Source organism: Pseudoclavibacter sp. RFBJ3 (genome assembly GCF_002931375.1).
GTDB lineage: Bacteria > Actinomycetota > Actinomycetes > Actinomycetales > Microbacteriaceae > Pseudoclavibacter.
In genome coordinates this window covers 1-52,887 of sequence record NZ_PSXZ01000018.1, presented here as the reverse complement: position 1 = coordinate 52,887, position 52,887 = coordinate 1, and the positions used below count along the sequence as shown (strand labels likewise).

Below are 52,887 nucleotides of genomic sequence, written 5' to 3'. Positions count from 1 at the left end.
CCGCGCCCCGTCCCCGTCCCCGCCCAGGGCTGAGTTGTGGTCGTCAGGACCGCTTCTGAACGACCACAACTTAGCTCCGGGCGGCCGAGCGCGGCGACGACCACCGGGCGGTCCTGCGCGCGTTCATCGCCGCGGACTGATGCGGATCGCACGTATCCTGGAGCCGTGACCCCAGAGCTCGCGCGCGCCGAGTCGCTCATCGCGACCATCCCGGACTTCCCCGAAGCGGGCATCCAGTTCCGTGACATCACCCCGCTCTTCGCCGACGGCGCCGCCCTGCGCACCGCCGTCGACGCCGTGATCGAGCCCTTCGACGGCACCTTCGATGTCGTCGCGGGCGTCGAGGCGCGCGGGTTCCTGCTCGCCGGCGCCATCGCCAACGCCGCGGGCGTCGGCCTCATCCCCATCCGCAAGGCGGGGAAGCTGCCCCGACCCGCGGCGTCGATCACGTACGACCTCGAGTACGGGTCGGACAGCCTGGAGGCGGCGCAGGACCTGCCGGCCGGCACCCGCGTCCTGCTCGTCGACGACATCCTCGCAACGGGTGGCACCCTCCGTGCGGGCCAGGAGCTCCTCGAGCGGCTCGGCTACGCGCTGGCGGGCACGGCAGTCCTCATGGAGCTCGTCGACCTCGACGGGCAGCAGGTCGCCGGCCCCGTGCACAGCCTCTTCGAGGTCTGAGACGCAACTCGCCCCGCGGCGCCTCCGAGCCGTGACAGGCCCGAAACATGGGCTGGCTAGCGTTGCGAGCATGTCCCTTCTTGTCACCCACGCGCGCCTCATCACGATCCCAACGGGCTCCACGGATGCCGGTTACATCGAAGACGGATGGATGCTCGTCGAAGACGGCCGCATCGCCGCGATCGGAAGCGGGACGCCGTCCGTCACCGCAGACGAGACGATCGACGTGGCCGGCAGATTCGTCGCCCCCGGCTTCGTATCGAGCCACTCGCATCTCTTCACGAGCGGCCTCCGGGGCCTCGGCGTCGCCGACACCCTCTACGGCTGGTGCGACTCCATGCTCGGCACGACCGCCCACATGACGCCGGAGCAGCTCTACTGGTCGACCCTGCACGGCTCGCTCGACTTCCTCTCCAACGGCGTCACGACCGCCTACAACTTCACCGACCCGCTGCAGGCGTGGGAGTCGATGGTCGACGGGAAGCGAACGGGCACCGCGGGCATGCGCCCCCTCGAGTACCACTACCGCCAGGCGGACGGCACGCTCGATTCCGGCATCCGCTTCGTCGACGCCTCGGGGATGGATGCGACCGTCGGCAGCGACGACGAGATCTTCGACCGGCTCCAGGCGGAGGTCGCCCACACGAGGTCCATGGACCCGGCGTACGCCCTCGGCTCGTCCATCATGGGCCAGGTGCAGTGGTCGCCGCGAGCCGATGCCGCCGACCTCGAAGCCGAGGCCATGCGTCGCTTCGGCATCACGAACCAGGCGCACTTCCTCGAGTCGCCAGAGGCCGTCGAGCACCAGCAGTCGAAGTTCGCCCTGTACCGGGATGCTGGGGCCCTCGAGCTTGGCCTCATGTTCGGGCACTTCATCCAGACCACTCCGGAGATCATCGCCGAGGCCGCCGCTCGCGGGGCGAGCATGTCCTGGCAGCCGGCCTCGAACGGGCGACTCGCCTCCGGCGTCGCGCTCGTGCCGGAGATGCTCGAGCTCGGCATGAAGGTCGGCGTCGGCCTCGACGACCAGGCCTGCACCGACGTGAGCGACCCGTGGCAGAACATGCGCATGGGCATCGCCATGCAGCGCTCGCGCACGAAGGATCCCCTGTCGATGATGCCCGAGCTGATGCTGCGCCTCCACACGCTCGGCGGGGCCGAGATCATGGGGGTGGCCGACCGGGTGGGCTCGCTCGAGGTCGGCAAGTTCGCCGACTTCGTCATCGTCGACCCGCGCTCCCCCGACGTCGGCCCACTCTGGCACCCCGTGCGGTCGTACGTGCTCGCGATGAGCCCGCGGAACCTCAAGGCCGTCTACGTGGGCGGTCAGCTCGTGAACCGCGACGGGACATCCACGAACCCCCTCGCCGAGGAGGCGTCGGCGAGGCTCCACGAGCTGCCGGCGGCGATCATCCCGCTGCGCGGCCACCCGCACTGAACGACGTCGCGGCCGGGAGGATGCTCCCGGCCGCGAGGTTCGAGCGCAGACGGCTCAGCGCTGGGAGACGCCCATCCCCATGCGGTCGAGGACGATGTTCTCGACGATCTGCACGAGGTTGTACGACACCAGCGTGATGATGGTGATGAGCGCGATCGAGGTCCACAGCTCGGCGAACTGCGCCTGCGCGTTGAACTTCAGGATCGCCCCGCCGATGCCCGTCCCGGTCGAGAGCCATTCGGCGAGCAGCGCACCGGTCACGGCTCCCGGCACGGAGACCCGGGCGGCGGCGAAGATCGACGGGAGCGCCCCGGGCAGGTTGACCTTCGTGAGGCCGGCGAGCCGGCCGCCGCCGAAGACGTGCACGACGTCGAGGCTCTCCTGGCTGGCACGGCTGAGGCCGAACAGCACGCTGGCGAGCGCTGGGAAGAGCACGACGATCGTCCCGATCACAGCCACGGAGGCCGTGGTTCCTCGGCCGGTCATGAGGATGATGACGGGTGCGATGGAGACGAGCGGGATGGTGCGCAGCAGGAGCACGAGCGGCATGACGCCGGCCTCGATGGCTCTGGAGAGGCTGAAGGCGATCGCCAGGACGATGGCGACGGCCATGCCTGCGACGAAGCCGAGCGCCGAGTCCATGAGCGTCTGCCCGACGAGGGGGAACATCTGCGCGCGGTGCTCGGCGGCGTCCTCGCCCACGAACAGGAACTGCCACACGTCGAGCGGCCCCTTCGCTATGAACGAGGAGATGCCGGTCAGGCTCACCACCGCCTGCCAGAGCAGGAGGAGCACGAGCAGCGTGATGCCGGCGGAGCCCAGCGAGCGGAGCACCGTCTTCCGGAGCGCGCTGCGCCGCTCGCGCGCGATCCGCGTCTCGGCGGCGTGCTCGGCCGTCGTCGCTGTCTGCTTGTCCTGCACGATCACGGTCATCGCACTGCCTTCCCTGAGACCCACGGCGTGATGAAGCGGATGACCAGCCCGAAGAGCCCGTACGCGGCGAGCGCGAACACGGCGCACAGCAGGAACACCGACCAGACGCCGGCGGAGTCGAGCTGCCCCTGCAGGCGGATGAGGGTGGGCCCGACTCCCGCCGTGATGGAGCCGAGGTACTCGCCGAGCACGGCGCCGAGGAACGCCGAGGGGACGGCGATCTGGAGCGCGTTGAGGATGGCAGGCAGCGCGGCCACGAGACGGACCTTGCGCATCTGCATCCACGAGCCGCCGCCGAAGACGCGGACGACGTCGAGCGAGGCCTTGTCCGCGGACTTGAACCCGAGGATGGCGCCGACGACGGTCGTGAACACGCACACGAGAGCGGCGAGGAAGACTGCCGTCTCCGAGGGGTCGCCCGGGCTCTTCGCGCCGCCGAGCACCACGATGGAGATGCCGCCGACGGCGACGATCGGCAGGCAGTAGGTGACGACGGCGATCTGCGTGATCACGGTCTCCAGGCGGGGGAACACGAGCACGACGGTCGCCAGGAGCAGCGCGATGCCGTTGCCCCACACGTAGCCGATCGCCGCCGCGGTGACCGTCGGGGCGAAGACGCCCCAGGTGCCCGCGATGTTGCCCTGCACGAAGAGCCAGTCGATGACGGCGAGCGGTGAGGGCACCGGCGTGAAGCTCGTGCCCTCCTGCGGCCGGAACGCCGTCGCCGACGCCAGCCACCAGATCGCGACGAGGGCGGCCCCGCCGATGAGCGCGGCGAGCCAGCCTGGGATGCGCTCCCTCGCCACCGTCACGCCTCGGCTTCTGCGTGCCCGTGCACGCCGAACAGCAGCTCGGAGGCACGGTCGACCAGCGCGTGGAACTCGGGAGTGCGCATCATCTCCGGGGTGCGAGGCCGCGGCAGGTCGACCTCGATGATCTCCTGCACGCGACCGGGGCGGGCCGACATGACCGCGACCCGGTCGGCGAGGAAGATCGCCTCGCTGATGCCGTGCGTCACGAGCAGCGTCGTCGCGGGCTTCTCCGTCCAGATGCGCAGCAGCTCCAGGTTGAGGTTCTGCCGAGTCATGTCGTCGAGTGCCCCGAAGGGCTCGTCGAGCAGCAGCACCGACGGCTTGAGCACGAGGGCCCGCGCGATCGACGCCCGCTGCCGCATGCCGCCGGAGAGCTGCGCCGGCTTCGCGTTCGCGAAGTCGCTGAGCCCCACGAGGGCGATCAGCTCATCCACGTACGCCTTGTCGACCGGCCGCCCTGCGACCTCGAACGGCAGCTCGATGTTCTTGCGGATGCTCCGCCAGGGAAGCAGCGCGTGGTCCTGGAAGGCGATCCCGAGCTCGCTGTTCGCGCGCAGCTGGTCGGGCGTCTGCCCGTCGACGAGCGCGCTGCCGGTCGTCGGGTGGTCGAGCGCGGCGAGGATGCGGAGGATCGTGGACTTGCCGCATCCGGACGGGCCGAGCAGCGCCAGGAACGAGCCCTTGTCGGTGTGCAGGTCCGTGTCCTGCAGCGCCAGCAGCGACTTGCCGCCGCGCAGGTCGAAGGACTTGGACACTCCGGAGATCTGGATTCCGGTGCCGGTTGCGGCACCGGAATCCGTCGTTGTATCGGTGAGGGTCATGAGCTTAGGGCTGGTAGTTCTTCAGCTCGGGGTTCTCGGTGTAGATCTCGTCGAGAATCGTCGTGTCGAAGAGGTCGTCGACCTCGAGCTCCCACCCGGCGGCCGCGAGGGAGGAGATGGACTGGGCCTTGAGCTCGTCGGAGATCGTGAACAGGCCGTTCGCCTCCGTCTCCGGGGTCGAGATCAGCGCCGCCTGGGCTTCGAGGCCCGCCTTCACCTTGGCTGGGTCGAGCTCCCCGAAGGTGAGGTCGCCCGCTGCGGCCGAGGCGTTGTAGTGCTCGGTCACCTTCGTGACGGTGTCATCCGTCGGCTGCGTGAACGTGTCGGTCCAGCCCTTGATCTCGGCGATGAGGAACGCCTTCACGAGGTCGGGGTTCTCATCCAGATACTGCTGGGTCACCGTGATCGCCTCGGCGACGTACGGCAGGCCGTTGTCGGCGTAGGCGAGGTTCGTGACCTCGTAGCCCTCCATCGCGACCGTGATGGCCTCGTTCGTCAGGTAGGCCATGAAGCCGTCGACCTCCCCGTTCATGAGGGGCGTCGGGTCGAAGTCGACAGGGACGACGGTCACCTGGTCCTCGTCGATGTCGTTCGCGGCGAGGAGCGCCTTGAACACGGACGCGTTCGAGTCCTGCACGCCGATCTTCTTGCCGATCAGGTCCTGCGGCGTCGCGATGTTGCCCTTGTCCGTCAGCGAGAGCACCGTGAACGGGTTCTTCTGGAAGGTGGTCGCGACGATCTTCAGGGGCGCGTCCTGCTCGGCAACCGCGGCGCCGACGGAGGCGGCGTCGCTGAGGGCGAACTGCACCGACCCGGAGAGCAGCTTCGCCACACCCGTGTCGGGGCCGGCGATGCCCTGCACCGCGGAGAACCCAGCCTCGTCGTAGTAGCCGTTGTCGTAGGCGTAGTACTCGCCCGCGAACTCCTCGTTCTTGATCCACGAGTACTGCACGCTGATCTCACCGTGGTCGACGGATGCGCTCCCTGGGGACGTCTCGGATGCGGTGGGTGAGCACGCGGTGAGGGCAAGCGCGGCGGTGGCTGCGAGAGCGAGGGCCGCGGTGACGCGTCGGCGTGGTCTGGTGAGTGTGTGCATCGGATCTCCTTGACTGCAGTGGGCTGGGTCGTGTCTGCCGGTGTCTCGCCTGCTCAGCTCGTCCTGACACTCCCTAGCCGCGACACTAGGCAGTTCATATTTCGGGGACGGGGTCGTGGGTGTTACGGGCGTGATTCGCAATCCGCCAGACCCGGTCGCGGCTGAAGGGCTGCTCGAACGGGCGGCTGCCGATAGCGCGCGCGATGGCGTTCCCGATCGCGGGAGCGACGGGGTTGTACGGCGACTCGCTCATCGATTTCGCGCCGAACGGCCCGAGGTCGTCGCTCGTGTCGGCGAAGTACACCTCGGTGACGGGCACGTCGGCGAACTGCGGCACCCGGTAGAGGCGGAAGACGGGGTTGGCGACGCGCCCCTCGTCGTCGAGCGTCACCTCCTCGTACAGCGCGCTGCCGAGGCCCTGCGCGACGCCTCCCTCGATCTGCCCGCGGCACTGGGCTGGGTTCATGACGTAGCCGGCGTCGGCGGCGTGCACCGACTGCAGGATGCGCACCGTTCCCGTCTCCGGGTCGACGGCCAGCCTGACGGCGTGCACGTTGAAAGCGAGCGAGCGTCGCGCGCCGAGCTCGCTGCCGTCTGCCGTAATCTCCCCGCCGTTCTCCTCGGCTGCCAGCTGCGCGAAGGTGACGAGCCCGGTGGGCGTCAGCACCCCGTCCGCGGTGAGCTCGCCGCCGTCGGGGGCCGAACCGGTGAGCTCGGCGGCCCGCTCCCGCATCCGCATCGCCAAGGTCAGGCAGGCGGCGTGCAGCGCCTTGCCCGCGACCGTGATGCCCGCGGATGCGAAGGCGCCCGTGTCGTGCTCGACCGCATCCGTGTCCGAGTTCCACAGCTCCAGCCGCTCGAAGCTCGTGCTCAGGTCTGTCGCCGCGATCTGCTTGAGCACGGTCGTCGTGCCGTTGCCGAACTCGGCCGTCCCCGTGCGCAGCAGGTACGTGCCGTCGGCCCGGAGCGTGGCCGTCGTGTGCGCGATGTGCCCGAACGGCGCCATGGTGGCGATCATCGCCGCCGCGACCCCCTCGCCGACGAGCCAGCCGGGCGGAGCCGCCTGGCCGTTTCCTCGGCGGAGCGCGTCCTGCGCCAGGTCGAGGCACTGGTCGAAGCCGTAGCTTCCCCACACGAGGTCGTCGTGCCCCGGATCGTCGCCTTCCCTGATGGCGTTGCGTCGGCGCAGCTCGAACGGGTCGAGACCGAGCTTCTCGGCGAGCATGTCCATCGCCGATTCGACGCCGAGGATCACCTGGCCGAGGCCGTAGCCGCGGAACGCGCCGGACGGCACCGTGTTCGTGTACACGACCTCCGCATCCAGTCGCCGCAGCGGGACGCGGTAGATCGTCGTCGACTCGGCGAGGGAGTGGAAGAGGACGCCACGCGAGTGGTTGCCGTAGGCGCCGGTGTCGCTGAGCACGTCGAGCTGCATGGCCGTGAGCGCCCCGTCCGCGTCCGCGCCCAGCGTCACCGACACCCGCATCGGGTGCCGGACGGCGGCGCGCTGGAACTCATCGGTGCGCGAGAACTCGTACGCGACGGGTCGGCCGGTCCTGAGCACCGCGAGCGCGACGAGATCCTCCGTGAAGATCTCCTGCTTGCCGCCGAACCCGCCGCCGAGCCGTGCCGCGAGCACCCGCACGCGGTCACGGTCCAGGTCGAACAGGCGCGCGATCTCGTCGCGGGCGAGGAACGGCACCTGCGTGGAGGAGCGGATCACGAGGCGTCCCTCGTCGTCGAGCCAGCCGATCGAACCGTGGGTCTCGAGTTGCGCGTGCGTGACGCGGGCCGTCTGCCACGTGCCGGAGACGGTGGCGGCGCTCGAGGCAAGCGCTTCGGTGACATCCGGTCCGGCGTGGACGCTCGTGATGACGTTGCGGGCGGCCTCGTCGACCCGCTCCTGTGCGGTGCGGTCCGGGTGGAGGAGCGGCGCGCCTGGCCTGCGGGCCTCTTCCGGGTCGAAGACCGCCGGCAGCAGCTCGTACTCGACGCGGACGAGTCGGCGCGCGGCGTCGGCCGCATCACCGGTCTCCGCGACGACGGCCGCCACGCGCTGCCCGACGTGGCGCACCACGTGGTCGAGTAGGAGCGTGTCGTCCGGGTCGTCGGTACGGTGCTCGTGGCGGGCCGAGGAGTACCGGAGCTGCGGCACGTCCTCGTGCGTGAAGATCTGCACGACCCCGGGCACGGCGAGGGCCTCCGAGGTGTCGATGCTCAGGATGCGCGCGTGCGCGTGGGGGCTCGTCACGACCCGCAAGGTCAGGGCATCGAGCGCCGGATGCCCGGGCGGCAGGTCGAACGTGAACGGCTCGAGGCCCTGCACGATGCGGCGCGCGGCCTCCGGGACGACGGAGTTGCCGACGGTCTGCGCTGAGGCCCGCGCTTCCGGGTCGGCGGCCTTGGGCGTGACGCACGTCTGCGCGCAGGCGCCCGCTCGCACGGAACCGCAGATCGCCTCCCGGATGGGGCGGTAGCCCGTGCAACGGCACAGGTTTCCCCGCATCCGCTTGTCGAACTCGCCCAGGTCGGCTTCACCGAGGGTCGACGCGGTCACGCTCATCCCCGGCGTGCAGAAGCCGCACTGGAAGCCGAACCCCTCAGCGAGCGCCTCCTGCACGGGATGCAGCTGATCGCCGGGTGCGAGGCCGGCCGCCGTCGTGACGCTGCGCCCCTCCGCCCGTACGGCCGGCACGATGCAGGAGTGCACGGGAGCGCCGTCGAGCAGGACCGAGCAGGCTCCGCAGTCACCGGCGTCGCATCCCTTCTTCACCGTCGTGGAACCCGTCTCGCGCAACAGGGTCCGCAAGCATTGGCCCGCCCGCGGCTCGGCCGAGCGGTCTGTGCCGTCTACTTCGAACTTCACGCGAGTCCCTTCCGGATGCGCTCCGCCAGCACGATGCTCACGCCGCGGCGCCAATCTGCTGAGCCGAGCGGGTCGCTGTAGTAGCCGTCCGCGTCAGCGACGCGCGCGGCGAGGTCGCCTGCGGTCGGGAGGTGCGGGAACGCGAGCACGGTCGGGGTCTGCGTGGCTGCGGTGACCGTGAAGACGCTGCGCCCTGAAGGGTCGACGCGCCCCGTGACGACGGCGCCAGAGCGTCCATGCTCTGCGAGCGCGATCTTGAGGAGCAGCGCCCGCGAGCGCAGCGCGGCTGCGGGCAGGTGGATGCTGCGGAGCACGTCGCCCGGTTGGAGGATGGTCGTCCCGTCCCCGGTCACGAGGTCAGCGACCGGCAGGCGCACCGCCTCGGCTCCTCGCCAGATCTCCGCCTCCCCATCGAGCGCGACGCACAGCGAGACCATGCCGGCAGCTGCGAACGCCCGGCAGATGTTGCCGCCGACCGTCGCCGTGTTCCAGATCTTGAACGACGCGAGGAGAGCATCCGCCGCGGCCGGCACGAGCGAGAGCGCCGGCCAGTCCTGCTGCGACGGGAGCGTGCCAGCATCCCGTGCCTCCTTGGCCCACGCGACCAGCGTCGCGATGGTGCAGGTGGCCGAGATCCGGAGCCCACCGTCGTCGGCCTCGATATCGGGCCACCCCATGGCGGTCACGTCGACGAAGCCCGTCGTCGTCGGCTGCGGCTCGCTCATGAGCCAGGTGCCGCCCGCCAGGATGGCCTCCCCAGGGGCAAGGAGCAGCTCCTCGCGGGTTCGTGCGACGCGGTACGAGCGCACCGTCGTGATGTCCATGGCCCTCCCGGTCGTGACTCCGCGCCGTCGGTCGTCTGCCGGCACGAGTGGATTCTCGGGAGTGAACCAGAACGCCGTTTCGGCGGTGTTTCGATCGTGGGTCGAGGATCGTGACGACCTTCACGTGCCCGCAACAGCCACGCAATGGGCCCGGCTTAGCGTTTCGTCATGCGTGGAATCCTGCCGATGGGCGCCGAGTGGGCGCGCCGAGGTCGACCGTTCGCGATGGCGACGCTCGTCGCCGTCAGCGGCAGCGCGCCCCGAGAGGTGGGCGCGAGCATGATCGTGTCGGCCGACGGCGAGGTGTTCGGCAACGTGTCCGGCGGATGCGTGGAGGGGGCCGTCTTCGAGCAGTGCCTGCTCGCGATCCGGAGCGGCAGCGCGAGCGTCGAGACCTTCGGGTACAGCTCGGCGGCCGCGTTCTCGGTTGGGCTGAGCTGCGGCGGAGTCATCGAGGTGCTGGTCCGCCCAGTCCTGCCGGGCAGCGCGGCGGCCGCTGACGTGCTGCTGCTGGCGGAGCGTGAGGCGCGCGCGATGCCCGCGAGCTACACGCTGACGGTCGCCGGAGCCGACGTGGGCCGCGGCGTGATCGACCAGACATCGCCGCCCTCGTCGGGAGCCGTGACGATCGCCCTCGGCTCGCCGCCCCGGCTGATCATCGTGGGCGCGGTCGAGTTCGCCGTGGCGCTCTCCCGCATCGCGACCGCCGCGGGCATGCAGGTCACCGTCGTCGACCCGCGCGAGGTGTTCGCGACGACGGCCAGGTTCCCGGGCGCCGAGGTGGTTGTCGCCTGGCCGCACCGCTACCTGGAGACCGCGGAGGCGGACGCGCGCACCGCCGTGTGCGTCCTCACGCACGACCCGAAGTTCGACGTGCCCGCGCTGCGCGTCGCCCTGGCCTCTGCCGCCGGCTATGTCGGTGTCATGGGGAGCCGTCGGACCCATGAGGAGCGGCTCGAGCGGCTCACCGACGCATCGGCACCCGCCGCCGAAGCCGTGCCAGCCGAGCAGCTGGAGCGGCTGCGCTCGCCGATCGGGCTCGACCTGGGCGGGCGCTCCCCCGAGGAGACGGCCCTCTCGATCCTCGCCGAAATCGTCGCCGACCGGCACGGCGCATCCGGTCGCCGCCTGTCCGAGCTGTCGGGGCCGGTGCACCGACCGCTGGGAGCGCGCGTCGCCTCGTGAGCGGTGACGGGTGCGGGGTGCGGGGTGCGGAGCCACGGGCTTGGCGGGAGTTGTGCGCAGACCCGGGGTTTCTGCACCTGGGCTGGCGAATGCGGGTGGCGGAAGCACAGGTCTGCGGCGGGCCGCGGACGGCCAGGTCCGCGGCGGGACGCGGACGGCCAGGTCCGCGGCGGGACGCGGATGGACCCTGGGCTCAAGCCTGGGCTCGCAGCAGCGGGGGCCCGATCAGGCGCATCCACCCCAGCCGCGCGGAAGACGGTGCGCGAATGAACGTGTGCGGAGTTGTCCTTGCGGCGGACACCGGTCCGCGACGCAGCGGACGCGGCAACAGACCCGCGACCCAAACCCGCGGCGAGACCCACCCAAGCGCATCCACCCCAGCCGCGCGGAAGACGGTGCGCGAATGAACGTGTGCGGAGTCGTCCTCGCGGCCGGCGCCGGGTCGCGATTCGGCGGGCCGAAGGCCCTGGCATCCCTGCCCAACGGCACACCCTGGGTTGCGCGGGCCGTGGGGACCTTGCTCAAGGCCGGATGCTCTGATGTGCTGGTCGCCCTGGGCGCCGGTCGCTCGGAGGCGGCCGCGCTCGTACCGGCGAGCGCGACGGTTGTCCCCGTGCCGGAGTGGTCTGGAGGGCTCGCCGCCTCGGTCCGCGCCGCGCTGCACGCTGCCGCCATGACCGACGCGGACGCCGTCCTGCTTGTTCCCGTCGACACGCCCGACCTGTCAGTCGCGTCCTGCCGGAGGGTCCTCAGTGCGGGTGGGGTACTCGCCCGAGCGACCTACCGCGGCGAGCCCGGGCATCCGGTGCTCATCGGGCGCACGCACTGGGCCGCCCTCGCATCGACGCTCGACGGTGACCGAGGCGCGGGCCGGTACCTGGCCGAGCAGGGCGCTGTCGTGGTGGAGTGCGGCGACCTGTGGCACGGCCGCGACATCGACGAGCCGGTCGCCCCTCCCGTCGCGGCACGCTCTCCGCGCCACCCCCTCCGCTGATTAGGTCACTTTCACCCCGTGCCGAACGCCAAAACGGGGCGAAAATGACCCATCGGCGGTGGATGCGGGGGATGCGGCAGCGGAGTGGGACGAAAGTGACCCATTCACGGCGCAGAGCCCGGTCGACGAACCCTCCACACCACGACCTCCTCTGAATGGGTCACTTTCGCCCCGTACCGAGCGCCAGAACAGGGCGAAAGTGACCTATCCACGGGAGATGCGGCAGCGAAGCGGGGCGAGGGCACCCCATCCCGGCGGAGGCGACGGCGGAGCGGGATGCAAGCGCCCCATCGACGACGGAGGACCCGGTCGACGAACCCTCCACACCACGACCTCCTCTGAATGGGTCACTTTCACCCCGTACCGAGCGCCGAAACGGGGCGAAAGTGACCCATCCATGGGAGACGCGGCGGCGAAGCGGGACGAAAGTGACCCATCGACGGGAGATACGGCAGCAAAGCGGGGCAGGCGCAACCCATCCCGGCGGACGCGACGGCGAAGCGGGGTGCAAGCGCCCCATCGACGGCGGAGGACCCGGTCGGCGAACCCTCCACACCACGACCTCCTCCAACTAGGCCATTTTCACCCCGTATCGGGCGCCGAAACGGGGCGAAAGTGACCCATCCACACCGGATGCGGTGGATGCGGCAGCGAAGCGGGGTGCAAGCGCCCCATCGACGACGGAGGACCCGGTCGACGAACCCTCCACACCACGACCTCCTCCAACTAGGCCATTTTCACGCCGTATCGGGCGCCGAAACGGGGTGAAAGTGACCCATCCGCCGCAGAAAGGGCGGCGGAACGGGGCGAAAGTGACCCATCGGCCGCAAACAGCGCGGCGAATACGGCGGCGGAACGGGGCGAACGTGACCCATCGCGCGCAACGCGGACGCGACGGCGCCAGCGGCAGCGGCGCCGGCGGCAGCGGCGCCGGCGGCAGCGGCAGCGGCGCCGGCGGCAGCGCCGCGGGGACGGACCGCTACGCGCCGAGCTGGTCTTCGAGGTTGAAGACCTCGACGAGGGGCGACGCCGCCTGGTCGGCGCGACCCTCGAGGCCGTCGAAGAACTGCGACATGTCCGCTTCCCAGCGCGCCGCGACCGGCGAGGCCGCGAGGTAGGCGTTCGCCGCCGCCTCGTCGTCGACGTCGTAGCTGCCGAACAGGGTGCCGTCCGGGGCGAGGAACAAGGAGTAGTTGCGGCGGCCGGCCGCGGCGATCTCGGCGAGCATCTCCGGCCACACCTCGGCGTGACGGCGCACGTACTCGTCGATGTGCTGAGGTGCGACCTTCAGCTGGAATCCGATTCTTGGCATGTGGTTCTTCCTATCTGCGTTCGTGTTCCCGGAGTTCGTGACCCCGGACCATGCCGGTCAGGGCCGCGCGGACGTGGCCGCGGCCACGACGCGCGCCGGGACTTGGGCCGGGATGCGCGAACGCCGCGCCGGGAGATGGTCCCGGCGCGGCGTCCGCAGTTCAGCTCAGCGGGCCAACTGGCCCCCGCCTTCAGCTCCTAGAAGCTGAAGTCGCCGATGTTGGCCTTGTCGAAGACGAAGGGGTCGCCGAGGAGGACGACGCCGTCGGCGCCGACCGTGTACTCGCCGAGCTTGCCGGCTTCGAAGGTGTCACCCTCGGCGCCGGTGATGTCGCCGGCGATGAGCGCCTGGGCGGCGAACGCCGACAGGTAGCCGAGGTCTTCCGGGTTCCAGAGTGCGAACGAGGTGACGGTGCCGTCCTCGACGAACTCGCGCATCTGGTTCGGCGTGCCGAGACCGGTCACCGCGACCTTGCCCTTGAAGTCAGAGGTCTGGATGTAGCGTGCCGCAGCCGCGATGCCGACCGTCGTGGGCGAGACGATGCCCTTGAGGTTCGGGTGCGTCTGGAGGAGCGCGGCGGTCTTGTCGAACGAGGTCTGGTCGTCGTCGTCGCCGTAGACGGTCTCGACGATGGTGATGTCGGGGTACTCGGTGCCGACGTACGCTTCCATCTTCTCGATCCAGGCGTTCTGGTTCGTGGCGTTGGCCGCGGCGGAGAGGATGGCGATCTCGCCAGATCCGCCGATCTGCTCGGCGATGAGGTCAATCTGCGCCTTCGCGATGCCGTCAGCGTCTGCCTGGTTCACGAACAGGTCGCGGCACTCGGGGTTCGTGTCGGAGTCGAAGGTGACGACCTTCGTGCCGGCGTCGCGTGCCTCGTTGAGGGCGTCGCAGATCGCTTCGGGGTCGTTGGCGGAGATGACGATGCCGCCGACGGCCTGCTGCGTGAGCGTGTTGATGTAGCTGACCTGCGCGTCGGGGGTGGCCTCCGACGGGCCGACCTCGGCGAACGTTCCGCCGAACTCGGTGGCGGCTGCCTGGCCGCCGACGGAGGACGCCTCGAAGTACGGGTTTCCGAGGTTCTTCGGGAGGAAGGTGACGGTGAGGTTGCCGGTGTCTCCGCCGCCTGCGGCGGTGTCGTCGCCGCCGGTGGTGCATCCAGTGAGCACGAGTGCAGCGCTTACTGCGAGTGCGCCTGCTGCGCTCAGCCGCTTCGTTGCGAGCTTCATGGGGGTTCCCTTCGGGTACTGAGCCGCTCGGTGTTCCGGGCGACGGTTGGGGTGTTGCGTGTTCGGTTTGAGGTGGGGCTGCAGTTCTTGGGAGGCGATCAGCCCTTGGGAACTGTCCCGCTGGTCGTGCCGACCAGCGGTTTCTCTGCCTTGGGCCGCTTGCGGCGGATCCTGGGCAGGAGGCTTGCTCCGACGACGGAGGCCACGAGGAGCACTCCGGTGATGATGTTGATGACGTCGGAGGTGACGTTCGCGAGGCGCAGGGCGCTGGCGAGGACGCCGATGAGGAGGACTGCCGCGACGACTCCGTAGAGCTTGCCGCGTCCGCCGAAGACGGACACGCCACCGAGGACGACGGCTGCGATGACCTGCAGTTCGAGGCCGGTCGCGTTGTCGCCTCGCGCTGAGCCGTAGCGCAGCGTGAAGTAGATGCCGGCGAGGGCGGCGAGGCCGCCTGCGAGCACGAAGAGGACGAACTTCGTGCGGCCGACGGGCACTCCCGAGAAGTGGGCGGCTTCCTTCGAGAGGCCGATGGCGTAGACGCCGCGGCCGAAGGGCGTGTAGTGGAGCACGATGATGAAGATCGCGAGCAGGATGAGGAACGGGATCATGATGGCCGGGATGGGCGTGCCCACGATCTTGGCCTTCGCGATGTCCGTCCAGAACTCGGGGAACGAGGTGACCGCGGCGGTGCCGAGCACGCCGACCGCGATGCCGCGGAAGAGGGCGAGGGTACCGATCGTGACGGCGAGCGACGGCAGGCCGACCTTCGTGACGAGGAAGCCGTTGAAGGCTCCGCCGACGACGCCGACGATGAGGGCGGCGAGGGCGGCGATTTCGAACGGCACGCCAGCCTGGTAGAGGGCACCCGTGGTGACGCTCGAGAGGCCGACCATGGAGCCGACCGACAGGTCGATCTCGCCCGTGATCATGATGAGCGTCATCGGCAGGGCGATGATGAGCACCGCGGCGACGTCCATGAGCAGGTACGTGATGGTGATGGGCTGCGAGAAGCCCTTGACCGCGGACATCGAGACGACGCACACCACGACGAGGAGGGCGACGATCGCCATCTCGCGGGTGAACAGCATCCGACGCCAGGCTGGCTGCGAGTAGTTCTCGATGGTGCGCTGCGTTGCAGCGGACGACGTTGGGGTCGTGAGAGCGGTCATGATTCCTCCCTCGCTTCGACGAGCTTGCGGGATTGGCGGATGGCGAGGACGCGGTCGAGCACGATCGCGGCGAGGATGAGCACACCGACGACGGCGCGCTGCCAGAAGTCCGGGATGCCGACGAGCGGGAGCACTCGGTTGATGGTCATGAGGAGCATCGCGCCGATGGCGGCGCCCCACAGGGTTCCGACGCCGCCGGTGATGGCGACGCCTCCGATGACGGCAGCGCCCACTGCATCCAGTTCCCAACCGGCACCGGCCTGCGAGCTGACCGTGCCGTAGCGGGCGGCGTAGAAGACACCGGCGAGGCCGGCGAGTGCGCCCGAGAGCACGAACGCGGTGAGCACGCGGCGCACGTCGGGGAGGCCGTAGAGCTTCGCGGCGTCCGGGTCTGAGCCGATGGCGTAGAACTCGCGGCCCGCTCGCGTGTTCTTCATGACCCAGGCGGCGATGGCGAGCACGATGACGGCGATGATCGTGAGGATCGGGATGGTCAGGATCTGACCCGTGCCGAGTGCGAGGAAGTCGCGGGGCATGTCGCTCGCGTTGATGCGGCTCGAGCCGGCCCACATGACGTTGATGCCTCGGTACGCGTAGAGCGTGCCCAGCGTGATCACCATGGCCGGCACTCGCACGTAGGCGACGAGTGCGCCGTTGACGAAGCCGAGGATCGCGCCGAACAGCACTGCCGCGACGACGACGACGGGGATGGGGATGCCCGGGTAGTCGATGAACAGGCGGCCCGTGAGGAAGGCGGTGAGGCCGATCACGGAGCCGACCGACAGGTCGACGTTGCGGGTGATGAGCACGATCGCCTGGCCGACTGCGACGAGCAGCAGGATGGACGGTGTGAGGAACAGGTCTCGCCAGCCGTCAGGGCTGAAGAGGAAGTTCGGGTTGGCGATGGTCGCGACGATGAGGACGACCGCGAGGGCGAGGAGGATGCCGAGCTCGCGGGCCTTGCCGAAGTTGCCGAAGCGGATGGCCTTCTTGGGCGGCATGGGCGCGCCTGCGGTGGGGTGCGGCCCCTGGGTGGTGGTCGTGGTCATCAGAGCACCACCGTCACTGCGCCGGTCGCGGCGCGCATGACGCTTTCGCTGGTCGCCTGGCTTCGGTCGATTTCCTGGGCGATGCGGCCTTCGTGCATGACGAGCACGCGGTCTGCCATGCCGAGGACCTCTGGGAGCTCCGAGGAGATCATGAGGATTCCCATTCCGGTGCCCGCGAGCTCGGAGAGCAGGCGGTGCACTTCTGACTTGGTGCCGACGTCGATTCCTCGTGTCGGCTCATCGATGATGAGGAGCTTGGGGTTCGTCGCGAGCCACTTGGCGATGACGACCTTCTGCTGGTTGCCGCCGGAGAGGGTGCCGGCGATCGTGTCGAGCGCCTGCGCCTTCACTTCGAGCTTGGTCGCCCAGGTGCGGGCGTCGTCGTGCTGCTTGCGGCCGCTGATGACGCCGAGCTTCGTGAGCTGGTTCAGGATGACGCTCGTGATGTTCTCGCCGACTCCGGAGTCGACGACGAGGCCCTGCTTGCGGCGGTCTTCTGGAATGAGAGCGAGGCCGGCCTGCATGGCGGCGACGGGCGAGCCCGGCTTGACGACCTTGCCCTCGACGCTGACGCGACCCGACTTGTACTTGTCGACCCCGAACACGGCGCGGGCGACCTCGCTGCGGCCGGCGCCGACGAGGCCGGCGAGTCCGACGATCTCGCCGGAGCGGACGGTGAAGTTGATGTCGTGGAAGATGCCGGGGCTCTCGAGGTCCTCGACGACGAGCACTGGCTCGCCGATGACGGCTTCCTGCTTCGGGAACAGCTCGGTGACCTCGCGGCCGACCATCTGCTGCACGAGCGCATCCACGGTCGTCTCGCTGATGAGGTTCGTCGCGATGTAGCTGCCGTCGCGCATGACGGTGACCTTGTCGCAGAGGGCGAAGACCTCGTCGAAGCGGTGGGAGATGAACATGAGCCCTCGGCCCTCGTCGCGGAGGCTGCGGGCGATGGCGAAGAGCCGGTCGACCTCGACGCCCGAGAGGGCTGCGGTCGGCTCGTCCATGATGAGCACTCGCGCGTTGAGCGAGACGGCCTTGGCGATCTCGATGACCTGCTGGTCGGCGATGGAGAGGCCTTCGGCGGGGCGGTCGGGGTCGATGTTCACGCCGAGTCTGGCGAACAGCGCCTTCGCCTCGTCGCGCATCGCCGAGCGGTTGATGCGGCCGAAGCGGTTCGTGGGCTGGCGGCCCATGAAGATGTTCTCGGTGACCGAGAGGTCGGGGAAGAGCGTCGGCTCCTGGTAGATGACCGCGACGCCCGCGGCCTTCGACTGGGCCGTGGATGTGAAGTTGACGTCTTCGCCGCCGAGCTGGAAGGTGCCGGCGTCGCGCTGGTAGAGGCCAGCGACGATCTTGACGAGCGTGGACTTGCCGGCGCCGTTCTCACCCACGAGTGCGTGGATGGATCCGGACTCGACGGCGATCGTGCCGGATCGGAGTGCGACGACGGATCCGAATGACTTCTGCACATCGCGCAGCTCGAGTACGACTTGCGAACTCGTCACGGTGGCTCCGTTCTCTTCGTTGAGTATTGCGGGGGTGTTGAGGGGTGCTCGGTGGTGAGCGGCGTGAGCCTGCCTGCTGTTTCACGGACTTTGTGAATCGTTTCAAGCGACTGGATGCGACACTACGCGACGCTCGCAGAAAACGTCAAGCCAAGGATGCAGAGTTGTTACCGGAGGGTGTGCCGCGCTCCTCGGAAGCTGACCCCAACAGCCCCTCCAACCCCTGGAAAGCTCGCGCGACGGCAGTGTGGGCGGCCTCATCTGCGCCCGCCTCGGTCGCCCACCAGGAGAGCGCCTCGGCCATGGCAGCCTGCACGGCCGCACTCGCGGCACGCGCAACAAGGCCGTCCGGATGCAGTCCGCCCCTGCGCGCCAGGAACACGGCGACCTCTTGCCGCCAGCCGAGATAGGCATCCGGGCGCGAAGACTGCCCTGGAGGCATCGCGGCGATGGCGCGGAGCCGGAGGCGTGCGGTCGGCTCCTCCTCGACCTCGAGGTCGAAGACCCTGCCGACAGCGACGGCGAGCGCCTGGAGGGGCGCCAGCCCCTGGTCGACCGCGTCGAGCTCGCGCCTGAGCGCTTCGTGCCCACCCTCGGCACCCAACCAGACGATGTCGCCCTTGGCCGGAAAGTACCGATGCAGGGTGCGCAGGCTGATGCCCGCCTCGGCGGCGAGCTGCGCCATGGTGACGTGCTCATACCCCTCGCGGAGGATGATCTCCAGCATCTGCACGCGGAGCTGGCGCGGATCTGCAGACGCGGGTCGCCCGGGCCGACGTGTCTCACTCATGTCCACATTGTTGCTCCTTGCCGGGTCCGGAGTATTGACATACTCTGCCAATACTCGCCTGAACTCAACGTGGAGGTCTCATGCCGCATCCGCTCCCCGACGTCTCGAACACCCCGATCTCGGACCTCGTCTCGCTCAGAGGACGGCGCGCCGTCGTGACCGGAGGCGCCCAGGGCCTGGGGCGGGCCATCTGCGAACGACTCGCCGAAGCCGGTGCAGATCTGCTCATCGTCGACCTCGACGCGACTCGCGCGACAGCCGCAGCTGACGAGATCGCCGCCAAGCACGGCAACCGCGCCATAGGCGCCGCCGCAGACGTGAGCGTCGCCGACTCCGTCTCCGCCGCAGCCGCCCGCGCCGCCGCTGAGCTCGGAGGAATCGACATCTGGGTCAACAACGCGGGCATCTTCCCGAACGCCCCCGTCCTCGACATGCCGGTCGAGATGTGGGACCAGGTCTTCGCGGTGAACGCCCGAGGCACCTTCCTCGGCTCCCGCGAGGCGGCGAAGCACATGAGCGGGAACACCTCCGGCGGCGTGATCGTCAACGTCATCTCGACAGCGGGGTTCACGGTCGGATTCCCCGGCATGGCCGCCTACGCAAGTTCGAAGCACGCGGCACGCGGACTCACGAAGTCGCTCGCGCTCGATCTCGCTCCCATGGGGATCCGCGTCCTCGGGGTCGCCCCGAGCTACGTGCCGACCGAGGGCAACATCGCCGCTGCCGCCGCCGGCATGGAGGCCGCGAAGGCCGCCGGCGTAGAACTGCCCGAGCTCGACGTCATGAACCACAGCTTGATCGGCCGCACCGGCACTCCGGATGACATCGCGCGCGTCGTGCTGTTCGCCGCCAGTGATCTGTCGATGATCATGACCGGCAGCACGCTCCTCGCCGACGCCGGGGAGACGATCTGATGTCGGCGCAGCACCAGGGGCGCCTGCACGGCAAGGTCGTCATGATGACGGGCGTCAGCAAGGGGCTCGGCAAGCAGAACGCGATCGAGCTGGCGAAGGCCGGAGCGAAGCTCTCGATCTCAGCACGGAGCGAGGCCGCACTGCGCGAGACCGTGGCGCTCTGCGAAGCCGAAGGGGCAGAGGTTCTCGGCGTGGTCTGCGACGTGACCGACGTGGAGCACCTCGAGCGCTACGTCGCGCGAACCGTCGAGCGCTTCGGCCGCATCGACGTGCTGGTCAACAACGCCAACTTCGAAGCTGAGCTCACACCGTTCCTGGAGCAGGACGTCTCGTCGCTCCGCACCGCGTTCGAGGTCGGCGTGGTCGCCGTGTGGCGCCTCATGCAGCTCTGCCATCCGCACATGTCCAGGACGGAGGGGACAGCTTCCATCATCAATCTGGTCTCCGGCGTGTACGAGACCGGGATGGAGGGCTACGCGTCCTACGTTCCCGACAAAGCGGCGATCCGCGGCCTCTCCATGGTGGCGGCCCGAGAGCTCGGGGCGAGTGGCATCCGCGTGAACACACTCGCTCCGGTTGCACTCACTGACACGATCCTGCACGGCCTCGCGCCCGAGTACTCGGAGTTCGTGAAGCAGCAGATGTCCGTGAACCCGCTTGGCAGGTTCGGCGACCCAGCGACGGACATCGCCCCGGTCCTGATCTTCCTCGCCAGCGACGACAGCCGCTGGATCACCGGCCAGAACTTCAACGCCGACGGCGGAGCCGTCATCCAAGCCTGAGTCCGTCACCCCCGCTTCCTCGAGCAGTCGAGGGAGCGGGGTTCTTCCGGCCCAGCTGTGAATCGTTTCACCTTCCGATCGCCCCACTCGAATCCTGCCGAGCGCAGGGAGAGGAACACTCCGTGACCCAACCAAGACGAGGCCGAAGGCGGCGCACCGTCGCCATCGCCACGGCAGCGAGCCTGTCCGTCCTCCTCAGCCCACTGCTCGCCACTCCGGCGACGGCCGACCCGACACCTCCAACGGCCGCGGTTCCCGTCATCGACACCGCGGCCTTCGCTGACCCGCCCTCAGCCGTTCGCCCGATGTTCCGGTGGTGGATGCCATTGGCCTACACGGAGGACAGCGTGCTGCGCGAGCAGCTCGACCAGATCGCTGCCTCCGGCGCCGGGGGTGTCGAGGTCGCTCCCTTCATCGTCGCTGGCGAAGGCAACCAGAGCAACGCGTTCCTGGCCGAGTACGGCTGGGGCACCCCCGCGTGGGCACACAAGATGGAGGTCATCACCGAGAAGGCCGCCGAGCTGGGCCTCATCGTCGACCAGAACCTCGGGCCGCACTACCCGCCGACCGTGCCGACGCTGAACAGCTTCAACCAGCCGGAGGCGGAGCAGCAGCTCATCTTCGGCTGGTCAGCTCACGCAGCAGGCGAGACCGTCACCGGCGCCCTCCCCGCGCCCCTGACAGCACCGCCCTCGGTCGCGACGAAGCTCACCGAGGGAGCGACCGCAGGCCAGACGGACCTGACCGTCGCGAGCCTCGGCGGCTTCGCGATCGGCGACGTCGTGACACTCGGGGCAGAGGGAACGTCCGAGACCGTCACCGTCACTGCCGTCGGCGACCGCCTCGGCGCAACCGGAACACTCACCGTGACGCCGATCTCCGGCGATCACGCTGTCGACGCGCCCCTCGTGAACATCGCGGAGACCACGCGCCTCCGCACCGTGATCGCACAGTGCGAAGCCGAATGCGCCCCCGGCAGCGAAGGGCCCGCCGCACTCGTGCCGGGATCGATCGTCAACGTGACCGACAAGGTCGTCGATGGCCAGCTCGACTACACGTTCCCAGCCGACGGCGCACGCTGGGTGATCATCGACTTCCAGCAGACCGCATCCGGTCTGGTCGGACAGCGCGGAGGCTACACGGCGACACAGCCGAACTACGTGGTGGATCACCTCGGCAGGGGCGGCGTCGACATCCAGGCCGACTTCTGGGACGAGAACATCCTCACCGACGCCGTGAAGGCGAACCTCGACAAGGTCGGAGGCGGCGCCATCTTCGAGGACTCCCTCGAGCTCGGCGAGTCGCAGAAGTGGACCTGGAGCTTCCTCGACCAGTTCGAGGAGCGCCGCGGCTACGACGCCACGGAGGTGCTGCCCGCACTCGCAGGTATCGGCATCCAGGGCTCGCACGAGGCGGCATTCGAGATCGGGGAGGTCGGCGAGAAGGCCCGTGAGGACTACCGCGAGACCGTCAGCGACCTGTTCGTCGACGAGTACGTGGCCCCCATGCAGTCCTGGGCCCAGACGCATGGCCTCGACTTCCGAGTCCAGGCGTACGGCCTGCCCACCTCCACGTCGCACGCGTCCTCCGCATCAGGCATCCCCGAGGGCGAGTCGCTGAACTTCGGCAGCCCGAACCCGCTCGGCGCCGAGCAGAACTACCGCGTCGTCAGCGGCGGCGCCCACCTCGCCGGCAAGGACACCGTCTCGGTCGAGTGCTGCGCCGTGTTCTTCGGCGGCTACCGCTCCGGCATGGCCGGCCCGAACATCGGTGGTCAGTTCTCCGACAGCGGCGAGGGCTCGGTGCTCGGCGGCAAGTACTCGCAGGGTCTCCTCGACAGCGTCTACAAGAGCTACGCGGGTGGTGTGAATCAGCTGGTCTGGCACGGCTTCGCCTACCCGGATGCACCTGCAGGTGTGGGCACAGCGGGCCGCGATGGCGGCACCTGGCCCGGCTACCAGCCGTGGGACATCTTCGGCGCGCTCAACGTGAACGACGTCTTCGGACCCCGCCAGGCCAACTGGGAGGACATGACGGGGGTCAACGACGCCCTCGCCCGCACGCAGTACGTGCTGCGCGAAGGCCAGGCGAAGCTCGACCTCGGTGTCTACTACGAGGACCTGGGCCTCAAGGGCTCGTCGGTGAGCGGACAGCAGGCAGAGCAGCACATGCTCGGCACCGACTCCGCGACCTCATCCGCCGGGTACACCTACGACTACTTCGCGCCCCAGTTCCTCGCGGAAGAGGGACTGGCACCGGATGCGGACGGCGGCCTGTTCGGCGACCGTTCCGGCTACAAGGCGGTTGTCCTCAACGAGCAGCGCACGATCTCCCTCGCCGGGGCACGCTCGCTGCGTGACCTCGCGAAGCAGGGGCTCCGCGTGTATGTCGTCGGCCAGGCGCCGAGCGAGCTGACGGGCGCTGAGCCGGGAGCTGAGGAACTGGCCACAGTTGTCGCAGACCTCCTCGCGCAGCCGAGCGTCACGCAGCTCGGCACCGAGGCGGAGCTGCCCTCTGCGCTCAGCGGCGACTCGATCGCGCCCGCCGTGTCCCCGAGCGACCAGGGCTCAGCACTCGGCTTCGTCCGTCGCGCGGCAGAAGGCGTCACGTACGACTTCGTGTACAACCGGTCCGGCGAGGCTGTCCAGCAGTCGCTGACCCTCGCGGGCACCGGCCGCCCCTACCAGCTCGACCCCTGGTCTGGAGAGGTGACTCCGATCGGCGAGTTCACGCAGGCTGGTGACAGCGTCACGGTCTCCGTCGACGTCGCCGCTCACGACACGGCGATCTTCGCCCTCGTCGACGACGACGGATCCGCCGTGCACGCGGTGTCGAGCGATGCTGATGTGCTGGCACCGGCAGTCGACGGCAGCATTTCGGTGCGCGCGACCGGTAACGGCACGTTCAGGACGGAGTTCAGCGACGGCTCGTCGACGACGACCGACGTGACCGGTCTGGCGGCTCCGCAGGGCCTGAGCACCTGGTCGCTCGCCGCCCAGACGTGGGGCCCGGCGCCCGATGCGACGGGAATGACCGCATCCAAGACCGTGAAGGTCGACCAGCCAGCCATCGACATCACGGCAGACGCCGACGGGAAGCTGCCGTCGTGGCGAGAGGTGACCGGCGAGGTCGACCTGAGCAACGCATCCGGGCTCGGCACGTACTCGACGACGGTCACGCTTCCGGAGGCCTGGACGGAATCGGATGGAGCCTACCTCAGCCTCGGTGACGTGCTCGATACGGCCCAGGTCTGGGTGAACGGCGTGCAGGTCGTCGTGAACCAGGCCGACCGAGCACGCATCGACCTCGGCCACCACCTGGAGCCGGGCGAGAACCGCATCGAGGTTCGGGTTGCCACGACGATGTTCAATGCAGTCAAGGCGACCGGCGACTCGAACTACCAGACCGCGGAGCAGCAGCGGACCGGCCTCATGGGCCCGGTCACGTTGACGCCGTACCGCGACACGGTCGCGTTCGAGGCACCGACGGCGACGGCCACCCCGCAGCCGACCGGCGAGCCGCAGCCGACGTCGACTGACGGCACCGGGACCACGGCGCCGACCTCGGCACCGGGCAACGGTGGCAACGGTTCGAGCAACGGCGACTCGGATGCTGGTGGCCAGGACGGCGACCTCGCCACGACGGGCGTCGACGGCAGCCTCGCGGGCCTCCTCGCGCTCCTCGGGGTCGTGCTGGCCGGCACCGGAGCCGCGTTCCTCATCAGGAAGCGCCGCGGACGCGTGACGAGCGAGTAGTTCGGCTCAGAATGCGGCCCCTGCTTCCACGATCGTGTGGATGCAGGGGCCGCTTTCGTTGCACGAGCCCGACGATTCTTGGCGCGGTTCCTGCCTTACAGCGGCTCGCTCACGTACGACTGCAGCTGCACGCGGAACGCGGCGACCGCATCCACTTCGGGCGCCAGGAGCCACTGCTGCGTCAGCCCGGCCCTGAGGCCGGCGATCTGGACGGCCGCGAGCTCGACGGGAACGCCAGCGCGAGCGTAGAGCCCCTTCTCCTGCAGATCCGTGAGCGCGTCGAACGCCGTCGACCGCAGGAACTCGTACCACCGCGCGATCGAGGCGTGCGCTGGATGCGTCGGGGCCAACGCCTCCGCGGACACGATGCTGAACATCAGGACCCCGTCCGGCTTCGCGACGTCGCGTTCCGCGAGCGCCAGGAGTCCGCGCAGGTAGGAGAGCCCGGTGGAGAAGTCGAGGCCGACCTCCGCGGCGGCGCGCTGGCCACGACGCTCGAGGAGCGTCTCGAGCAGCACCGCCTTGTCGGGGAAGTGGTGGAGCACTCCTGTGTGGGACATGCCAGCCTCGACGGCGATCTCGCGGATCGACGCCGCGTTGAAACCCTTGACCGTGAAGACCCGCGTGGCCGCATCCAGAATCTGGTCTCGTCTCGGATGCGGGGTGACGTCCCTCTGCGAGAACCGCGGGACGGGATCGGCGGCTGCTCCTGAGGACATGGCGACCATTCTCCCTTGCCGAGATCGTCTAACACGTGTTAGGTTCGCGACTGAATCGATTCAACTCCCCGAATCCGGTCTCACTCGCGCCCTCGGACCCCACGAGCTGGCGCGGCAGTTCACACCCCGTCGTTGGCAAAGATGCCAGAGAGGTCACAAGATGAACGATCCACGAAGACGAGGGCGACGAGCCGTTGCGCTCGGCGCAGCCCTCACCGTCGCCTGCACGCTCGCCGTTGCCGGACCAGCCGTCGGCGACGAGCACACCACCACGACCAGCGCCATCGACCCCACCGAGTTCGCAGAGCCAGGCGTCGACTTCCGCCCAGGCGTGCGCTGGTGGTGGCCCGGCAACGCGGCCAGCCAGGAGGACCTGCTCGCGCAGGTCGACTACCTGCACGAGAACGGCTTCGGCGCCGTCGAGATCGTGGCCTTCTCGAAGGGGTTCCTGACCGAGGAGGGCATCGCGGGCAACGGCGGCAACGGCGGCTCGATCTACGACGCCGCCCCGGGCTACGACACGGAGGCCGTGCTCGGCTACGAGTCACCCGAGTACTTCGCGAAGCTCGACGCGGTCATCGCCCGCGCCAACGAGCTCGGCATCACCGTCGACCTCAACATCGGCAGCGGCTACCTCGCAAGCGACGACTCCATCGACCTCGAGGACAGCCAGAACACGATGGCGCTGGGCCGGGCCACCGTTCGGGTGGATGCGGCCGGCGCGCTCACCCTCGTGTCCGGTGACGTCCCGGTGCCGACCGGCACGGGCAAGCTCTCGCTCGGCATCCCCAAGGCAGAGGTCAGCCCGTTCTTCGCCTCGGAGAAGTTCGGCTTCGACTTCGGCGAGTGGAAACCGGAGAACGCGCACCTGAACTCCGTCATGCTCGCCCCGATCACGGGCCAGGGCGCTGACCTGACGACGGCCAACCAGACCCTCACGTCCGACTTCAGCTCGGTCAAGACCTACGAGCAGCAATCGGTGCTCGACCTCGATGCCGCACAGCTCTCGTACCCGAGCGACGGGCAGACGACCTTCGGCGTCGACACCTCGACCCTCGCGGCGGGCGACTACGAGATCGTCGCGCTCTACAGCGCCACGACGGGCGCGTACGGCTTCAACTCGATCATCGAGAACACGACGACGGACAAGCGCAACTACGTCGTCGATCACCTCAACCCGGTCGCGATCACGAAGCTCGTCAACGGCTGGCTCGGCGAAGCCGCGCTGAACGACATCGTCGAGTCGCGCGACATCCGCGCCGCCTTCAACGACAGCTACGAGTTCTACACCGACCGCCACTACAACGACCTCATCCAGGCCGCCGCGGAGTCGCAGGAGCTGCTCGGCTACGACATCACGCCCTACCTCCCCTCCCTCTACTCCATCTACCAGGACTCGTTCCTCATCGACGGAACCCCCACGGTCAAGCCGGAGTACGCAGCTCTCGGACTGCAGACACCGGAGGTCAGCCGCTTCGGCGGCGGCAGCGGGATGCCGCTGCTCGCCAGCAACCTCAGCGAAGAGGAGTCGCAGCGCATCGTGCACGACTACGGCGTGCTCCTCAACGACTCGTTCCTCCAGGGCCTCGAGGCGTTCTCGAGCACCCTCGGCGAGTACGGCATCGACTACCGCCAGCAGGCCTACAACCCACCCATCGACACCCTGAAGTCGTCGCAGTACGTCGACATCCCCGAGACCGAGGGCCTCGACGAATACCAGCTGAAGCGCGTCGCATCCGGAGCGCACCTCTACGGCAAGAACCTCGTCACCTCGGAGGTCTTCACGCTGGGCTCGGTGCCGTTCCAGATCACGCCGGAGTTCATGAAGCAGGGCTACGACCTCATGGCCACGAGCGGTGTGAACAACTTCTTCTACCACGGGCTCAGCGCCACCTACAGCGGCAACGACGACCCCGCCTTCACGTCCGACGACAACCTCTTCGCCGAGGAGGGCTGGCGCGCCTGGCCCACGATCGGCGTCGAGATGGCCGACACGGCTGGCATCGCCGACTACTACGCGTCGATGAACGACTACGCGTCGCGCGCCAACTACGTCATGCAGTCGGGCACGAACAGCAGCGACGTGGCGATCTACATGCCGCTCTTCGGGGCGCTGGCGAGCGGCGGCGGCTTCGGCGGCGGCTCCACGCCGCTCGCATCCGTCACCACGGCCCAGGCAAACGGGTGGGCATGGGATGCCATCAACGACGACACCATCCAGACGGGCCTGAGCTGGGACGGCTCGCAGCTCGTCGCGAACGGCGGCAACGCATCCTTCGACGCCATGCTCGTCGAGAGCGGCACCGTGCCCCTCGAGACGATGCAGGCGCTGCAGAAGCTCAAGGATGCGGGCGCACCGATCGTCTTCGTCGATGCGGCTCCCGCCGCGCAGCCCGGCTATGCGGGCGGCGAGTACGCGGCGCTGGATGCTCAGGTGAGCGAGATCGCCGCTGCCATGGGCGGTGCCGTCGAGGCAGCCGCCGTCCCCGCGACACTCGCGGCCTCGGTCGACGCGCCCATCTCCTACGAGGAGAACGCGGACCTCCGCTTCGGGCGCCGCACACTCTCGACCGGAGGCGAGCTCGCGTACGTGCGCAACACCTCCGCGGAGGCGGCAACGGGTGTCAGCCTGACGGTCGCCGACGGCCTCGACTCCTGCTGGTGGCTCGACCCCGAGACGGGCGAGATCTTCGACGCGGAGGTCGACGGCAACGTCGTCTCGGCGACGCTCGACGCGAGCGGAGCGGTTGTCCTGCTCTGCGAGCCAGCCGGCACCGGCATCGCCGATTCCGCCGTCTCCGATGGGACCCCCTCGTCGATCGACACGACCGAGCGCGGTGTCGGACACCAGCTCGGTGCCTTCTCACTCGAGGTCTCGGCCGACAACATCGGCACGAACGCCCCAGGTGAGGCGAGCACGTCCGAGTACACGGGCGAGGTCCTCGGCGACTGGAGCGCCGACGGCTTCCTCGGCAACGAGCTGCGGTACGTCACCGACTCGGGCACCTACCGCACCTCCGTAGAGATTCCGGATGCGGCCGACCTGCTCGAAGGCGGCGCGGTGCTGAACCTCGGCACCGTGAACAACGCCGCGACAGTGCGGGTGAACCCCGGCACCGAGCACGAGTTCGAGACGCAGCTGTACGCCGCGCCGTACGAGGTCGACATCGCGCCGGCGCTCGTGAACGGCTCCAACGTCATCGAGATCGACGTGCAGCCCGTGCAGAGCAACCGCCGCGAGGGCCTCAAGGAGCTCTACAACAGCAACCCGGTCGCCAACGTGAAGTACCAGGCGTACAACAGCGTGCACGGCGGGTCCGGCCTCATCCCGGCCGGCCTCGTCGGCCCGGTCACGCTGGACAGCGCCGTCGAGAGCATCGCCGAGCCGAACCCCACGGGCACCGCGGAGCCCACGCCGCAGCCGACCTCCACGGACGGTACCGGGACCACGGCGCCGACCACGAGCCCCGGCAACGGCGGCGGGAACGGGTCCGGGAACGGCGACTCCGACGCCGGCGGCCAGGACGGCGACCTCGCCACGACGGGTGTCGACGGCAGCATCGCCGGCTTCCTTGCTCTCCTCGGGGCCGTGCTCGCGGGCACCGGAGCGGTGTTCCTCATCAAGAAGCGCCGCGGACGCGTGACGAGCGAGTAGCCGCCGCAACGAGAAAGCGGCCTCCCTCCTCGGTTCGAGGAGGGAGGCCGCTTTCTCTGCTCTTACTGGACGGACCAGCCGCCGTCGGAGGCCAGGACGGCCCCATTGATGTTGACGCCGTCGTCCGACAACAGGAAGGTGATGGACGCCGCGAGCTGCTCCGCAGTCGCGATGGTCGGGATCATCGCCTGGAACGGCTGCAGGCGCGCCGAGCCCTGCTCCGACATGTTCGGCGGCATGGGGATGCCGGTCGCGACGCCGCCCGGTGCGACGGCGTTCACTCGGATGCCCTGAGGCCCGTACATAAAGGCCGAGGACTTCGTGAGCCCGATGATGCCATGCTTGGAGACGGTGTAGGCGTTGCCTGAGCTGTTGCCGCGCAGCGCGGCCTCGCTGGCGACGTTGACCACCGATCCGGCGCCGGATTCGAGCATCGTCGGGAGCACGGCCCGCAGCACCTTGAACGCACCGGTCAGGTTGATGGCCAGGACTCGGTCCCACACTGCATCGCTCGTCTCGTGCGCCGGCGAGAAGTCGTCGTTGATGCCGGCGACGTTGGCGAGCGCATCGATGCGACCGTCGGCAGCCGCCACGATCGCGTCGACGTCCGCCTGCACCGTGATGTCTGCTCGGACGGCCACGATGTCGGCGCCTGCATGGCTCGCGACGAGCTCATCGAGGCGCTCCTGCGAGACGTCGACGGCGACGACGCGTGCCCCCTCCCTGGCGACACGGGAGGCGGTTGCTCGGCCGATACCGGAAGCTGCGCCGGTGACGACGACCGTCTTCCCGGCGAAGCGACCCGCGAACACGAGCTCGCCCTGCGGACCGGCACCGGGCCCCGGAGCGACGCCGCCGTTGGCGGCGAGGACGAGGTCATCCACGACGGACTGCGGCATCTGTCCGCCGCTGGCCGCGACGAGCTGCTGCAGCGGGAGGCTGCGCATCGGGGCGAGCATCGCCGGGTCCGTGCCCGACTGCTCGAGGAGTGATCGGATGAGCGGACCACCAGCCGGGTGGTCGAGCCACTGGCCGATGCTGGACTGTGCGGTGATGGGCGTTTCGCGGGTCATGTGTGCTGCTGCTTTCTCTCGGTGGACCGACGTCAGCTCATTTCTGAGAGCGTCGTCGTCGTTGGGGGCGGATCGGAGGACGGGCGTCACGCGGTGACCGGCGCCCGCCGACGCTGTTCCCTGATCGGCGAGATGGTGAGCGTCGCGGCGGCGACGAGAATGGCAGCGGCCACCCACACCATCGCGTACCCGCCGGTGATGGCGACCATCACCGCGGCGAGCGCCGGAGCCATGGACTGTCCGAGGTTGGTGGCGACGATCGCCAGGCCGAGGTCTCGGCCAGCTCGCTCGGGGTCTGGGAGCACGTCGATGAACATCGCATTGTCGACGGGGAGGTAGATGCCGAACGCGAGTCCCGTGAGAATCGTCTGCACGAAGAGGCCAGGCAATGTGGGCGAGATGAGCGGCACCGTCATCGAGACCGCCATGAGCAGGGATGCGGCGATGATGAAGGGCTTGCGCCGCCCGACGCGGTCAGACCAGCGGCCCGACACCGTCACCGCGATCAGCGTCGCCGGCAGCGACGCCATGGAGAGGAGCGGCGCCGTCGCGGACGCCTGCTCAGCACTCAAGGCGGGGCTGATGTAGCTCTGCAGCATGTAGAGGGACAGAACCGTCGAGGTGCTGTAGCCGAAGAAGAAGAGTGCGCGTGAGATCCAGAGCCAACGGAAGTCCCGCGCCTTGAGTGCGCTGGCGTATCCCCTGATGAACTCTCCCCAGCGGAACGGCTGCCGCTGCATCTCAACGGAGGACTCGTCGCGGTTCCGCACGACGAACAGGACGACGGCGAGCGCGAAGAGCAGCGCCAGCACGAAGTAGAAGTCGAGGCCGATCATCCCGAACATCGCTCCCGCCCCGATACCTCCGAGGAGACCGCCGACGATGGCGCCGAGACTCGTGTAGGAGGTCACACGGCCGCGGCGCTCACGCGGCACACGGTCGGCGACCGTCGCCTGCAGCGGGGTGCTGACGACGTTGATCACCAGTTCGGTGAAGGTCCAGAGCACGACCAGCACGGCGATGGACGGAGCGTACCTGACGGCGACGAGCAGCAGCGCGCCGAGGAGACCTGCGTAGAGGATCCAGGGGGCTCGACGTCCCAGCCGAGAGCGTGTCCGGTCAGAGAACACCCCGATGACGGGCTGCAGCAGCATCACGACGATGGCGCTGACTGTCGTGACCACGGCGAGGCTCGCCGCGCGTGCGGTCTCGAAGTCGGTGAGGATCGCGAGCTGCCGTGTCTCGTCAGTCGTCGGCTGGACCTCGCCAGCTGCGACGGCTCGGCTGAGCTCGGTCAGCGCCGTCAGGTCGACACCTGCATCCGGCCCCGTGAACAGCCTGCCGAATTCCAGCAGCTGAACCTGGTTCGGCATGAGGATGCCATTGACCGAGGCCCAGATCGCGGAGATCATGAGCGCGACGAGCAGGTACCAGCGGATGTACCGGCTCGTGGGCTTCTTCTCCTCGTAGTGCACTGCGACGGAGGTCGTCCAGCGTCCTGCCTCCTCAGAAGCCTTCATCGTTGAAGCGTCCTCAGACATGGGCCTTCTTTCGGTCTCAGCGTGAAGCGAGTGGGGCTTGAACCCCGTTCGACGACAGTTCTGTCAATCGGTTGTACCTTCGGTCCCAGCAGGAAAACCGCGGGTGTGAGGTCCGGCGTTCCGGGGGATCATTCTCGGATGCGCCGTTGCATGATGGACCAATCAAAACACTTTGCTGAACTTTTGGCAATCGGTTGTCACGGCGTTCTCAGCTTCGTTCGCGTGAGAACGCGGGCACCACCGTGAGCCGGCGGGGCAGCTAGACGGTAGCCGCCAGGTCGACAGCCTGCGCTCGGAGTCTGCGCTCGATGGCATCCATGGTGCGCGTGACCTGCACGGTGGCCTCCGGCCCATGCCGGGGATGCACCACTGCGCCGTCCGAGATCATGCTCTCCACCTCGCGGAGCATGGGCTGGTAGCCGTTTCCCACGCGCGGGAAGTCCACGACCTCGGGCGTCACGAAGATCCGCTCGGCAGAACCCGCGTGGATTCGGGCCCTCGTGCCGGCCCAGAACATCGCCTCGAACTCGACCCACCCCCGATCTCCGCTCACCGCCGCCGACAGGTCCAGGAACTCCGTGCCCGACCATGCCAGCTGAGCGTGAGAGCTCGCCCCGAAGCGCAGCACGGCCGAACCACGGACGTCGACACCGTCAAGCAGCGTCCCCTCTGCGTAGACGACATCTCCCTCGCCCAGCAGCCAGTGCGCGAGGGTTACGGTGTAAATGCCGCGATCCCGCAGGGCACTTCCAGCCTGGGCGGGACTGGTGCGCCCGCCACGTGCATGGAAAGGAGTGCCGAAGCTCGCCCTGACGGCGCTCAGATCGCCGAGCAGCCCCGCAGCCACGCGTCGCTCGATCTCCGCGTGCAGCGGATTGAACTTCATCCACATCGCCTCCATCGCGAACAGACCGGCCGCCGCAGCGACGTCGAAGATCTCCTGCGCCTCCGCGGCCGACATGGCGATCGGCTTCTCGACAAGCACGTGCTTGCCGGCATTCAACGCACGCACGGCGATGTCGCGGTGTGTCCCCGACGGAGTAGCGATGTAGACGACGTCGACGTCGACGCGCCCGAGCAGCTCAGCAAGATCGGTTGTCCACGACTCGATCCCGAACTCGGTGGCGAACGCCCCAGCACGCTCCTCGGATCGCCCCCAAACAGCCGAGATCGAGCCGGTCGACGCTGCGCGCAGGTCGGCGATGACCCGCCGGGAGATGTCGCCCGTGCCGATGACCGCCCAGCGCGGACCCGAGCCGCTCATGCCGCGGACCACGGACCGGGCCGAGCTTCTGCCGTGCTCTCCCGAACGATGAGCTTCGTGGCGAGGGGTTCGTCAGCATCCGCATCACCCTCGTCGTCGATCTGCCTGAGGACCTTCTCGACCGCGAGCTGCCCCGCGAGCACCAGCTGGGCGCGAACCGTCGTGAGCGCCGGGACGATGAGCTCGCTGCCGAAGATGTCATCGAAGCCAGCCACGCTGAGGCAGTCCGGCACACTGACGCCTACTGCAGCAGCGGATTGGATGACGCCGATCGCCATCAGGTCGTTGAAGGCGATGACCGCGGTCGGGCGCGCTGCGATCACGCGACGCCAGGCGGCACGGCCGCCCTCGATCGTCGGGGCATTCGGCCCGATCTCGACCAGCCCGACGTCGAGTCGTTCCGCGACATCGAGGAGGATCTCCCACCTGCGGCGGCTGATCCAGGAGTTCTCCGGGCCGGAGAGGTACGTGATCGTGCGGTGGCCGCGACCCACGAGATGCTCGAGGAGGTCGGTGACACCTGCCTCGATCTCGGGCAGCACGCTCGCGACGCCGTCGATATCACGGTTGATGGCGACGAGGGGCTTGCGCACAGCGATCTCGGAGATCCGCTCGTCGTCGAGGCGGGTGGTCGCCAGCACGAGCCCGTCAACGCTCGGCAGCACGCGGGAGATGGCCTCGGCCTCGTTCGCCCCCGACTCCTGGGACTCGGTGATGATGAGCGTGTAGCCAGCAGCCGAAGCCGCCTGCTCGGCCCCGCGCACGATGCCGAAGAACATGGGGTTCGTGATGTCCGCGACGACAAGCGCCAGCGTATGCGTTCGCCCTGTCGGCAGGGCACGAGCCATGGGGTTGAATCGGAACTCGAGTCGCTCCGCCGCGGCGCGGATGCGTTTCTCCGTCTTTGCGCTGATGCGTCCCGGCTTGCTGAGCGCTCTCGAGACGGTCGACGGGTTCACCCCCGCCAGCTCGGCGATGTCGTAGATGGTCGCGATCCCGCCCCGCTTCTGCAGCCTCGCGACGAGCTCAGGTGGCAGCTCGTCCGGCAGCGCATCCTCCGCGTCGAGGGCACTCCTCAGCTCAGCTGGCATGCTGGGCGACTCGCTCGGCTGCCTCGTCGACGATCTCCTGGACGGTGCCGCTCACGTCGAGCGCGAACCCCGTCTCGTCCGAGTCGAGGGGCTCCAAGGTGTTCAGCTGCGTATCGAGCAGGCTCGCTGGCATGAAGTGCCCTTCTCTCAAGACCGCACGCCTCGCGAGGAGCTCCCGGCTGCCGACCAGGTGCACGAAGACCAGACCGGCTGCCCGCGCGCGCATGCGATCGCGGTAGACCCGGCGGAGCGCCGAGCATGCGACAACTATGCCACCTGCCCGACCCTCCGCCTCGATCCTCGCTGCCACGTCGTCCAGCCACGGCCAACGGTCTTCGTCTTCGAGCGGAATCCCCTCGGCCATCTTCTCGATGTTCGCAGCTGGATGCAGGTCATCCGCATCCACCCACCGAGTGCCGAGCCTCGCGGCCAGCCCCGACGCGACGGAGCTCTTCCCAGCAGCGGAGACGCCCATCACGACGATGCGCGGCCCCCCGCCGCCAGCCAGAGGGGAATCACCAGTCATGGACGGTTCCGTCATGCAGCCGATTGAAGGGGAGATACGCCTGCACGTAGGGGTACTTGCCGGCCTCGTCCACGTCGAGTTCGACGCCCAGCCCGGGAGCGTCGCCGGGGTGGAGCATGCCGTTCTCCCACGTGAAGCTCTGCTTGAAGACCTGGTCGGTCTTCGCGCCGTGCTTCATGTACTCCTGGATGCCGAAGTTGTGGATGGACAGGCCGAGATGCATCGCGGCGGCCATGCCGACCGGCGAGATGTCGGTCGGACCGTGCATGCCCGACTTGATCTGGTACTGGGAGGCGTAGTCGAGGACCTTCTTGAGGTGCGTGATGCCGCCCGTGTGCGTGACCGCGCTGCGCACGTAGTCGATGAGCTGCTCGCGGATGACCGTCTGGTAGTCCCAGACGGTGTTGAAGATCTCGCCGATGGCCAGTGGCGTGGTCGTGTGCTGCCGCACGAGGCGCAGCGCCTCCTGGTTCTCCGCCGGCGTCACGTCCTCGAGCCAGAAGAGGTCGTACGGCTCGAGCGACTTGCCGAGGCTCGCCGCCTGGATGGGGGTGAGCCGGTGGTGGGCGTCGTGCAGCAGCGGCAGCTCGGGGCCGAACTCGTTGCGGACCGCCTCGAAGACGGTCGGGACGTGGCGCAGGTAGCTGCGGGTGTCCCAGTCCTCCTGGTTGGGGAGCGCGCCGCGCTGCGCCGGTTCGTGGTCGTAGCGCACGCCCTTGTTGCTCTCGTAGGTGGCGTTCGAGGCGATCCCGTAGATGGATTTGAGGCCAGGAACTCCTGTCTGCACTCTGATCGCCCGGTATCCCTGCTCCTGATGCGAGCGAATGGAGTCGAACACCTCGTCGGTCGTCTTGCCGGACGCGTGCCCGTAGGCGAGGAGTCCCGTGCGCGAGGCGCCGCCGAGGAGCTGGTAGACGGGCATGCCCGCGGCCTTGCCCTTGATGTCCCACAGCGCCATGTCGACGGCGGCGATGGCGGCCATCGTCACCGGACCGCGCCGCCAGTACGCGCTCCGGTAAAGGAACTGCCAGGTGTCCTCGATGCGGTGCGCGTCGCTGCCGAGCAGCAGCGGCACGACGTGCTCGCTGAGGTAGGCGACCACGGCCAGCTCTCGGCCGTTGAGGGTCGCGTCGCCGATGCCCGTGAGCCCGTCGTCCGTCGTGAGCTTCAGCGTCACGAAGTTCCGGTCGGGACTCGTGACGATGACTTCTGCCTTCTCGATGATCATGATGCTTCCTGTTCCGTCGCGGTTGTCGCGGCTCAGTCGTCGCTGCTGGGCTTGCGTCCGTCGAGGCCCCGCCAGCGTCGGCGGAGCTCGTGGGCGGCTGCCTTCGGCTTGCGGTCTCGGGTGAAGACTCCCTTGCGGTTGCCGCCCACGCGGTGGAGTCCGTTGGTGGTCGCGAAGTCCGCGAAGTTCCAGACCTGCTCGCCGACGAACTCCGGGAGGCGGTCGAAGACCCGGTGGTACATCGCGAGGAACGAAGCCTGGTACTCCTCCGTCCACACCTGATCCCAGACGGAGTGGAGACCCTCCTGCGTGTCCGCGCCGTACTCGGACATCATGATCGGCTTGCCGGTGCGCTCGATCCAACCTCTGAGGTCGCCCTCGAGCATGAGCTCCGCGCTGGCGAGGTCCCCCGCTGTCACGTACCAGCCGTAGTACCGGTTGATGCTGACCACGTCGAAGAGGTCGATGATCTGGTCGTTGTTGAACGTCGCGAACATGACGAGCGAGTAGGTGATGGGACGTGTCGGGTCCATCTCTCGGACGAGGTTCACGAGCGGCTCGAAGTACTCGCGAGCGCCGTCCTCGTTCGAGGCTGGCTCGTTCGCGATCGACCACATGACCACCGAGGGGTGGTTCTTGTCGCGGGTGATGAGCTCTCGCAGGTGTTGCTCGTGCGCCGCCTGGGTCCGCTCGTTCGCGTACTGCTCGGAGAACGTCGGGAACGGGGGCGTTCCCGTCATGCCGCCGACGACGCCCATGTTCAGGCCAACGGCGGCCGTCTCGTCGATCACGAGGATGCCGTGGCGGTCGGCGAACTCGAGGACTTCCTCGGCGTACGGGTAGTGAGACGTGCGGAACGAGTTCGCGCCGGTCCACTCGAGGAGCTGGAAGTCATGCACGAGGTAGGCGTTGTCGTGCCCCTTGCCCCGCACCGTCGTGTCCTCGTGCTTGCCGAAGCCGGTGAAGTAGAACGGCTCTCCGTTGACGAGGAACTGGGCCCCGCGCACCTCGACCGTGCGCACGCCGACGGGGACCGGGTAGCTGTCGACGATCTCGCCGCCGTCGAGCGCCTCGACGGTGAGCTCGTAGAGGTAGGCGGCGCCCGGCTGCCAGAGCGTCACATCCTCCACAGACAGCACGCCAGTTGCGCCGTCGGCTGTAGCCACCACTGCTCCGGATGCGTCCGCGAGTCGCACACGCACCTCGAGTCCGTCGGCTGCGTCCACCCGGTAGTCGACGGCACCGACCTTGTCCTCGAACGTCGTGCGCACCGTGACGTCGCTGATGCTGCGGACGGGCACGCTGTGCAGCGACACCGAGCGCGCGAGGCCCGCGTAGTTGTAGAAGTCGTGGAAGTACGTCTGCTTGCGCTTCCCGTCGAACCCCACCTCGATCTTGCCAGGTGGGATGGTCTCGTTCGTGAGGTCGCCGCTGACGGCCACGGTCAGCCGGAAGGCGGAGCCGGCGGGCGCCAGGTCGGTGATGTCGATATCGAAGGGCGTGTATCCACCCACGTGCTTGCCCACGAGCTGGTCACCCACGTAGACGCGTGCGGCGTGCGTTGCAGCGTCGAAGCGCAACAGGACCCGCTCGTTCGCCCATCCGCGGGGCACCCGTACCTCGCGCTGGTAGTAGACCCAGCCGACGTGGTCGCGGATCTCAGGGTCGGTGAAGAGGTCGTTGTACGACGCGGGAACGGCCGCCTCGAGTGGCGTCTGCAGCGGACCCGACCATGGCTCGTCGCCGAGTCGCGTGTCGATGCCGAACTTCCAGACGCCGTCGAGGTTGACGAGCTCGCGGGTGGGTGTGGGCTTTGGCTTCAGCATGTGGGCCTCTCTGCGCTTCGTTGCGATGTGGTGTAGGTCGAGTCAATCAGAAATCTGGAAAGTTGGCAATCGGTTGCCTTTCTGGTCTAGCGCACACCCGTGACCCGAGTGGCGATGATGGCGCCGCCAGCAACCGCCAGCAGTGCCGACACCCCGTAGAGCACCGTGAAGTTCTCCTCCCCGCCTCCGACGAGCAGGAGCAGCGGCGCGAGCAATGGGGCGAGGACTCCGGGGATCTTCTGGGCGAAGAGCGTGATGGCCATGTACCGGCCAGCCTGCGAATCCCGGTCCGGCAGGACGTCAAGCACGAGGGCCTGACCCGCGGTCGAGAACAACGCGATGCCGAGCGAGCTGATGAGCATGCCGGCCAGTATCGAGGTGAAGTCGCCGGCGAAGGCGAGCACGAGACTCCCTGCGCCCAAGAGGAGCGAGCCCAGGAAGACGAACGGTCGGCGACGGGCCAGGCGGTCGCTCAGCCAGCCACCGCCCAGCGACCCGAACGTGGCCGTGATCATGCTCAACACCGAGACGAGCGCCATGACTCCGACCACGTCTGCCACCGCCAGGTCGAGACGCTGCGCGATGAAGTACACCGTGAAGCTCGTCGTCGCCGTCAGCCCCAGGAAGAACACGAACCTGCCGAGCCAGGCCCAGGCGAAGTCCGGTGCCGCGCGGGGGCTGAAGAGGAAGCTGCGCAGCACCATCCGCACGGTGAGGCGCTCCTCCTCCAGCGTCATCCCGCGAGTGTCCTGCTCCGGTGCGAAGACGACGAAGAGGCCGACCAAAACGAGTGCCACACCCGCGGGCACCAGGAACGCGAGGTCCGTTCGTCCGCTGAGCGGAGCGACGACCAGCATCCCCACGACCGGCGAGACCTGCATGGCCAACCCGGTGGCACCGGACACAGAGCCGCGCTGCTTGACCGGAAGCCGGTCGGCCTGCCAGTTGCCGATGGAGCCGGTCGCCGTCCCCCAGCCCGCAGCCGCGACCACCCAGCCGAGGGTGAGCACTCCGACGTTCGGCGCTGCGATCATGATCGCGACCGAGAGCAGCCCGAGGGCGAGACCTACGACCGTGAATGGCCTGCGCCGTCCGAAGCGCGTCCGGGTGCGGTCGCTCAGGATGCCCGAGAGCGGGGCGACGACCAGCGTCGTGGCAGAGCCGACTCCCAGGACGACGCCGAGCGCACCCACCTGCCCCGGGGCGAGCTGGTCGAGCCGAACCGCGAGCGTGTACGTCATGGGCACCAGCATCGCCATGCCCGCACCGAAGGTCGCAGCGACGACGAGCACGATCGCCCACCAGGGGACGGGGTCGCGATGAATCGCGATCCCGTCCTCCTGCGTGACATCGACCACGACGAGGACGCCGGTCAGCCGAGTTCGTTGCGGGCTGCGACAGCTCCGAGCCAGGCGAGGCTCGGCTTCGGCGTGCGCTCGAAGGTCTCCCGGTCCACCGCGACGAGACCGAAGGTCGGCTCCCAGTGACCCCACTCGAAGTTGTCGAGCAGTGACCAGTGCAGGTACCCGCGTACGTCGATACCGTCGTGCATCGCGCGCTGCAGGCCCTGGAGCGCCTCGTCCGTGTAGCGGATGCGCTGTTCGTCGTCGGAGGTGGCGATGCCGTTCTCGGTCACGAGCACCGGGACCCCCTGGGTGACATCCCACGCGTGACGCACAGCCATCTCGAGGGCATCAGGGCGGTACGCCGTCCCGACGAGGGTGTTGTCCGGGCGGTCAGGATGCGGGACGAGGCCGTCGGCGTCGACCTCCTGGCTCGAGTAGGCCTGCACGCCGACCCAGTCGTCACCGCGGCTGCCCTCCCAGAAGACGTCTTCCTTGCCGTACCGGATTTCGAGCATCCGCTCCTCGCCACCGGGCTGGGCGACGAGGGCGCCAGCCGCGATGGTCCAGCCGACCTTGGCGTTCGTCAGCTCTCGGACGATGTCGCGTGCAGCATGATGGATCTCAACGAACCTGCGACCGATGGCGGGGTCCGCGTTTGCGAGGAAGTTGCGGGATGAGCGCTTGCGGTCTTCGTCCGACTGCTCGGTGTCGACGGTCGGGCTCTGCCAGGTCGCGTCCTGCTGCTGGCTCATGCGCTGCATGGCGGTCATGATCGCCGCCTGCATGTTGGGCTCGTTCATGGTCGCGACCCACTGGACGTCGTGGAGTATGCCGCACGCCTCTCGGACGAAGCGGGTGAAGAGCTCGAGCGCATCCGGTGACGACCATCCCCCCTGTTCGGCGAACCAGTTCGGGGTCGTGAAGTGCTGGAGCGTAATGACGGGCTCGAGGCCGAGTTCCCGACAGGTGTCGATCATGCGGCGGTAGTGCGCGAGCTCCGCCTTCGAGAACCGACCGGGCAGCGGCTCGATGCGAGCCCACTCGAGCCCGAACCGGTACGAGGTGAGCCCGGCATCAGCGAGGAGCTGCATGTCCTCGCGATACCGGTGGTAGCTGTCGCACGCGTCGCCAGAGAGCTCCATGCCGGGCATCTGCTGCTCACGCACCCACCAGTCGCTGTTTACGTTGTTGCCTTCGATCTGATGGGGGGCGGTCGCAGCGCCCCACAGGAATCCAGCTGGGAAGTTCGTCATCGGACATCCTCGTTTCTTCGATCTGTGACCACGGCTTTGACAACCGGTTGCACGACCGTAGCATAAACTAGTGACCATCTACGACTTTGGGGGATGCCATGGCCGAGTATGCAAAAAGCGCGCGCATCCGCGCTGGGATCGTCGACGCCTGCGCCCGCGTGTTCAGGGAGTCCGGGTTCCACGGCACGTCCATGGCCCAGATCGCCCGCGACGCCGAGGTCAGCTACACCGGCCTCCTGCACCACTTCCCGCGCAAGGAGCAGCTCCTCACGGCGGTCCTCGATCTCGAAGACCAGCGGCGCGCAGCGTTCCTGCGCGCGCACCGCACCTTCGCGGCTGACGCCGACCCGGTGCAGGTGCTCCGCGAGCTCAGCACGATACTCCTCGACCGCAAGACGGAGCCGGGGCTCATCCAGCTCACGGCCGTGCTCGTCGGTGAGGCGACGAGCACCACCCATCCTGCCCACCAGCACTTCGCCGAGCGATTCACGAATATTCGCTCGTTCATGACCCGCCTGTTCACGAGCCTCCACGAGCAGGGGCGAACCTCTGGGCCGCTCACCCCAGCGGAGATGGCGGCCGTCACCATCGCGACCATCGATGGCCTCCAGACGCAGTGGCTGTTCGCCCAGGGTGAGATCGACACCGAGAAGCTCGTCCGCGGCGTGCTCTCGATGCTCGTGCCCGAGCTCGCTCAGGACGCCGATTGTGGCGAGTAGCTGAACCGTCGGACTATGACGCCGTCGCCGAGAGCTTCGACGCCGACCACGCGACCCGTGAAACCGCCGGCGACCTCAGTGGAGAGGTAGCGCCCGTCCACTGCTGCGAGCTCCTGGTAGAGGCCGGCGGACGACCACCCGAGGCTGATGGTGTCCGGTCCGATCCGGGATGCGGAGACGCGGTGCTGCGGCGCCACCCGGATCGACAGCGCAAGGTCCCCAGCCGGCAGCGGTGTGGAGTGCAGCACCTGCTCGACCTGCCCCACGACCATGTGAACCTCGAGGCGGCCGTGGAGTCGTCGCACTGCCACGCGGTGGAGCTCGTCGATGCGCACGCTGAGCGCCAGGTCGCCATCGGCGACGACGTCGACCGCCCAGGCGTGATCCTGAACTCGACAGGCGAGGAGAGCAGGGGCCTCCGGGGCGCCCTCAGCAGCCCGCGCAAGGCGCAGACCGCTGGCGCTCGGCTTGGCGAAACCGGTGGGATCCACCCCGGGCGCGACCCAGCGGGGGGCGAGGTCGTCTTCGCGGAACTCGTCGGTGAATCCGTGCTGGCCCGCGGGCGCCTCGAAGCGGGCTTCGTCGACGACCGGCCAGCCATCCACCCAATCGACGCCGACCAGGAACGTCTCCCGGCCGAGCACATGCCAGCGGGGGAAGGAGCCGAGCGGCCGAGTCCCCAGGTGCACCATCGCCCAGCTGCCGTCGACGAGCTCCACGAGGTCGGCGTGCCCGGTGGACTGGACGGGATTGCTGGTACTCCGATGCGTCAGGATCGGGTTGGCCGGATTCGCCACGTAGGGGCCGTCGATGGAGGCCGCTCGCGCGATGGTCACCATGTGGCCATGCCCGGTCCCCCCTTCCGCCGCGAGCAGGTACCACCAGGGACCACGTCGGATGATGTGAGGCCCCTCGATGTTCGAGCCACCGGTGCCATTCCAGAGAGCGACCACCTCACCGAGCGACTCGCCAGTGTGCGGGTCGATCGGCATCTGCGAGATCCCGCCTCGTATGACGTCGCTCCACGTCAGGTGGCAGACGCCGTCGTCATCCCAGGCGATGTCGGGATCGATGCCGATCGCACCAGGGATGCGAACGGGCGCGCTCCAGGGACCCGCCGGATCGAGGGCCGTGTACAGGAGGTGCCCCTCAGCGACGCTGTGGATGCTCGTCGTGATCAACCAGAATCGGCCCTCGTGGAATCGGAGCGTCGGCGCGTAGATCCCTCCGCTCGCCCCGTCGATCCCCGGCCGGACGTCGAGCTGCTCGCTCGTGGTGAGCGCGTTGCCGACCTGGGTCCAGGTGCGCAGGTCGGTGCTCTCGAAGATCGGAACACCCGGGAAGTACTCGAAGGACGAGTTGGCGAGGTAGTACCGATCGCCAGCCCGGCAGATGGTGGGGTCCGGGTAGAAGCCGGCGAGGATGGGCGCGCCGCTCATGCTGCGGCCGCCTCAGCGAGTCGGTGCCGCTCCTCACGCCGCGCGCGCTGGGCGATCGGGTCGGCGACGGGGGCCGCGAGAAGCAGCTTCTTCGTGTACGCGTGGTCTGGATCCTTGGTGACCTTCGCTGCAGGACCGGTCTCGACGAGATCGCCCCGATACAGCACCGCGACACGATGGCTGATGTGCCGCACGACGGAGAGGTCGTGGGAGACGAAGAGATAGGCGACTCCCGTCGCCCGCTGGATCTCGATGAACAGGTCGAGGACACGCTCCTGCGTCGAGAGGTCGAGCGCCGAGACGGGCTCGTCGCAGACGATCAGCTTCGGCTCGGGAGCGAGAGCGCGGGCGATGGCGACCCGTTGGCGCTGCCCACCGGAGAACTCCCTCGGGAGACGCTCGATCGCGTTCGAGGGAAGCCCCACCTGGTCGAGGAGCACTCTGACCCTCGATCGGGCATCCTTGGCGGTCGCGCCCTCGACGACGAGTGGCTCGGCCAGGATGTCGCCGATCGTCATCGATGGGTTCAGCGAGGTGTACGGGTCCTGAAACACCACCTGGATGTCCTTCGACAGCGCACGCCTTGCGCGGACGGGCAGGTGGTCGATCCGCTTGCCATCGAAGTCGATCTCACCGCCGGAGGGCTGGACGAGCCCGAGCACGGCGCGTCCGATGGTCGTCTTCCCCGAGCCGGATTCACCCACGAGCCCGAGACACTCTCCGCGTCCGACCTGCAACGAGACACCATGAAGGATCTCGACGGGCTTGGCCCGCCAACCGCGACCGGGGAAGGCGACCTTCAGGTCGCGAACATCGAGCAGCGTCATCGTGCGTGCCTTTCTCCTGCAGCCGCCACCGGCGGGTCTGCTCGAACGGTCTCCTCGTCGAGGATCGCTCCGAGCAGCATCTTGGTGTATTCGTGTTCGGGTCGCTGGAAGATGTCGACGGCAGACCCCGTCTCCAGGACCACGCCGCTCTGCATGACCGTGATCTTGTCGCAGACGTCGGCGACGACGCCGAAGTTGTGGGTCACGAGCAGCACGGCCATGTCGAGTTCTTCCTGGAGGTCTCGCAGCAGGTCGAGGATCTCGGCCTGCACGGTGACATCGAGTGCGGTGGTCGGCTCGTCGGCGATGAGCAGCTTGGGGCGGCTCGCGATCGCAGCTGCGATGAGCGCGCGCTGTGCCATGCCGCCCGAGATCTCGAACGGGTACGAGTCGAAGGTGCGCTGCGGGTCGGCGATCCCGCACCGCTGGAGGAGCTCCAGGATGGTGCGGCGCGCCTCCGCCTTCGAACCTCCGATCGCCGCCCGCACACCCTCCACGAGCTGCGCGCCGACTCGGAAGTTCGGGTCGAGGTTCGACATGGGCTCCTGCGGGATGTAGGCGATCTCGGTGCCGCGGACGGCACGCATCTCGCGATCCGTGAGTCCGATGAGCTCGCGTCCGTCGAACCTGATGGACCCGCCGACGATGACGGCCTCGGGAGGGAGCACGCCGAGCGTTGCGAACGCGGTCTGCGACTTGCCGGAGCCGGACTCTCCGACGAGGCCCATGATCTCGCCGCGGCGGACGTTCAGGGAGAGGCTGTCGACGACGACGTTGAGCTCGCCGCTGGGACTCGGGTAGGCGACCATGAGGTCCCGGATGCGCAGCAGGACGGCACGTTCGCCGTCGACGGGCTCCTCCTCTGGAAGGTCCTCGATGACCCGCTGCCCCTTGCCCATCTTGACCGGCTTCGGCTTCGACCCCTCGAGGGTGTCACGGAGGGCGTTGCCGAGCAGGACGAGGCAGGCGGTGATCACGCCGAGCGTGAGGCTCGGCCAGAGGAACTGCGTCGGCTCGATGTACAGGTTGCGGAATCCCGAGGCGATCATCGCACCAAAGCTCGGGATCTGCACAGACCCGACGCCGAGGAACGCGAGGCCCGACTGCACGGCGATCGCAGACCCCGCCATGAACGCGCCCGCGATGATGATGGGCCCCCTGATGACGAAGAGGACGTGGCGGCTGAGGATGCGGAAGTTGCCGAGCCCTGAGACACGGGCCGCGTCGACGTACAGCTCGTTCTTGACGCCGAGCACGAGGTTGCGCACGATGCGGTAGACGCCGGGAGCGAGGAGCACACCGAAGATGAGCATCGTGACCCGATAGTCGCCGCCGGTGACCGGCATGAGGATGATGAGCAGGAGCACGCCGGGGAAGGTCATGATGAGGCTGAAGAGCCATTCCGTGGCTCCCTGCAGTCTCCGGCCGAAGTAGCCGCCGACCAGACCGGCGACGACGCCGACCAGGAGCGCCATGCTCGTGCCGATGAGCGCGGAGATGCCTGCGGTGTTCACCGAGTGCAGCAGGCGCGTCCAGATGTCCCTGCCTGCCTCATCGCCGCCGAGCGGGTAGCCGGGCGTGCCCACAGGTGCGTTGACCATGCTCAGGTCGGCATCGTTCGGGCCGTGCTGAGTCAGCAGGGGCGTGAGCACGCCGAGCGCGAAGATGATGACGAGGATGGATGCGGTGACGACTGCCTGCGGGTCCTTGAGCAGGCGCCGCCAGATCGACGTTCTGGCGACGTCTGCGGCATTCTCGACGGTGGCGATGGTCTCGGTCGATGGGACGGAGACCGCTTCGGTCTTCGGAGGTTGTTCGAGACTCAATTGACTCTCGCTCTCGGGTTGAGCCAGCCGTTGGCGAGGTCGGTGGCGAGGTTGACGACGGTGACGAGGATGACGCTCCAGGCGGCGACCCCGAGGATGACGGGGATGTCGCCTTGCAGTGAGGCGTTGAAGGCGAAGCTGCCGTAGCCGGGCAGCGCGAAGACGTTCTCGATGATGAGGGCGCCTCCGAACATCTGGATGAACTCGAGCGACATGACCGTCAGCGCGGGTCCGCCTGCGCCTCGGAGCGCGTGCTTGAGCACGATCGACTTCGAGGAGATTCCTCGAGTCCGCAGAGTGCGGACGTAGTCTCGGCGCAGCTCGTCGATCATGCGGCCGCGGACCTGCGCCGCCATGTTGGCGACGCCGCCGATCGTGAGCACGATGACGGGGATGGTGATGCTGCGGACCCAGCCGCCGAGGTCTTCGGTCGGTGGCGTGTAGCCCGTGGCGGGGAGCCACTTGAGCTGGACCGCGAAGATCACGACGAGCCCAATGGCGAGCAGCAGGGCGGGGATGAGGTAGCCGACGAGCGAGATGCCCTGCGCGAAGCGATCGACGAAGCCCCCGCGGGAGGCAGCCCAGACGCCGAGCACGGTGGAGAGGAGGACGGTCAGCGCGAGTGCCGGCACGATGAGCGCCAGCGTGACGGCGAGGCGCTGCAGCACTGATGGCAGCACGGGCAGGCTGGTGTAGACGGACTGCCCGAAGTCTCCCTGCAGCGCGTGCAGCAGCCAGTCACCGTACTGGACGATCGCTGGCCGGTCCCATCCGCGGGTCTCCATGAGCGCCGCGACGGTCTCGTCTGTCGCGGAGGGGCCGAGGATGGTGCGGGCCACGTCCTCGAAGGAGGTGCTGAGCAGCATGAAGGTGATGAACGTGACGAGCAGCGCAAGGATGATGCCGGTGCCGAGTCGCCGAAGGATGTACGTGGTCATTGGTGCCTCCTGGGCTTGCGGGGCGGTGGGTGGACCCACCGCCCCGCGGCGCGTTACTCGGCGATCTTGAACAGGCGCCAGGTGGACAGCGTGTTCGCCTCGGCTTCGAACACGATGCCGTCCGTGGTCACCCAGTTGGAGCCTGTGAAGACGATGGGGATCTGGAAGGCCTGCTCGACGGTGTAGGCGTTGAGCTCCTTGTAGGTGGGCACCGCCTCCTTGAAGTCGATGGTGCTGTTGATCTTCGCGAACAGCTCATCGATCTTCGGGTCCGTGAAACCGCGCGGGTTGCCGAAGCCTGACGCCGAGAAGTTCGTGGCCGCATCGGAGGGGACCGAGCTGAAGCCCAGGATCTGGTACGAGAGGCCGTACTGGCCGGAGGAGACTGCGGACTGCGCCTGCTGCGGTGGCACCGTCACCCACTCGATCTCGAGTCCGATGTCGGTGAAGGCCTGCGACAACACGGGCTCAATGCTTGTGGTGAGGAAGGTGCTTGGGATCTGGAACTTCTCACCGGCGAAGCCAGCCTCTTCGACGAGCTTCTTGCCCGCTTCCGGGTCGTAGGCGTAGGTGTCGTCGAGGCCCTCGTCGTACACGTCGCTATAGGGACTGAACATCTGCTCGGTCACCCGGCCGGTGCCCTGATAGATCCCGTCGAGCACGCCCTGCCGGTCGATGGCCATGCTGATGGCCTGCCGCACTCGGGGGTCGCCGAGCGCGGGCCACTGCTCGCCGGCCCGGTCGAGGACATTGAGGTAGGCCACTGCCACCGCATCGATCGTGGTCGTCGTGTACTGCGAGGCGTCGAGCTGGCCGAGGAGCTGAGACTGCACGGTCGTCGCGTTGATCTCGCCAGACTGCAGCGCGTTGAATGCGGCAGTCGGGTCCTGGAGGACCCGGACGGTGATCGAGGAGTAGGGAATGCTGTCCGCGTCCCAGTAGTCGTCGCGCTTGGTGAGCACGTAGCTGCTGCCGGGCACCGTCTGAGCGGTGTCGAGAACGAACGGGCCGGAGCCGACGGGGTCGGTGGCGGTGCGCTCTTCGTCCATCGTGGCCGGGTCGCCGATGGCCCCTGGCCCCTGCGCGAGGTTCTCGACGAACTGCGGGTCGAAGGATTCGAAGGAGACCTGCACGGTCGTGTCGTCGACCGCAGTGACGTCGGTGACGAGCTTGAAGCGGGGCTGCACCTGGCCCGGCGTCTCCTTCGAGCGGAGCATCGTGGCCGCTACGGCCTCGGCGGTGACGGGGTCGCCGGAGCTGAAGGTCAGATCGTCGCGCAGCTTCAGGGTCAGCTGGGTGCCGTCCTCGTTGTACTCCCAGGACTCCGCTGCGTTCGGCTGCAGTTCGCCGCTCATCGGGTCGCGCTTGAGGAGTGTGTCGAAGAGCGCACTCCACACGAACATCTGCTGACCGTCCACGAGCTGCGACGGATCGAGGGAGTTCGGAGGGGAGACCGCGGAGACCTTGAGCTCGTGCTCGATCGGGCCACCGGTTTCCGCCGCGTCACCTCCGGCGCACCCGACGAGCGCGAGCGACGCGACGACGCCCGTCGCCAAGGCCGCCTGCCACCGGAATCGCCGGTTTTTGGGGGGATTGATGGGCATAATTCAAACTCCTTTGTAAGAATCCAGGTCACACATGCCGCCGCCGCTTTGTGGAGAGCGGCGACGACGTTGCGTTCAGTAAAGCACTCGTGTCGACTTTTGACAACCGATTGCCAGTTAGTTTTTCGAACCAATCGTGAAGCCGCGTTCATACGCGATTGCCTTGCTCGCAACCTCGTCGACAAACTCCGCGTCTGCAGCCAGGCGCTCGCTCAACGCGGCAACCAGCTCAGCGACCTGAGCCCCCGCCTCACCGCCAGGCAGACCCGGAACGAGCCCCCGCGCGGAGGCCGCAACCCACGCCGCCACAGCGGCCGCGCATCCGGACGCCGACCTCTGGGCCTCCCGCTCGAGCTCCGCCACGGGGACGACGCGGAGCCGCAGCTTGGTCGCAGAATCCGCCGCGATCTGCGCGAGGCGATGCTCGATACGCGGATTCTCGAAACGCTCGAGCAGTGCCCGGCGGTAGTCGACGACGTCGAGCTCCGCCGGCAGGTGGTGGGCCGCCTCGTCCCACAGCTGCTCGACTGCGCGCCTGCACACGGTGTCGCCGATGGCCTGCGCGACGGAACGATGTCCGCGGAGCTGACCGAGTGAGGCGAGCAGGGTGTGGGCTCCGTTGAGCATCCAGAGCTTCCTCGACTCCCACGGTCCGAGCTCGTCGGTGAATCGCGCCCCGGCCGATTCCCACTGCGGACGCCCGGCCGGGAACTCGCCTTCCAGGACCCAGTCGCGGAAGGGCTCGGCGACGACCGGTGCCCGGTCACCGTATTCCGCGCGAAGTCGCTCGAGCTCCTGAGGCTCCACGCGAGGAGTGATGCGATCAATCGAGGTGGAGACGAAGGAGACGTGCTCGGTGCACCAGTCCTCGAGACCGGGAACGACCCTCGCCATCTCGATGACCGCGCCACGGAGGACGGCCCCGTTGTCGGGGACGTTGTCGCACGAGATCAGGGCGAGCGGCCCGCCAGCAGATCGACGTCGCTCCTCGAGGCCAGCGACCAGTCGGCCAATCGCGGTCGACAGGGGAGCGATCTCGTCCCCCGATCGCAACGCGGCGAGGTCGGCCGCGACGTCGGCAGCGGAGGTGTCGAGCCGGCCGTCCGGCCGGACACGGTACCCCTGCTCCGTGATCGTGAGGGTGACGATCGCCGTTTCCTGGCGCGCGATGTCGGCGATCAGGCTGTCGAGGTCGCCACCCGGTCGTGCGCGCACGATGCTCGTCACGAGCGAAGCCGTGTCTCCCTCGGCTCGACGTTCGACCAGCGTGAAGAGTCCGTCCTGCTCCTCGAGCGCATCCGCGAGCTCGCGACTCCGACCGGTGTACGCGCTGATGCCCCACTCACTCGAATCCGCCGCCTGCGCGGTGTACCAGGCGGTGTGCGAGCGGCTGAAGGCTCCCAGCCCGAGATGGACGATGCGGATGGGCGGTGCTGGCTCCGAACGGACGAGGCTCTGCACCGGCTGGGCTGCGGCGGTCATAGCTTGAACACCCTTCTTGGTTGTGGGCCGACGAGATCGTCGATGATGCGGCCCGCTGTGCTGGCGGTGATGCGCTGCTCGCTGACGAGCCGCGCGAGGAACGCGGCATCGGCGCGTCTCGCCGTGTCGTGTCGTGCCGGGATGGAGAGGAAGGCGCGCGTGTCATCGATGAAGCCAGAGCCTCGCGAGAACCCTGCGGTCTCGGTGACCGCGGACCGGAAGCGCAACATGGCGTCCGGTGCGTCGAGGAACCACCAGGGAGCACCGACGAAGACGCTCGGATAGAAACCTGCCATCGGTGCGAGCTCCCGCGAGTAGACGGTCTCGTCGACGGCGAAGAGCACGAGATGGAGCGATCTCTCGAGACCGAATCGCTCCAGGAGCGGTCGGAGCCCTCGAACGAAATCGGTCTGGCGGGGGATGTCGTGGCCGGTGTCCGCACCGAAGAGCCTGTGCGTCTGCGTGCTGTGGTTGCGGACGACGCCCGCGTGGACCGTCATCACGAGACCGTCCTCGACGCTCAGCTGCGCCATGCGCAAGAGCATGTGTCCGCGGAAGTCCCGACGTTGCGTCTCGTCCGCGGTACCCGAGACGACGAGCTGGAAGAGCAGCTCGGCGTCATGATCCGAGAGGTCGACGGTGTGGGGATCTTCGACTCCGTGATCGGTGGAGACGGCGCCGTGACGGATGAAATGCTCGCGTCGAGCGCGCAGCGCATCGAGGTAGCCGCTGAAGGACCGTGGCTCCCCCGTCGTCTCGAGCAGACGCTCGACGTCTTCCGGGAAGCCCTCGCTGTCCGGGTCCAGGTAGCGGTCCGGCCTGAACGTGGGCAGGACCCGGCCAGACAGTCCGCTGCGCGCGATCGCCGCGTGATCACGCAGATCATCGAGCGGATCGTCGGTCGTCGCCAGCACCTCGATGCCGAACCGCTCGAACAGCGCCCGAGGCTTGAACTCAGGCGTCTCGAGCTTGGAGCGAATCTCGTCGAAGATGAGGTCTGCTGTCTCTGGGCCCAGCTCGACCCCGATTCCGAGGACTTCGATCAGCTCTTCACGAATCCAGTACCCCGTCGCTGTTCCAGCGAATTTGTCCCAATGCTCGGCGAAGAGTCGCCAGGCCGCTCGAGAGTCGACATCGCCGCCCCCGACCCCCAGTGCTCCTAGGTCCACGCCGGACGCGTGCAGGAGCCGCGTCACGTAGTGGTCATGCGTGACGAGCAGTTCCGTCGGGTCCACGAAGCGACGATCTTCGGCCAGCCATCGCGCTGGCACGTGACCGTGTGGAGAGATGATGGGCGCGCTCGCGATGCGATCGTAGAGATCGCGAGCGATGCTCCGTGTAGCGGGATCAGCCGGGAAGAGCCGATCGCGATCGGCCCTTGGAGCGATGGTCGTGCTTCCGGCGCTGGATGTTGCCGCGGGCGCTGTCGTCAGAGGCGAGTCGCCCTGCGCCGAGGCCTGACGCGATACCTCAACGGACATTCTGGCCCCCGCCGAGTTCAGCGTCGCGATGGGCGAGCCAGCGCGAACGCAGCGCATGCGCAGACGACTTCGGTCGCCGGTCACGAGTGAAGATGCCCTTCTTGTTGCCGTCGACGCGGAAGGCGCCGCTGACCGTCTGGAAGTCGGCGAAATTCCACACCTGCTCGCCCACGAGCGCTGGGATGCGATCGAAGACCCGGTGGTACATCGCGAGGAGATCGACCTGGAACTCCTCTGTCCACGGCTGTGCGAAGACCGAGTGCGTGCCCGAGAGCGTGTCTGCGCCGTACTCGGTCATCACCAGCGGCTTGCCGAGACCCTGCCACCCTTGCAGCTCCGTCTCGAGATGTGCTTCCGCGCTGCGCAGATCGCCGGCGTCGGCGTACCAGCCGTAGTAGCGATTCAGGCAGATGACATCGAAGAGGTGCGCGATCCTGTCCGTGTCGTAGGAGGCGAAGACGAGGTTGGCGTAGGTTACGGGCCTCGTCGAGTCGAGTTCGCGGGTCAGCTCCACGAGTGGCTGGAAGTACTCGAGCGCGCCCGCTTCGAACGACGCAGGTTCGTTGGCGATGCACCACATGACCACGCTCGGGTGGTTCTTGTCTCGTGCAATGAGTTCCCGGATCGCCTGCGCGTGCACTTCACGGATCTCATCGTGGAAGTTCCCCGGACCGAACGTGGTCTCCTTCGCGCCCGTGCTCATGCCTGCGCCGATAGCGAGGTTGAGGCCGACCGCCGCGGTCTCGTCGATGACGACGATCCCATGTCGATCGGCGTAGTCCAGCACTTCTTCGGCGTACGGATAGTGGGCGGTGCGGAACGAGTTGGCGCCAGCCCATTCCATGAGGCGGAAGTCGTGGACCATGTAGGCCAGGTCATGGCCCTTGCCCCGCACCGGGCTGTCCTCGTGCTTGCCGAATCCACGGAAGTAGAAGGGCTCACCGTTGATGAGGAACTCGGACCCCCGCACCTCCACCGTTCGGATCCCCACAGGAAGCACGTATTCGTCGATCACCTCCTGGTTGTCGACGATCCGAGCAGCGAACTCATACAAGTAGGCGTTACCTGGCTGCCAGAGGTTCACCTCTGGAATGGAGAGTGTTCCCGAGACTCCGCGAGCTGTGGCGACTTCGTGCCCATGCTCATCGCGCACGGCGACCTCGACCTGCGCATCGTGCGGACCATCGACACGGTAGCGAACGCTCCCCGTGGTGCCGTCGACGTCAGTGACGACTGTGATGTCCTCGATCGCGACAGTCGGCACGCTGAACAGCGAGACAGAGCGAGCGAGTCCGGCGTAATTGAAGAAGTCGTGCAGGTACTTCTGCGACCGACGCCCATCCTCTGTCGTGACAACAGACCCTGGCGGGATAGTCGTCTTGCTGAGTTCATTGTTTACGCCGACGGTGATGCGAATCACTTCGCCGGGCACTGCGAGCGTGGTCACGTCGGCTTCGAACGGCGTGTACCCCCCGACGTGCTCCGCGACCATGGTGCCACCCACATAGACACGGGCCTCGTGCGTAGCTGATTCGAAACGTAGGCGGATGCTCTGCCCTGACCACCCGCGTGGAACCCGGACCGTCCGCTGGTACCAGACCCAGCCCACATGGTCGCGGATCTCAGGGTCAGCAAATACGTCGTTGTAGCTAGCGGGAACGGGCGCCTCGAGATCAGTATCGAGCGAGTCGGCCCACTGTCCGCCCTCTCCATCGTCGAGTGCGAACTTCCACAAGCCATCGAGGCTGATGGCCTCTCGTGTCGCGGACGATTGTGGTCTCAGCATTGAGAACCCTCTCCTTCTCCTGATAAAGCTCCGTGTCGACTCCGACTCGTGATGAATCTCCGTGTCGACTCCGAGTAGTGAAGCACGGATTCAGCAACTCGTGCAACCGGTTGCCGAAATTTGTAGCCAGTGGGAAACTGCTTTTCAACGACCACACACCGAACCGGGGTGTGCATCCGCACCGCGGTGCGCAGCTGCCGCCGACCGCCATGCAGACGGAGGATGAGATGCGCGTTCTCGATACGCTCGGGGCAAGTATTGTGAACGGAGAACTGCAGCCTGGTTCTGTCATGACCCTGCGGCAGATCCAAGAGAAGTACGCGGTCTCGCGGACCGCGGCGAGGGACGCAACAGTCGTGCTCGAGTCGATGCAGCTCCTCGAAGCGCGCCGCAGAGTAGGCCTCACCGTCCTCCCTGTCTCCGCTTGGAATGCCCTCCACCCCCAGGTGATCTCGTGGCACATGGCCGGACAGGCACGTCGAGCTGAGATGCTCGCCCTTCAGCAGTTGCATGCGGCGATTGCACCAGCAGCGTGCGCCCTGGCGGCTCAGCAGGCTTCGATCAGGCAACGCATCGAGTTGGTTGAGGCCGCCGCAAGATTCGAGTCGGCGCGCTCGGAGAGTACTTCGATCGACGCGACATGCGTGACTCTGCACGGCATGATTCTCTCCTCCACGAGGAACCCGCTCTTCAGATCGATCGCCTCAACCCTCCCCCATCTCGCTTGTTCAACAGCGTGCCTTGCTGTCCCCTCAGGCACTGGTACAAAGTTAGGCGCGCATCTGCAGCTCGCTCAGTCCATCGCTGACGGAGACGTCTTGGCGTACAGCGCTCTTGGTGACCTGACGACACAGCCGAACCGCCCCTAGACCAGTCCGAAGCTTGGAACTCAGGCACTCACGTTGACGGTCAACGAAGCACCTGCTGCACCCCACCGCCGAACACGCTCTCAGTTCCACGTCCACACGCTGCCAGGGCTAGACATGCTCCTACGGCGCATCATGCGTTGTGCTCGGTGCGGTCGCCGGACCAGTCGGTGTGGAAGACGCCGTCGCGGTCGACGCGCTTGTAGGTGTGGGCGCCGAAGAAGTCGCGCTGCCCC

Annotated in this window: 41 protein-coding genes; 10 read left to right on the top strand and 31 right to left on the bottom strand. The window is 68.0% G+C overall.

Going from position 1 to position 52,887, the window contains the following annotated elements; translation table 11 throughout:
* Positions 1-165 precede the first annotated feature (165 nt).
* Both C5E07_RS16960 and C5E07_RS16955 read left to right on the top strand, forming a co-directional pair.
* Positions 166-681, top strand: a complete 516-nt coding sequence (locus tag C5E07_RS16960) for an adenine phosphoribosyltransferase (RefSeq protein ID WP_104300959.1) — start codon at positions 166-168, stop codon at positions 679-681.
* Positions 682-751: 70 nt separating this feature from the next.
* Positions 752-2,119, top strand: coding sequence for an amidohydrolase family protein (locus tag C5E07_RS16955; protein ID WP_104300956.1), 1,368 nt, complete (start codon positions 752-754; stop codon positions 2,117-2,119).
* Positions 2,120-2,173: 54 nt separating this feature from the next.
* On the opposite strand, the gene C5E07_RS16950 is transcribed toward C5E07_RS16955, so the two are convergent.
* From C5E07_RS16950 to C5E07_RS16925, 6 genes are all read right to left on the bottom strand, one after another.
* Positions 2,174-3,052 (bottom strand): ABC transporter permease, encoded by an 879-nt coding sequence (locus C5E07_RS16950; RefSeq protein WP_104244647.1) that lies wholly within the window; start codon positions 3,050-3,052, stop codon positions 2,174-2,176.
* On the bottom strand, positions 3,049-3,864 hold the full coding sequence (locus C5E07_RS16945; RefSeq protein WP_258064018.1) for an ABC transporter permease: 816 nt from the start codon (positions 3,862-3,864) through the stop codon (positions 3,049-3,051). The genes C5E07_RS16950 and C5E07_RS16945 overlap by 4 nt, the downstream gene beginning before the upstream one ends.
* Positions 3,861-4,685 (bottom strand): ABC transporter ATP-binding protein, encoded by an 825-nt coding sequence (locus C5E07_RS16940; RefSeq protein WP_104244643.1) that lies wholly within the window; start codon positions 4,683-4,685, stop codon positions 3,861-3,863. The genes C5E07_RS16945 and C5E07_RS16940 overlap by 4 nt, the downstream gene beginning before the upstream one ends.
* Positions 4,686-4,689: 4 nt before the next feature.
* On the bottom strand, positions 4,690-5,781 hold the full coding sequence (locus C5E07_RS16935) for an ABC transporter substrate-binding protein (protein ID WP_104300952.1): 1,092 nt from the start codon (positions 5,779-5,781) through the stop codon (positions 4,690-4,692).
* Between the two features lie 94 nt (positions 5,782-5,875).
* The gene (locus C5E07_RS16930; protein ID WP_104300951.1) at positions 5,876-8,647 is read right to left on the bottom strand and encodes a molybdopterin-dependent oxidoreductase; all 2,772 of its coding nucleotides are present in this window, start codon (positions 8,645-8,647) and stop codon (positions 5,876-5,878) included.
* Entirely contained in the window at positions 8,644-9,516 is an 873-nt protein-coding gene (locus C5E07_RS16925) for an FAD binding domain-containing protein (protein WP_258064017.1), read from the bottom strand. The genes C5E07_RS16930 and C5E07_RS16925 overlap by 4 nt, the downstream gene beginning before the upstream one ends.
* Before the next feature lie 123 nt (positions 9,517-9,639).
* Here C5E07_RS16925 and C5E07_RS16920 point away from each other — a divergent pair, with 123 nt between their 5' ends.
* Both C5E07_RS16920 and C5E07_RS16915 read left to right on the top strand, forming a co-directional pair.
* A complete protein-coding gene (locus tag C5E07_RS16920) occupies positions 9,640-10,656 on the top strand; it encodes an XdhC family protein (RefSeq protein ID WP_104300947.1) in 1,017 nt (338 codons plus the stop codon).
* Between the two features lie 403 nt (positions 10,657-11,059).
* The gene (locus tag C5E07_RS16915; RefSeq protein ID WP_104300945.1) at positions 11,060-11,650 is read left to right on the top strand and encodes an NTP transferase domain-containing protein; all 591 of its coding nucleotides are present in this window, start codon (positions 11,060-11,062) and stop codon (positions 11,648-11,650) included.
* A 979-nt stretch (positions 11,651-12,629) separates the two neighbouring features.
* Here the strand turns inward: C5E07_RS16915 and C5E07_RS16910 are convergent.
* The 6 genes from C5E07_RS16910 to C5E07_RS16885 form a co-directional block, all read right to left on the bottom strand.
* Positions 12,630-12,962, bottom strand: coding sequence for an L-rhamnose mutarotase (locus C5E07_RS16910; RefSeq protein ID WP_104244631.1), 333 nt, complete (start codon positions 12,960-12,962; stop codon positions 12,630-12,632).
* A 197-nt stretch (positions 12,963-13,159) separates the two neighbouring features.
* The gene (rhaS, locus tag C5E07_RS16905) at positions 13,160-14,191 is read right to left on the bottom strand and encodes a rhamnose ABC transporter substrate-binding protein (RefSeq protein WP_104300943.1); all 1,032 of its coding nucleotides are present in this window, start codon (positions 14,189-14,191) and stop codon (positions 13,160-13,162) included.
* 98 nt (positions 14,192-14,289) lie between these two features.
* Positions 14,290-15,363 carry an ABC transporter permease gene (locus C5E07_RS16900; RefSeq protein WP_104300941.1) on the bottom strand — a complete coding sequence of 358 codons (1,074 nt, stop codon included), beginning with the start codon at positions 15,361-15,363 and terminating at the stop codon, positions 14,290-14,292.
* On the bottom strand, positions 15,360-16,412 hold the full coding sequence (locus C5E07_RS16895) for an ABC transporter permease (protein ID WP_104244625.1): 1,053 nt from the start codon (positions 16,410-16,412) through the stop codon (positions 15,360-15,362). Before C5E07_RS16895 ends, C5E07_RS16900 begins: the two co-directional genes overlap by 4 nt.
* Positions 16,412-17,920 (bottom strand): sugar ABC transporter ATP-binding protein, encoded by a 1,509-nt coding sequence (locus C5E07_RS16890; RefSeq protein ID WP_104244623.1) that lies wholly within the window; start codon positions 17,918-17,920, stop codon positions 16,412-16,414. The genes C5E07_RS16895 and C5E07_RS16890 overlap by 1 nt, the downstream gene beginning before the upstream one ends.
* Before the next feature lie 145 nt (positions 17,921-18,065).
* Positions 18,066-18,710 carry a TetR/AcrR family transcriptional regulator gene (locus C5E07_RS16885; RefSeq protein WP_146080635.1) on the bottom strand — a complete coding sequence of 215 codons (645 nt, stop codon included), beginning with the start codon at positions 18,708-18,710 and terminating at the stop codon, positions 18,066-18,068.
* Between the two features lie 80 nt (positions 18,711-18,790).
* Between C5E07_RS16885 and C5E07_RS16880 the strand changes: the two genes are divergently transcribed.
* From C5E07_RS16880 to C5E07_RS16870, 3 genes are all read left to right on the top strand, one after another.
* Positions 18,791-19,624, top strand: a complete 834-nt coding sequence (locus tag C5E07_RS16880) for an SDR family NAD(P)-dependent oxidoreductase (RefSeq protein ID WP_104300939.1) — start codon at positions 18,791-18,793, stop codon at positions 19,622-19,624.
* Complete coding sequence (locus C5E07_RS16875) at positions 19,624-20,406, top strand: SDR family NAD(P)-dependent oxidoreductase (protein ID WP_104300937.1); 783 nt, start codon at positions 19,624-19,626, stop codon at positions 20,404-20,406. The genes C5E07_RS16880 and C5E07_RS16875 overlap by 1 nt, the downstream gene beginning before the upstream one ends.
* Before the next feature lie 122 nt (positions 20,407-20,528).
* A complete protein-coding gene (locus C5E07_RS16870) occupies positions 20,529-24,161 on the top strand; it encodes a glycosyl hydrolase (protein ID WP_104300935.1) in 3,633 nt (1,210 codons plus the stop codon).
* 95 nt (positions 24,162-24,256) lie between these two features.
* Here C5E07_RS16870 and C5E07_RS16865 read toward each other — a convergent pair whose 3' ends face one another.
* Positions 24,257-24,880, bottom strand: a complete 624-nt coding sequence (locus tag C5E07_RS16865) for a TetR/AcrR family transcriptional regulator (RefSeq protein WP_181058133.1) — start codon at positions 24,878-24,880, stop codon at positions 24,257-24,259.
* Between the two features lie 160 nt (positions 24,881-25,040).
* Between C5E07_RS16865 and C5E07_RS16860 the strand changes: the two genes are divergently transcribed.
* Positions 25,041-28,535: a glycosyl hydrolase gene (locus C5E07_RS16860; protein ID WP_104300930.1), complete on the top strand. Its 3,495-nt coding sequence runs from the start codon at positions 25,041-25,043 to the stop codon at positions 28,533-28,535.
* 62 nt (positions 28,536-28,597) lie between these two features.
* On the opposite strand, the gene C5E07_RS16855 is transcribed toward C5E07_RS16860, so the two are convergent.
* The 9 genes from C5E07_RS16855 to C5E07_RS16815 all read right to left on the bottom strand — a co-directional run bounded on the left by C5E07_RS16855 (position 28,598) and on the right by C5E07_RS16815 (position 39,683).
* Positions 28,598-29,608, bottom strand: coding sequence for an SDR family NAD(P)-dependent oxidoreductase (locus C5E07_RS16855; RefSeq protein ID WP_104300965.1), 1,011 nt, complete (start codon positions 29,606-29,608; stop codon positions 28,598-28,600).
* 86 nt (positions 29,609-29,694) lie between these two features.
* On the bottom strand, positions 29,695-31,128 hold the full coding sequence (locus tag C5E07_RS16850) for an MFS transporter (protein ID WP_181058131.1): 1,434 nt from the start codon (positions 31,126-31,128) through the stop codon (positions 29,695-29,697).
* 280 nt (positions 31,129-31,408) lie between these two features.
* A complete protein-coding gene (locus C5E07_RS16845; RefSeq protein ID WP_146080634.1) occupies positions 31,409-32,413 on the bottom strand; it encodes a Gfo/Idh/MocA family protein in 1,005 nt (334 codons plus the stop codon).
* The gene (locus C5E07_RS16840; protein ID WP_104300924.1) at positions 32,410-33,504 is read right to left on the bottom strand and encodes a LacI family DNA-binding transcriptional regulator; all 1,095 of its coding nucleotides are present in this window, start codon (positions 33,502-33,504) and stop codon (positions 32,410-32,412) included. Before C5E07_RS16840 ends, C5E07_RS16845 begins: the two co-directional genes overlap by 4 nt.
* On the bottom strand, positions 33,494-34,030 hold the full coding sequence (locus C5E07_RS16835; RefSeq protein WP_104300922.1) for a gluconokinase: 537 nt from the start codon (positions 34,028-34,030) through the stop codon (positions 33,494-33,496). The genes C5E07_RS16840 and C5E07_RS16835 overlap by 11 nt, the downstream gene beginning before the upstream one ends.
* Positions 34,020-35,258 carry a D-mannonate dehydratase ManD gene (gene manD / locus C5E07_RS16830; RefSeq protein ID WP_104300919.1) on the bottom strand — a complete coding sequence of 413 codons (1,239 nt, stop codon included), beginning with the start codon at positions 35,256-35,258 and terminating at the stop codon, positions 34,020-34,022. Before manD ends, C5E07_RS16835 begins: the two co-directional genes overlap by 11 nt.
* A 32-nt stretch (positions 35,259-35,290) precedes the next feature.
* Positions 35,291-37,084 (bottom strand): beta-glucuronidase, encoded by a 1,794-nt coding sequence (gene uidA, locus C5E07_RS16825; RefSeq protein ID WP_104300917.1) that lies wholly within the window; start codon positions 37,082-37,084, stop codon positions 35,291-35,293.
* 86 nt (positions 37,085-37,170) lie between these two features.
* Entirely contained in the window at positions 37,171-38,442 is a 1,272-nt protein-coding gene (locus C5E07_RS16820) for an MFS transporter (RefSeq protein ID WP_104300915.1), read from the bottom strand.
* A gap of 14 nt (positions 38,443-38,456) precedes the next feature.
* Entirely contained in the window at positions 38,457-39,683 is a 1,227-nt protein-coding gene (locus tag C5E07_RS16815) for a glycoside hydrolase family 1 protein (RefSeq protein WP_104300913.1), read from the bottom strand.
* A 98-nt stretch (positions 39,684-39,781) separates the two neighbouring features.
* Between C5E07_RS16815 and C5E07_RS16810 the strand changes: the two genes are divergently transcribed.
* Positions 39,782-40,402, top strand: coding sequence for a TetR/AcrR family transcriptional regulator (locus C5E07_RS16810; RefSeq protein WP_104300911.1), 621 nt, complete (start codon positions 39,782-39,784; stop codon positions 40,400-40,402).
* Here the strand turns inward: C5E07_RS16810 and C5E07_RS16805 are convergent.
* The 8 genes from C5E07_RS16805 to uidA (C5E07_RS16770) all read right to left on the bottom strand — a co-directional run bounded on the left by C5E07_RS16805 (position 40,378) and on the right by uidA (C5E07_RS16770) (position 51,785).
* The gene (locus C5E07_RS16805; RefSeq protein WP_104300909.1) at positions 40,378-41,841 is read right to left on the bottom strand and encodes a glycoside hydrolase family 43 protein; all 1,464 of its coding nucleotides are present in this window, start codon (positions 41,839-41,841) and stop codon (positions 40,378-40,380) included. The two genes, C5E07_RS16810 and C5E07_RS16805, sit on opposite strands and share 25 nt — an antisense overlap.
* Positions 41,838-42,668 carry an ATP-binding cassette domain-containing protein gene (locus C5E07_RS16800; protein ID WP_104300907.1) on the bottom strand — a complete coding sequence of 277 codons (831 nt, stop codon included), beginning with the start codon at positions 42,666-42,668 and terminating at the stop codon, positions 41,838-41,840. Before C5E07_RS16800 ends, C5E07_RS16805 begins: the two co-directional genes overlap by 4 nt.
* Positions 42,665-44,494 carry a dipeptide/oligopeptide/nickel ABC transporter permease/ATP-binding protein gene (locus C5E07_RS16795; RefSeq protein WP_258064016.1) on the bottom strand — a complete coding sequence of 610 codons (1,830 nt, stop codon included), beginning with the start codon at positions 44,492-44,494 and terminating at the stop codon, positions 42,665-42,667. Before C5E07_RS16795 ends, C5E07_RS16800 begins: the two co-directional genes overlap by 4 nt.
* Entirely contained in the window at positions 44,491-45,432 is a 942-nt protein-coding gene (locus C5E07_RS16790; protein ID WP_104300905.1) for an ABC transporter permease, read from the bottom strand. Before C5E07_RS16790 ends, C5E07_RS16795 begins: the two co-directional genes overlap by 4 nt.
* 53 nt (positions 45,433-45,485) lie before the next feature.
* The gene (locus C5E07_RS16785) at positions 45,486-47,036 is read right to left on the bottom strand and encodes an ABC transporter substrate-binding protein (protein WP_104300903.1); all 1,551 of its coding nucleotides are present in this window, start codon (positions 47,034-47,036) and stop codon (positions 45,486-45,488) included.
* Between the two features lie 117 nt (positions 47,037-47,153).
* Positions 47,154-48,518: a mannitol dehydrogenase family protein gene (locus C5E07_RS16780; RefSeq protein ID WP_104300901.1), complete on the bottom strand. Its 1,365-nt coding sequence runs from the start codon at positions 48,516-48,518 to the stop codon at positions 47,154-47,156.
* Positions 48,515-49,906, bottom strand: coding sequence for a glucuronate isomerase (uxaC, locus tag C5E07_RS16775; protein WP_258064019.1), 1,392 nt, complete (start codon positions 49,904-49,906; stop codon positions 48,515-48,517). Before uxaC ends, C5E07_RS16780 begins: the two co-directional genes overlap by 4 nt.
* An 82-nt stretch (positions 49,907-49,988) precedes the next feature.
* The gene (gene uidA, locus C5E07_RS16770) at positions 49,989-51,785 is read right to left on the bottom strand and encodes a beta-glucuronidase (protein WP_104300899.1); all 1,797 of its coding nucleotides are present in this window, start codon (positions 51,783-51,785) and stop codon (positions 49,989-49,991) included.
* 77 nt (positions 51,786-51,862) lie between these two features.
* Between uidA (C5E07_RS16770) and C5E07_RS16765 the strand changes: the two genes are divergently transcribed.
* Positions 51,863-52,654 carry a FadR/GntR family transcriptional regulator gene (locus C5E07_RS16765; protein WP_146080633.1) on the top strand — a complete coding sequence of 264 codons (792 nt, stop codon included), beginning with the start codon at positions 51,863-51,865 and terminating at the stop codon, positions 52,652-52,654.
* Positions 52,655-52,784: 130 nt separating this feature from the next.
* Here C5E07_RS16765 and C5E07_RS16760 read toward each other — a convergent pair.
* Positions 52,785-52,887, bottom strand: a 103-nt coding sequence (locus C5E07_RS16760; RefSeq protein WP_146080632.1) for a hypothetical protein, incomplete at its 5' end; no start/stop codon positions are given.

Excerpts from the sequence above, each read along its gene's own strand:
- C5E07_RS16955 (WP_104300956.1), top strand. The coding sequence starts at position 752 with ATGTCCCTTCTTGTCACCCACGCGCGCCTCATCACGATCCCAACGGGC.
- C5E07_RS16950 (WP_104244647.1), bottom strand. The coding sequence starts at position 3,052 with ATGACCGTGATCGTGCAGGACAAGCAGACAGCGACGACGGCCGAGCAC.
- C5E07_RS16940 (WP_104244643.1), bottom strand. The coding sequence starts at position 4,685 with ATGACCCTCACCGATACAACGACGGATTCCGGTGCCGCAACCGGCACC.
- C5E07_RS16935 (WP_104300952.1), bottom strand. The coding sequence starts at position 5,781 with ATGCACACACTCACCAGACCACGCCGACGCGTCACCGCGGCCCTCGCT.
- C5E07_RS16920 (WP_104300947.1), top strand. The coding sequence starts at position 9,640 with ATGCGTGGAATCCTGCCGATGGGCGCCGAGTGGGCGCGCCGAGGTCGA.
- C5E07_RS16915 (WP_104300945.1), top strand. The coding sequence starts at position 11,060 with ATGAACGTGTGCGGAGTCGTCCTCGCGGCCGGCGCCGGGTCGCGATTC.
- C5E07_RS16910 (WP_104244631.1), bottom strand. The coding sequence starts at position 12,962 with ATGCCAAGAATCGGATTCCAGCTGAAGGTCGCACCTCAGCACATCGAC.
- rhaS (WP_104300943.1), bottom strand. The coding sequence starts at position 14,191 with ATGAAGCTCGCAACGAAGCGGCTGAGCGCAGCAGGCGCACTCGCAGTA.
- C5E07_RS16900 (WP_104300941.1), bottom strand. The coding sequence starts at position 15,363 with ATGACCGCTCTCACGACCCCAACGTCGTCCGCTGCAACGCAGCGCACC.
- C5E07_RS16895 (WP_104244625.1), bottom strand. The coding sequence starts at position 16,412 with ATGACCACGACCACCACCCAGGGGCCGCACCCCACCGCAGGCGCGCCC.
- C5E07_RS16885 (WP_146080635.1), bottom strand. The coding sequence starts at position 18,710 with ATGAGTGAGACACGTCGGCCCGGGCGACCCGCGTCTGCAGATCCGCGC.
- C5E07_RS16880 (WP_104300939.1), top strand. The coding sequence starts at position 18,791 with ATGCCGCATCCGCTCCCCGACGTCTCGAACACCCCGATCTCGGACCTC.
- C5E07_RS16875 (WP_104300937.1), top strand. The coding sequence starts at position 19,624 with ATGTCGGCGCAGCACCAGGGGCGCCTGCACGGCAAGGTCGTCATGATG.
- C5E07_RS16865 (WP_181058133.1), bottom strand. The coding sequence starts at position 24,880 with ATGTCCTCAGGAGCAGCCGCCGATCCCGTCCCGCGGTTCTCGCAGAGG.
- C5E07_RS16860 (WP_104300930.1), top strand. The coding sequence starts at position 25,041 with ATGAACGATCCACGAAGACGAGGGCGACGAGCCGTTGCGCTCGGCGCA.
- C5E07_RS16855 (WP_104300965.1), bottom strand. The coding sequence starts at position 29,608 with ATGACCCGCGAAACGCCCATCACCGCACAGTCCAGCATCGGCCAGTGG.
- C5E07_RS16850 (WP_181058131.1), bottom strand. The coding sequence starts at position 31,128 with ATGAAGGCTTCTGAGGAGGCAGGACGCTGGACGACCTCCGTCGCAGTG.
- C5E07_RS16845 (WP_146080634.1), bottom strand. The coding sequence starts at position 32,413 with ATGAGCGGCTCGGGTCCGCGCTGGGCGGTCATCGGCACGGGCGACATC.
- C5E07_RS16840 (WP_104300924.1), bottom strand. The coding sequence starts at position 33,504 with ATGCCAGCTGAGCTGAGGAGTGCCCTCGACGCGGAGGATGCGCTGCCG.
- C5E07_RS16835 (WP_104300922.1), bottom strand. The coding sequence starts at position 34,030 with ATGACTGGTGATTCCCCTCTGGCTGGCGGCGGGGGGCCGCGCATCGTC.
- manD (WP_104300919.1), bottom strand. The coding sequence starts at position 35,258 with ATGATCATCGAGAAGGCAGAAGTCATCGTCACGAGTCCCGACCGGAAC.
- uidA (WP_104300917.1), bottom strand. The coding sequence starts at position 37,084 with ATGCTGAAGCCAAAGCCCACACCCACCCGCGAGCTCGTCAACCTCGAC.
- C5E07_RS16815 (WP_104300913.1), bottom strand. The coding sequence starts at position 39,683 with ATGACGAACTTCCCAGCTGGATTCCTGTGGGGCGCTGCGACCGCCCCC.
- C5E07_RS16810 (WP_104300911.1), top strand. The coding sequence starts at position 39,782 with ATGGCCGAGTATGCAAAAAGCGCGCGCATCCGCGCTGGGATCGTCGAC.
- C5E07_RS16805 (WP_104300909.1), bottom strand. The coding sequence starts at position 41,841 with ATGAGCGGCGCGCCCATCCTCGCCGGCTTCTACCCGGACCCCACCATC.
- C5E07_RS16800 (WP_104300907.1), bottom strand. The coding sequence starts at position 42,668 with ATGACGCTGCTCGATGTTCGCGACCTGAAGGTCGCCTTCCCCGGTCGC.
- C5E07_RS16790 (WP_104300905.1), bottom strand. The coding sequence starts at position 45,432 with ATGACCACGTACATCCTTCGGCGACTCGGCACCGGCATCATCCTTGCG.
- C5E07_RS16785 (WP_104300903.1), bottom strand. The coding sequence starts at position 47,036 with ATGCCCATCAATCCCCCCAAAAACCGGCGATTCCGGTGGCAGGCGGCC.
- C5E07_RS16780 (WP_104300901.1), bottom strand. The coding sequence starts at position 48,518 with ATGACCGCCGCAGCCCAGCCGGTGCAGAGCCTCGTCCGTTCGGAGCCA.
- uidA (WP_104300899.1), bottom strand. The coding sequence starts at position 51,785 with ATGCTGAGACCACAATCGTCCGCGACACGAGAGGCCATCAGCCTCGAT.